A 54,720-nucleotide genomic window follows, 5' to 3' on the forward strand; every position below is an offset into this window, starting at 1 on the left:
ATAGTACCGCTCTGACGAAGGCTGATAGCGCCAACTGCGTTTGTCCTACACGTATAGTTCTCAGATTTTGGCGCAAAGCGCCAAAATCTGAGAACCTGTCTGAAAGGTACTGGTATCATGCTCGTGATGCCGCGCCTGCGCCCGAATAGCGGTAGACCAGCGTACGCTCCATTCTACGCAGCGTAGCGATGGGCTCTTGCGCGCGGGAAAGCACCCGCCACCATAGCGGAAACCGCGAAAACCCGACCAGCTCGCTTGGCCTGAATTCCTTGACCAGCTCAAGCCTCGGCTCGATCCGCCCGATGTCCTGCGGATCGTCAAGCCCCCATTTGTAGGTTGCACCCGTGCCGCCAACATTCGCGCCCGCCCGCTTCACGATGAACGAATTGCAGATATCGAAGATCAGCTGGCCGCTGGGGAAGTGAGCGACTATCGCAGTGAGGAGCGCTTTCACTTCTGTTTCGCTCAGGTAGTGCAGCACCCCCTCGGCGAGAAACAGCCCCGGCCGGCCCCGTGGAACCTCGTCCAACCAGCGCAGATCGGCGAGCGGTGCGCCGACCAGGTGATAGGCGCCTCGCTCGGGAAACAGTTGGCGCCGCAGGTCGATCACATCGGGATAATCTACGTCAAACCACTCGACACTGGCAGGCGGATCGACTCGAAACACACGGCTGTCCATTCCGCAGCCCACCTGGACGACGACCGCGTCCGGGTGATCGGCCAGAAAGTGCGCCGTGAGGGCATCAAAGGTCGCAGCGCGCGTGGCAATAATCGCAGGCCCGATGTCTTTCCATATGCTCCATGAGGCCACTCCCGTTAATTGCTTATTCAGGTCATAGTCGATATGCCGCATCGCCTCTTCGGCCCACGGATCGCGCAAGATCGGATGTTCCCACTGGCTTTGGATCGCTCGGCCGCTCAAGGTCATGAGCATGGTTTCTTTTTCTTTGGTAAAGTGGATCTTATCGGTCGCCATGGCTTGCTCCTTGGGAACGAATGTCCCGTGTCTGCCTGAGCTGCTCGATCTGTGCCCGTGCCGACGTGGTAATCTACTGGCTGCTCGCGCCGGTTTGTGCATCTTCCGGCCGCAGCGCCCGATCTACGATAAGGAGGAAATGAGATGGGTCTCAAGCGCATGGACAATGTCGGTATCGTGGTGGAATCCCTCGATACCGCCATCGCTTTTTTCGCCGAGCTTGGCCTCACGCTCGAAGGGCGAGCTACGATCGAAGGAGCGTGGGCCGGGCGCGTCACCGGGCTGGGGCTCCAGCGCGTCGAGATCGCCATGATGGTCACTCCCGATGGCCACAGCCGGATCGAGCTCTCGCAATTTCTCACCCCGCCTGTAGTCGCCGATCACCGCAACACACCGGTGAACGCGCTCGGCTACCTGCGCGTCATGTTCGCCGTGGACGACATCGACGAGACGCTCGCCAGGCTTCGCACGCGCGGCGCGCAGCTCGTCGGCGACGTGGTTCAGTACGAGGACTCGTATCGGCTCTGCTACATCCGCGGCCCCGAAGGGCTGCTCATCGGGCTCGCCGAGGAGCTGTGATAGGATCTGAAGCGGCTTCGCCGCCTGAAATTCGTTTTGGGATGCCCAGCCCGGCTTCGCCGGGCTGGGCATCCCAAAAAAAGAAATTAATCACACAGAGTTGGTATCAGACAAATTCTAAAAGAACCCAAGCTCCTCGCGCGCATCTTCGCTCATCATGCTCGGGTTCCAGAACGGCGTCCACACCAGGTTGACGCTCACGTCCTCGAGCTCCTTGAACACATCCTTCAGCGCGCCAACCTCGCGGCGGGCCTGGTCGATGATCTGCGGCCCGGCCGGGCACGCCGGCGTGGTCAGGGTCATGTCGATCTGCACCTTCTTGCCCTGGTCCTGCACGTCGACGTTGTACACCAGCCCCAGGTTGACGATATCCAGGCCGATCTCGGGGTCGTAGACATTCTTCAGCGCGGTGCGCACCATCTCTTCGGTTACCATAGCGCGTGCTCCTTCTTTCGATAGCAATTGCTTTTTTAATGATACCATTGGTGCTACAGATCGGCAACGTCGCAAGCCTGGCTTGCGGCCATGTACCAAGGAGTACGCCATGCCCCTGATCGGTATCACGACGCACGCGCCCGGCGCCCAGCACCGCGCCGCGCTCGACACCCTGCTGGCCCTGATTGTCGCCGGCGTCGAGCGCGCGGGCGGCATCCCGCTGCTCATCCCGCCCGGACTGGCCGAGCCAACGCTGCGCGCGCTGCACCAGCGCCTCGACGGGCTGCTGCTCTCGGGCGGCGGCGACCTGGCGCCGGGCCTGTACGGCGGCGCGCCATCCGAGCAGATTGGCGGCATCGAGCCCGAGCGCGACACCGCCGAGCTTGCGCTTGTCGGCTGGGCGCTGGCCGAGGCCACGCCGCTGTTCGGCATCTGCCGCGGCGCGCAGATCCTGAACGTCGCGCTTGGCGGCACGCTCTACGCCGACACCGCCGCGCACCCCGGCGCGCTGCGGCACACCTACTTCCCCGAGCACCCCTTCGACATGCGGCCGCACCCGGTGCGCGTGGCCGAAGACTCGCGGCTGGCCACGATCGTCGGCACGCCGCTGCTGAGCGTCAACAGCCTGCACCACCAGGCCTGCCGCGACATCGCCGCGCCGCTGCGCGTGGTCGCCACCGCGCCCGACGGCCTGGTAGAGGCGATCGAGCTGCCGGGCCACCCGTTCGCGCTGGCGGTGCAGTGGCACCCCGAGGCGCTGCCCGAGGTAGCCGAGCAGCGCGCGCTATTCGAGGCGTTTGTCGCCGCGTGCGGCTAGCGAGCGCCGGGGTGTCGCCAGCAGCGCAAAGGGCCGAGCTGCACGCTCGGCCCTTCGGCTTGGTTGTGATCAACAGAAAACAGCGGCTAGCTGGCCGGCGCCGGCGCGGGCTGCGGCGCCTCGGGCGGGCCGAAGCGCACCTCGAGCACACCGCCGCGGAACACCGCGCGCTTGGCCGGCCGCTCGGCCAGCGTCAGCGGCAGGATCATATCGCGCTTGAAGTTGCCGATCGCGATGAACAGCTCGTCGCCGCGCTTGGTCATGCTCACCTTGCCGATCTCGACATGCGGCAGCGGCAGGCGCATTACGTACTCGTCGCCCTCCTTGGCGATCTCCTGCACCGCACCCTTGAAAAACACCCGCGTCGGGTCGTCGCTGCCGAACAGCTCGCGGCCGACCATCGCCAGGTCTTCAACGCCCTTGATGTCGCGCGGGTGGTGCTGGGCCTCCCAGATCGGCAGCGGGGCGAAGATATCGTGCACCTCTTTGCGGTAGCCGGCCTGCAGCTCGGCCAGCTTGCGCATAAACTCGCCCTCGGCCGCGTGCAGCGGCAGCAGCCGGTTCAGCGCCACGCCATCGACGGGGTAGCCGAACAGCGAGAGGTAGGTCGCGGCGCGTTGGGCCTCTTTGATCACCATGCGCTCGGCGTTCACCACCAGCCGGTACGAGCTAACATTCGGGTCGGTGAGCGTCTCGCGCAACGCCTCGACGCCCTTGGTGAGCCGGTTCAGCGTCTCGAAGGCGTTGGTAGCCGGGATGAGCGCGCGCACCAGCGGCTTGGCCACGCTGAGCGTGCCGGGGTCCCAGTCCATCACGCGCGCGGCGTACCACTGGAATGTCTCGGGCATCGTCAGCAGCCGGATCGTCTCGCCGGTGGGCGCGGCGTCGACCACCACCACGTCGAAGTTGCCCTCTTTGGCCTGGCGGCGAATATGCAGCAGGCTCACAACTTCTTCCATGCCGGGAATAATCGCCAGCTCTTCCGAGGCCACGTCGTCGACACCCTTGCGGCGCAGCAGGCCCGCCAGGTAGGTGCGCAGCTCGCCCCAGTGCTGGCGCACCTCGTCGAGCACGTTGATCTCCTGCCCCCACAGCCGGTCGGTCAGCTGCGTCGGCAGCGCGCCCAGCGGGTGGTCGAGCGCGTCGGCCAGGCTATGGGCTACGTCGGTGCTCACCACCAGCGTGCGGTGGCCCAGCTCGGCGGCGCGCGCCGCCGTTGCGGCCGCGGTGGTGGTCTTACCGACACCGCCCTTGCCAAGATAAAGTATCAGTCGCATATTGTCCTCTGTGAACTGCGCGCCAGGTTGCAAGGCTGAAGTGAATACCCATGCACAGTACGCTGGTGGTATTGTAAAGGTTGCGCTTTGCGCCTGTCAAACCCGGCGCCCAGCGCGCCGGGCTCGGGCAACGTCTTTCGACCCTCCGCCTGCTTCTTTCCCTGATTTGGCGTCGTGGTGCGACCGCTTTGTGTCCCTACCACGGCGCAAACAATAATCCCCCCTCTCCCGAGCGCGGAAGAGGGGGGTGAGGGACGGATTCGCACGAGCCATGGCCCAGCGCTACCTCTCGACGTAGAGCACGCGCTCGGGGTCGGGCTCGTCCTGAGCGCCGGCCGTGCGCGCGGTCATGGCCATCAGGAAGCGATACACCGTCAGGAAGAGCACCATGATACCGCTGGCCCAGTAGAGCATAGTAACCCATAGCAGGTGGCTGTCGGAGCCGCTGTACAGGCCATGGCCCAGCGCCAGCGCGAACAGCACGAAGCTCAGGAAGTGGATGGCGCGCCAGAGCTGCTGGCCAATCAGCGGGCGCACATAGAAGCTCAGCGTCACGAGCGCCAGCACGTAGATGCCAACCTGGCCAAGGCCGACCCACAGCGGCTTGTAGCCGGTGCTGCTGAACGGCACCAGGATCTGCCGCAGCCCGTAGTGAATGTAGGCGTCGCCCATGAGGATCAGCGCGTGGAAGACGGCGAACAGCAGGCCCAGCAGGCTGGTGTGCTGGTGCAGCTCGAACGTGCTCGCGCCGCCCGGCCAATTCGCCGACAGCCGGGTGCCCATCATCAGGCCAAACACCATCGACATCCACAGCAGGCCGTAGGCCACCATGGCGCTGGCGCGCGACAGAAACCAGTAGGCTTTCGGGTCGGCGCCGCGCAGCGAGGCGTTCAGGCCCGGCAGGATCGCCGGCATCGCAAGCACCGCGACAACCGCGCCGGCCGCCGCCGCTAGCAGCAGCATCATCAGCGGCAGCAGCGCCTGCGAAGTTAGCTGCTCCTCGAAGCTCTCGGAAGGCGACGCCGTAGCGGGCGAGCGCGGCACGCGCATCTCGGCGGTGGTCTTGGCGGCATTGGCAGCGCGGATGGCCGCCAGGCGCAGGGCTTTCTCATCGGCCATGATCTACCTCCTCGTTGCTTTCATACGTTGTGTAGCAGGGGCGCATACAGCGGCCCGAAGCTGCTGCTGCCACCCGAAGCCGCGACCATGCGCGGTGTCTCGTCGGCCAGTATCCGTCGGGCGGGGCGCTCTGCGCTCAGCCTTGCCACAGCAGGGCGTGCATGCGGCTGCTGATCAGGATCGTGCCGTCGGCAAGGGCCAACAGCCCGGCCATGGTCGGCCGCGCCTCGAGCCACTCGATGCCTTCCTCGCTGCCCAGGATCAGCGCCACCTTCGCGCCAACCTCGGCCTCGACCGCGCTGGGCGCGACGACCGTTGCGTTGACGACGTCGGTGTCGGCCGGCTCGCCGGTGCGCGCGTCGAGAATATGGTGCCGCCAGGTGTCGCCGTGCTGCCAGCGCCGATAGCCGCGCCCGGATGTCGCCACGCCGCCGCGCTTGAGCATCAGCAGCCCGGCCTCGGCGCCCGGCTCGAACGGGTGCTCGATCGCAATCGCCCAGGGCGATCCGTCGGCGCGTGGCCCGCTCAGCGCAATGTCGCCGCCGGCGTCCATCAGCGCAGGCGCGGCTCTCCCGAGCTGGCGAGCCGCGCGGTCGGCGGCCCAGCCCTTGGCAATCCCGCCAAAGTCGAGCCGTATGCCCGCCGGTCGCGACACGGTGCGGGCGCGCGGGTCGAACTTGATCGCGCGCCAGCTGCCGTACGTGTCGGCGGCGATATGCCCGGCGCCGACCGCCCGCTGCGCGCAGGCTGCCTCACGCTCAATCAGCTCGAACGAGCGATCGTAGCCGGCGGCCACGAGCTGATCGTGCAGAGTTGGGGTGACCAGCCCGCCGCTGGCTTGGGCGGCCCACAGCGCGGCCTGCAGCACTTCCATGAATGGCTTGCTCACCGCAATCGTATCGTCGTAGGCCTGGTTGAAGCGCGAAAGCTCGCTCTGCTGATCGAAGCGGCTGAGCTGCCGCTCCCAATCCTGGAACCACCCGGGTACTGCCGCAAGCTCGGCTCTCGCCTGGGCTGAGTCAGCGTCGATAATGGCATGCATGGTGCAGCCCATCGCGCAAAAGGCTTGCTCTTGCATTATGTTCACCTACTTCTTCGACGGTTTGGTCGTCGCGGTCGGCTTCGGAGTTGCGGTGGGCGCCGACTGCGTCGCGGTCGGCTTCGGAGTTGCGGTGGGCGCCGACTGCGTCGCGGTTGGTGCCGCGTGGGTTGCGGTGGGCGCCAGCCGGGTCGCGGTCGGCGCCAGCTGGGTCGCGGTCGGCACCACCGGCGTACCGTCGGGCGGTGCCACCGTGGCAGTGGGCGGTGCCACCGTAGCAGTAGGCGGAACCGTCGTATCGGTTGGCACTGCCGCCGTGGCAGTAGGCTGCACCGGCGTATCGGTTGGCGGCAGCGGCGTATCGGTCGGCGCCAGCTGGGTCGCGGTCGGCTGCGGTGCCTTCGAGGGCTCTGGCTCATCGTGCTGCGAAGGCTTGGTCGTCGCGGTCGGCTGCGGCCGCTGCGGCGCGGCATCGGTTGGCGGCGGCGGCTCGGCCGGTGGCGCGGCGGTTGGCGGTGGCGCCTCGGCCGGCGCTGCGGCCGGCGCCCCAGCGGCCGGCGCTGCTGGCGCTGCTGGCGCTGCATCGGGCGCCGCTGGTGGCGGCGCGGCCGCGGCGGGCAGCGCCGGGGCGGCAATATTAGGCACTGCCTTCAGGCGCACCAGCGGCGCGATCGTCGGCAGCGGCACGAATGTCGGCGACGGAACCTGTGGCGTCGCGCTGGGCACGAGCGTCGCAACGGCCCGCGCGATCTGGTCGGTCGGCGCGCTCTGCGGCTTGGCCTGCGTCAGGCCGCGCGAGAGCGTGGCCCAGCCGCCCAGCGTAGCCGCCAGCGAGGCGGCGGTAAGCAGGGTTTTCACTCCCTGCGCGCCAGGGCGCGATGGCTTATTGGCACGTGATTTCGTCATGGTATGGCGTCCTTTCGTCGTAGTAGTCGGTTGCAGAGCCGGCAAGGCGGTTCGGAATGCCCCGATATGCGCGCGTGGCGTACGCCACTGCCGCAAGGCAGCGCGCTACGGCTGGGCTGCCGTACACTGAGCCTGCGCCAGCTCCTGCTGCTTCGCGTACGCGCGCTTCAGCTGGTCGAGCAGCGACTGCTGCTGGCGATTGGCCACTCTGATGCGATCGTTCGCCACCTTGAGGCGCGCATTGGCCTCTTCGATCAGCTTGCGGTACTCGAGCTCGCGCTCTTTCAGCAACGCGATGCTCGCGTCTTCGACCGGGGCTGGCGCGGCAATTGGCGCCACGGTCGCCTCGGCCGGCGCCGTCGCCGGCGGCATGGTCGGCACGTCGGTCGCGCTGATCACGGCGGCGCTGGCAGCGGCGCTCGCCTGCGATTGGCCGGTCTGCGCCATCACGCTGCCGATCAGCACAAGGGCGAATGTGACCAGTACGGCGGCAAGCGCAAGCGTGGTTCGGTAGCTCATGGTGCGGGCTCCTTTCTGAGTTGTGTGCGCTGATAGGAACTGAGCCGTGTCCTATTAACTATTTTTTAACCCGCGTTTAACGCTACCACGCGCGCAAACAGGCGTCTACGCGCCAATACTCAGCATATGCTCACCCTTCAACCCGGCGAAGTGATACGGCATGTATACCGGCTATTAGCGCACTGCAGTGCAGAATACTGCCACAGGCACACGACGCCCGCGCCGAATCGCGGCGTGCCAGTGTTGTTGCCGTATATGTCAGCACGCGTGACAAACACGCTCTATGGCGTTGTCTGAAAAGGGTAGTTCGGAGGAACTTCGTCCCTCCAAACGTCACTCTTTCTAGCAGGTAGCGAGCACATTCGTCGCCGCCGCCCGCCGGCAAAGAGTGCGCGAGAGGCATAGCCCTCGCGCACTCCTCTTCAAACAGCTTCTAAACGAAAAGCAAGATGGTAGTACAATAGAGTGGCGGGCCTGTAGGCCGCAGCGCTTTGTAACGAACGCCGGCTGTGTCGCACAGGCGCAGCCGCGATACCCTCAGCGTGCAACCTTTGGCTGGCCCGGCCGTAGATCATCACGAGAAAACCGCGCGCCCCGCCGTGTGTGGGGCAGGAGGCAGCATGAGCCCGACGCTCTTGGAATTCGTCGTGGCGATCGTTCTGGTCGTTGTGCTCTGGCAGATCGGCGTCATGATCGCCCCTGGCATTCTGCGCTGGCTTGGCCGGCTCGGCAGCGACATCGACGCTGCGGCCGACCAGGCGCTCGGTTCCGAGCCCGATACACAGACAAACCAATCGCAACACAACACAAAGGAGCCTACCAATGGCACGCACCGCTAGTCCGAACCCCGCCCGTGCGGCCGCCCGCCTTGGCACATTGGTAATCATCGCGCTGGTGGCGCTTGGCGGCCTGGGGTTGCTGTTCACCACCTGGCGCACGATCGACCCGGGCTACGTCGGCATTGTGTTCGACAAGGCCAGCCACAAGGTCACTAACACGCTCGATCCGGGCTGGGTGTTCATCAACCCGCTCACCGAAAGCATTACGCGCTACCCGGTGGGCGTGCAGACGCTGGTGATGGTGCAGCAAAATACCGAGGGCAAAGTCAGCGGCGACGACAGCGTGAAGGTCGGCACGCGCGAGGGCCAGACGATGTTCGCCGACGTGAGCGTGCAGTACTCGGTCGATCGCAACAATGCCGCCCAGCTGTACCAGACGTGGGCCGGCGCGCCGATCGAGACGATCGAGGATAACCTGGTGCGCCAGGTGACGCGCTCGGTGCTGAACGACGTGGCCTCGCAGTATGGCTGGGAAGAGATCTTTGGCGAGAAGCGCGTCGAGTACACCGGCCGCATCGCCGACGAGCTGGGCAAGCGCTTCGCCGCCAAGTACGTCAAGTTCGAGTCGCTGAACCTGCGCGGCTGGCACCTGCCCGACAACTTGCAGAAGGCGCTCGACGCCAAGATCACCGCGCAGCAGGCCGCCGAGCAGCAGCAGTACTCGCTCAATCAGGCCAAGATCAAAGCCGAGCAGGACAAGGTGCAGGCCGAGGGCGAGGCGAATGCGCTGCGCGCCCAGGCGCAAGGCGAGGCCGACGCCACTAAGATCCGCGCCCAGGCGCAGGCCGAGGCCAACAAGCTGCTGGCGCAGAGCATTACGCCCGAGCTGATCCGCTACCAGCAGCTGCAGAAATGGGATGGCAAGCTGCCGGTGTTCAACGGCAGTGGCGCCACCCCGCTGATCGACGCTACCAGTATTATCAGCGGCACCAGCGGCCGCTAGCCTGGCACAAGCAGGGTGCGGCCGCGCTGGGCCGCACCCACCTTCGTCGAGCGAGCTATGAGCGATCGATCACGCTATCGGCTGCGGCCAGCGGCCGGCACAGCCAGCCTCCTGAGCCGCTGGAGCCGCTGGTGCCTTCTCAGTCTCTGTAGCATCTTCTCGATCCTGAGCATCGGCAGTGCTGGCTCGATCCTGAGCATCGGCAGCGCCGGCTCGATCTTGAGCATCGGCAGCGCCGGCTCGATCTTGAGCATCGGCAGCGCCGGCTCGATCCTGAGCATCGGCAGCACCGGCTCGATCTTGAGCATTGGCAAAGCCGGCGGCCTGCTCGGTATCGGCAAGCGGCGCAGCGCCTAGAGCTTCGGCAGAGCAATCGCGAACAGCGCGTGGTGCCGCCTGTGAAGCTGGCGGGCCTCTCACGCGTTCGCGGCATCGCTCGGCGCGGCATGGCCGCGCACATCCGCAAGCAGCTGGCGCAGCCGCGCGGCGATCACCTGCTCCTCGCCGGGCTGAAGCAAGTCGGGCGTCAGGTAGATGCCGCAGCCGGCGGTGCGCGCTGCCGCGATCGGCGGGTCGCCTTCCCACAGCAGGCTGGCAAGCTCGCCGCCCGTCAGCCCGCACTGGGCCGGATCGAGCTCGACGCGCAGGCGCGGGATGGGCTGACCGGCCTCGTTGGGGAAGTCGCGCGTGGCGCGCACGCCCTCGCAGCCGGCCAGCGCGTCGATCCACAGCTGGACGGTGGCCTCAAAGCGCGCGGCCCATGCCTGGTGATCCTGGGCCAGGTACCACTCCACCGCCGCCACCAGGCCGGCGATCTCCTCTTTTCCCACCTTCATTGGGCGCCCCAGGCGCTGGTGCGGCGCGCCATGGGCCGCGCAGGCCGCGATATACTCGGCCCGGCCGACGATCAGGCCGCTGGCCTGCGGCCCGCACAGCGCTTTGCCGCCGCTGAAGATCGCCATGTCGGCGCCAGCATCGCGAGTGAAGCGCCACAGATTCTCGGGCGGCGGCAGCTGCGCGGCGGCATCCACAATCACCGGCACGCCGCGCGCATGCGCCAGCGCCACCGTCTCGTCCAGCGGCAGCGCGCCGCGCCGCAGGTGCTCGCCGGCAATGTACAGCACCGCCGCAGTATGCTCGCTGATCGCGTCGGCAAGCTCGCCGGGCGATGTGTGGCCCGCGCCGCCGATCTGCACAAACCGCGCCCCGGCCAGCAGCGCGGCCTGGTCGTATGGGATGCGGTGGGCCTCGTGAATGATCAGCTCGCACCTGTGCGCCGCCACGCGCGGCAGCTGGCTGGCGGCCACAAGGTCGTCGCCGACCATGCAGGCCAGCGTGGCGAGGAAAATGCCGCTGGCGGCGCCCGTGCAGACATACGCCGCCTGGTTGTGCGTCAGCTCGGCCAGGCGCCGCCCGGCATGGCGCTGCAGCTCGAAAATATCGACGTAGCTGGCGGCGGCCTCGCGCATGGCCTCAAGCACCGGCGCGGGCATCAGCGAGCCGCCAAGGCGCGTCAGGCGCGCGTCGGCGTTGATGATCCGGCGAACGCCCAGGTTTTCGTACAGGCCCACACTCGCCTCCTGTGCTGCAATAGACCTTATCGGAAATAGGGGAGCCGGAAGGGCAAAGCCCCTCTTCAAGCCGAAACCTCAGGCGAAAACAGCGCGTCGATCAGGCCTAGCGCCGCGTCGTCGCAGGCCAGCTCGCCGGTTGCGCGCAGGTCGGCGGCGGAGCGATAGCCCAGGCACAGCTGCGCCAGCGCCGGCAGCGCCACCTGGCGCAGCCGCACGTCGGCCGGGCGCGTGCCGTCGAATACGGTCGCCCGGCCATGCTCAAACGCCAGCGTCACGCGCTCGGCCTCAAGCTCGATCCGCAGGCTGCCGCCCCACCCGCTGTAGCGCGAAGCCGCGAGGCGCCGCTCGAGCTCGGGCGCGAGCGCGGCCAGCAGCCCCGGCAGATCGACCACGCCGGCCAGCGCGGCGGGCGCCGTGCTGTAGGCGCGCTGGCTCGCGGTGCCGCCAAGCTGAAGCGCGGCCTGAGCCAGCGGGTGCGCCGGCGGCAGCAGCAGGCGCAATGGCGCGCCGGCCACGGCCAGCAGCCCGCGCAGCAGCAGCCGCGCGGCGCCGGCGTCGGCGGCGGCGGCCTCGGCGATGCTCGGCGCGCTAACGGCGGGCGCCGCGTAGGCCACCACCCGGCCGCGGCCATCTTCCAGCACCAGCGCCGTGTGATCTGCGAGCCATGCGCGCCAGTCGGGAGCGGCGCGCGCCTCGTGCAGCGCAACGCCGGCGTAGCTCGCGTCGTACAGCGCCGCAAGGTCGTCCACGTCGGCAGCGCTTGCCGGGCGCAGGGCCGGGCGCGGCCCCGGCAGATCGGGCAGATCAACCCACGACTCCAGGCGAAACAGCGCGCAGCCAAACGGCGCGAGCGCGGCTGCGTCGCCCTCCAGCAGCACCAGCGGCAGCCCCTCGTCCACCAGCACGCCCAGGCAGTCGCCAAGCTGCGCCGCCAGCGCCTCGGCGCCGCCGGGCGGCGGCAGCCACACAAGCGCGCCGGCGTCGAGCGAGGCGGCGCCCAGCTGCAGCCGGCGGTGGGATAGCAGCGCCGCGCCCACCAGTGCGCCGGCGCGCTCGGCCAGGCGGGTGAGCCCAGGGCGGTAGCGCGGCGCGCGCAGGTGCCGATCGAGCGCGGGCTGCATGCCGAGCGCGCCGGCCAGCGCGCGCAGCCGCTGGGCATCGCCGGGCATGGCCGCCGAGCGAAACATAAGCTCAGGCATTGTCGTCACTTCCGCCTACGGCGCGCGCAAGTCGTCGACCGTCAGGTCGCTAGGGCGCGTCTCGTACACCAGGCCGAAGAAGTCGCGGCCCTGCACCACGTACTCCTGCACACTGCCGTCGGGCAGCACGCCAAGCTGGCGCACGCCGGCCATGTCTTCAAACACCCACTCGAGGTGCAGGCATTCGAGGTTGTAGAGCAGCGCGCGCACCGGCAGGCCGTCGGGCAGAAAGTAGGTGCCGCCCGCGATAAACTGCCGCGCAAACATGTCCATAGGCTCGCTCCTTTGCGAAACAGAAGTAACCACCAAGACACGAAGACACCACGATCGAGAATGCCGTGTTGGTGCTTTTCAGCGTATGAGCGCTTGGTGCCTTGGTGCCTTGGCGGTAAACCGGCTTTTCAAACAGTCGCTCAGGGCCACGCCCGGCCAGCCGCAGTGCGGATGCCGTGCTATGCTACAATACCGCCGGAAATTGCGCAACGAAAGGCTCTTATGGCAACGCTCACACTGCTGCACGCGCGCCTGCTGGTCACGATCCTGCTGTTTTTCGGCGCGCTTTCGATCTGGGGGTTCGTCAGCTACCTGCGCAGCGACGGCATCTCGGGAAGCTACCGCGGCGCGCTGGCGATCGGCGAGCTGCTGATGATCGCCGAGTTTCTGCTGGGCCTGACGCTGTATCTCGGCGGCGACCGGCCCTACCGCGCGAGCATCCACATTCTCTACGGCATTGTCGCGGTGATCACGCTGCCCGGCACCTTCGCCTACACCCGCGGGCGCGACGGCCGCTGGGAGCAGCTGATCTACGTGACGGTGTGCCTGTTCCTGTGCGGCATCGCGCTGCGCTCGCTCACCACCGGCCGGCTCATCCAGCCGTAGGCCACGCATATCGGCCAAAAGTCGGATGCGCGCCCGCTTGACAAGCGCGCCGCCGGCGTGATATTCTTGCTTTGCGTTATATCGAACGCAAAAGCCCGTAGTGTAACTACCAAGCATCCGAAAGGTGGAATGTAGCATGGCTAGCGTCAAGAAGCTCATCACAACCGAGAGCTTCTGCACTCGCGAGCGGCTCGATCGCTCTGCTGGTGCCTTCGCTCGCGGCCATACTGCGCCCATTTTCCGGAAGCTCCACTGCTGATTCACAGCACATCCTGAGCTAACGGGCCGTGGGCGACAGGCAGCATCGCTCACGGCCTTTTTGTGTCTTCGACACGGCCGTGGGCGACGCCAGGAGCGTCCCCACGGCCTTTTGTGTGCCGCGCACGCGCCGTGGAACAGAAGCAGAGCCGACCAATGCCGACACCGAACCCGGAACAATCGCCCGAGGCCGCGCGAAAGCGCGCGAGGCCCACCGGAATGCGAAGGAGCACCGCCTTGATTATCCAGGATCGCGACGGCTCGCTGTTGAAAGAGCCCAAGCCACCACGAAATAGCGCGCTGAGCAAACCGGCCTACCGGGTCGAGATTCCCGCCAGCACGCTCGACGAGCACAGCAGCCTGATCGAGCGCGTGATCGCCTTTGCGTTCGACACGCTGGGCGCGCGGCACCTCGACGTACGCGTGCGCGAGTACGAGTAGCAAGTATTTCCCGCCCCGCGCGGGGCGCATGAAGCAAGCAAAGGATGGCATGATGAAGCCTGCATCACACAGCGCAACCAACGGCCAGGCGGCCCACGAGGAAGTTGTGGCGCTCGAGATCACCGGCGCCTACAAGCGCTTCCGCAAAGAGAGCGGCCCGCAGCCGGCGTTCTGGAAGCGCAGCGGCCGCCCCAAGCGCGAGCTGACGGTGGCCGTCGATAATATCTCGATCCGCGTGCCGCGCGGCGAGATCTTCGGGCTGCTCGGCGCCAACGGGTCTGGCAAATCGACGCTGATCCGGCTGGTGTCGACGCTGCTGATCCCCGACGGCGGCGATATCCGCGTGTTCGGCTACGACGTGCACAACGACGAGCGCATCGTCCGGCGCCTGATCAACCGCGTCAGCGTCGAGGCGTCGTTCTTCAAAAAGCTCTCGGCGCTCGAAAACCTGATGTACGCCGCCCGGCTCTACGATATGCCGATCGACGAGGCCCGCCAGAAGGCCGTGTTCATTCTCGGCAAGCTCGGCATGGCCGAGAAGCGCCTGTACGAGCCGCTGGAAAATATGTCGCGCGGGATGCAGCAGAAGGTGGCGATCGCCCGCGGCCTGCTGACCGCGCCGGTGCTGCTGCTGCTCGACGAGCCCACCACCGGGCTCGACCCGCGCTCGAAGCAGGATGTGCAGCGCTTCATCCAGCGCATGCGCCGCGAGCACGACACCACCGTGTTTCTGACGACCCACGACATGGATGAGGCCGACCGGCTGTGCGACCGGATCGCGGTGATCGCCGACGGCAAGATCGTGGCGCTCGACACGCCCGCCGAGCTGAAGCGCCAGATCGGCGCGCAGAGCGGCAAGAACGGCAGCGCCACAATGGAAGACGTGTTCCTGGCGCTCACCGGCAAAAGCCTCGACGACGACTTCGAGGTCGAGGCCGAGACCGCCGAAATGGCCGAACCTGCATATAGCGAAGGGGACTAGCTTGCAAGGACTCGTGCTGAAAGCGCAGAGCGGCTTCTTCTGGGTGCAGACCGACGCGGGCGTGCTGGAGTGCCGGCTGCGCGGCCGCCTGAAGAAAGACCGGCTGGCGACCGACATCGCCGTGATCGGCGATGCGGTGGAGGTGACCCAGGTAACGCCAACTACCGGCGCGATCGAGGCGGTGGAGCCACGCCGCACCCGCCTGGCGCGCCGCGCCGCCGGCTCGCGCGGGGTGTGGAGCGAAGACGTGCTGGTGGCGAATGTCGACCAGGTGCTGCTGGTGTTCGCCTGCGCCGACCCGCCGCTCTCGCCGCGCATGCTCGACCGCTACCTGGTGCTGACCGAGGCCGAGGAGCTCGACACGGTGATCGTGGCGAACAAGCTCGACCTGGTGAGCGACGAGCAGGCGCGCGCGCTGTTCGCCGTGTACGAGCAGGTCGGCTACCCGGTGATCTACACCAGCACCAAGCAGGGCCACGGCATCGCCGAGCTGCGCGCGCGGCTGGCCGGCCGGATCAGCGTGGTAACCGGCAAGTCGGGCGTGGGCAAGAGCAGCCTGCTCAACGCGGTGCAGCCCGGCCTGGGCCTGGCCACCGGCGAGGTCAGCGCGTCGCTGCACAAGGGCCGCCATACGACGACCGTGGCCGAGCTGCACCCGGTCGACGCGGCGGCGGGCGGCTACGTGGCCGACACGCCCGGCATCCGCGAGCTGGGGCTGTGGCGCCTGGCCAAAGATACGCTCGACTGGTGCTACCGCGAGTTCCGGCCATTTCTCGACGAGTGCTACTTCGCCGGCTGCACGCACATCCACGAGCCCGACTGCGGCGTGCGCGCGGCGCTGGCCGCCGGCCAGATCGACGCCGCTCGGTACGAGAGCTATGTGAAGCTGTACGACGAAGCCGCCTAGGCGTGCGGCAGATCAGAAAGGAGGCCAGCTATGCACAAGGCACACACACTGGCTGTTCCACGCAATGCAATAAGGAGCGCATCGTATGCCTACCCAAACTGCCCTGCTGCTGATCGACGTACAGGTTGGGCTGACTTCTGGCGCCGCGCCGGTGTATGGCGCGGCCGAGGTGCTGGCGCGAATCGCCGAGCTGCGCGCGCGCGCGCGGGCCGCCGGCGCGCCGGTGCTGTATATGCAAGATAAAGACGTCGGCGGCGTTGGCTCGCTGGCCTGGCAGATCGACCCGGCCGTCGCGCCGGCCGACGGCGAGCTGGTGCTGCGCAAAGCCTGGGCCGATTCGTTCTACCAGACAGCGCTGCACGACGAGCTGCGCGCGCGCGGCGTCGTTCACCTGGTGATCGCCGGGCTGAAAAGCGACGCCTGCGTGTTTATGACAAGCACGCGCGCCGTGGCGCTGGGCTACGACGTGACGCTGGCCGCCGACGCGCACAGCACCACCGACAACGACGTGATCGGCGCCGCGCAGGCGAGCGCGTATATCAACGACCTGCTGTACGGCTTTGGCGCCGAGGATGGCTTCGGCCAGGGCCAGCACTGCATCACCGTGCGGCCCGCCGCCGAGATCGCCTTCGGCGCGCGCTAGCCGCCTGGGGCGCCGAGCACAGACAAAAGCAAGGAGCGCGCTGCCGCGGGCAGAATCGGCCCACGGCGCAGCCGCCCGCGCTTGCCGCATGAAACGAAAGGAGCACGCCATATGACTGCCAGATCGCACACCGGCCACCCGTTCGCCACTGCCGAGAAACATTGCTAATTCGAGGCGCACCTGCCTGGCGCGGCGCCTCGCGGAGGGTAGCATAGCCATGCCACGGGTACACCTGCCTATATACGACCTTGACGCGATCGACGAGCTGGAAGAGCAGGATGAATTGGGCGATCGCGTGCGCCTGAATACGGCCGATAGCCGCCGCGACACGCGCACCAGCGACGGCCGCGGCGAGCGGCGCTTCGGCGGGGCCGAGGCGCTGGCCCGCAAGCGCGCCGACCGGCGCAAGAATGTAACGCGTGGCGTTCGCCGCGCCTGAGCGACGACGAGCGTGACGAGCCTACGGCCTTCCCGCAATCGCCCTAGCATAGAAACGAGGTAGATCGTGACATCGACAAGCGAGCCCGCCGGCCGTCCGGAGGTCATCCCCGGCGAGCGGATTTTTCTCAGCCACGTGCTGCGCGAAGACGTGCCGCTCTACGGCCGCTGGTTCAGCGACCTTGAGCTGAACACCTACGTGGGCCTCACCGGCAACAGCTACACGACCGAGCACGAGCAGGCGTGGTACGACAACATGGTGCACGACAGCAGCCGCCGGATCTTCAGCATTGTGCTGCGCGAAGACGGCCGCACGATCGGCAATGTTAGCTTCAACCGGATCGAAGAGCGCAAGCGCGCCGCCGAGCTTGGCATCGCGATCGGCGATAAGTCGGCCTGGAGCCAGGGCTACGGCACCGAGGCGCTGCGGCTGATGTGCGACTACGGCTTTACGTTCCTGAGCCTGCACACAATCTATCTCTGGTTCACCGAGTTCAACAAGCGCGGGCAGCGCGCCTACCGCAAGGCCGGCTTCCGCGACGCCGGGCGCATCCGCGGCGGCGAGCTGTTCGACGGCCGGCACTACGATCGGGTGCTGATGGATATCACGCGCGAAGACTTCGGCCCGACCACGCTGGGCCGCCTGATCGGCCAGCTGCCAACCTGACGACCAACTGCAGCGTGGCGCCGCCCGCATAGGCGCGCCACGCCAGCGATACCGACGAGGATATGATGAATACGCTGACCATGCGCCCGTACGCGGGCGAAGCCGACCTGCCGGCGATCACCGGCCTGCTGAACGACTGCGACGCGGCTGACCATCTCGACGACAACTACGCGATCGACGATCTGCGGCTCGAGTTTGCCGACCCGCGGCTCGACCCGGCCAACGACCTGCGGCTGTGGGAAGATGCCGACGGCGCGCTGATCGCCTTCGGGCAGGTGTGGATCGACAGCGACGCCGAGGCGGTCGAGGGCTCGCTGTACTGGCGCGTAGCGCCGGCCGCGCGCGGCGGCGACATTGAAGACGAAATCATGGCATGGGCGAGCGGCCGGGTGCGCGAGCAGGCGCGCGCCGAGGCGAAAGCCGCGCGCCTGCGCTGTAGCACACGCAGCGAGTTCGCCTACGGCCACTCACTGCCCCAGCGCCACGGCATGGTCGTCAGCCGGCACTTCTTCCAGATGCGCCGGCCGCTCGACCAGCCGATCGAGCCGGCCACACTGCCGGCGGGCTTTGTGCTGCGCCACGTGGCGAGCGACGCCAATGTGGCCGCGTGGGTCGAGGCTTATAACCAGTCGTTTGTCGATCACTGGAACTTCCACCCGATAACGCTGGAGAGCCACCAGCACTGGCTGCAGCACCCGAGCTACCAGCCCGCGCACGACCTGATCGCCGTGGCCGAGGACGGCACCATCGCCGCGTTCAGCTTCTGCGTGATCGACGCCGCGGAAAATACCCGCAACCAGCGCAACGACGGCTGGATCGGCATCCTCGGCACCCGGCGCGGCTACCGCCGCCAGGGGCTCGGCCGGGCCATGCTGCTGGCCGGGCTGCACCGGCTGAAGGCCGACGGCGTAGACTACGCCCGCCTGAACGTCGACGCCGAGAACCCGAGCGGCGCGCTGCAGCTGTACGAGTCGGTCGGCTTCGGCGTGGTGCATAGCTGGCATAATTATGTCAAATCTTTGGACGAGTTGGTTCAGTAGACTTCGTCGGAAATAGGGGCCGGAGCGGCTCCCCCGCCATTAAAGTTAGGATTTGCGCAGTTGGCGCCCTCAGCCTTCGGCAGAGCGGCTTTCCGCGCTGAGCGGGGAAAGCCGCACACAGAAGATGCACATGCACCACGCCGCCGCAGGCTCAATCGCGTACCGTGAGGAAGCCAAGTCACGCAAGAGCGTAACTCCTTAAAGTCTCATACGGAGGCAACACCTATGACAACTCTACCCCGCCGCGGCGGCGAGCTTGGGCGCGAGCTACGCGCCGCATACGCGTTCGTCGAGCGCAACGCCAACCTGATCAAGCGCTACTGGGCCTGGGAGCTGGTGTGGCTGGCCTACTCGATCGTCAGCTCGCTGGCGGTGACGCTGATCGGCAAGGCGTCAAGCGAGATCACCGGCGTGGCGATGACCGCCGAGCAGATCAATACCTTTATTCTGTTCCTAATGGTCGGCACGCTGGTGTGGCACTACCTGGCGATGGTGTTCGACCTGGTGAGCGAGGCGATCCAGTGGGAGCGCTGGGAAGGCACGATCGAGTACACCTTCATGGCGCCGATCTCGCGCCTGACGCACCTGCTGGGCCAGGCGGCCTTCGCGGTGCTGTACGGCGTGCTGCACACCTCGATCATCATGGGCATCGTGGCGCTGTTCTTCAAGGTGGATCTGAGCAACGCCAATGTGCCGAGCATGCTGCTGATCGTAGTGACCGGCAGCCTGAGCTTCATCGGCCTGGGCATGTTCGCCGCAGTGCTGCCGCTGCTCTCGCCCGAGAAGGGCCTGCAGATGACCAACATCATCAAGACGCTGGTGCTGCTGGTGAGCGGCGTGTACTACCCGATCAGCGTGCTGCCCGGCTGGATGCAGGTGTTCGCCAAGATCTCGCCGGCCGCCTACATGCTCGAGGGCATGCGCAAGGCGCTGCTCGAAGGCATCGGCGTGCGCGCGGCATTCCTGCCGTATATCGTGCCGCTGCTGATCACCGGCCTGATCACCATCCCGACCGGGCTGTACGCCTTTAGCCGCGCCGAGCGCTACGCCAAGGCCACCGGCAAGCTCAAGCGCAACGGCTAAGCGCGACACAATCGCTGGCCGGCTAGTTCGCTGCCAGCCGGCCGCCACGAGGCACAATCCATGCTACAAGGACCGCGAGTGACCCTGCGCGCCGTCGAGCGCGCCGACATACAGCGGCTGCACGAGCTGTACCAGAGCGTCGAGCTGGGCATCCTGGCCGACGGCCACTGGCAGCCAGTGCCGCTGGCCGCACGCGAGAAGCGCTTCGAGCGCGGCCTCGATCGCGACGAGCGAACTTGGTTCGTGATCGAGACCGACGGCCGCATGATTGGCGATATCGAGCTGCACAGCCTCGATCGGCGCTCGCGCGTGGCCGGGCTGGGCGTGGCGATCTTCGATGCCGACTACCTGGGCAAAGGCTACGGGCGCGAGGCGATCGGCCTGCTGCTCAACTGGGCCTTCCGCATCCAGAACTACGAGCGCGTCTGGCTGAGCACCTGGAGCACCAACGAGCGCGCGATTCACTGCTACCGCGCGCTTGGCTTCGTCGAAGAGGGCCGCCAGCGCCGGCAGCTGTTTGTCAATGGCACCTATATCGATGTCGTACTCATGGGCCTGCTGCGCGGCGAGTGGCAGGCTGGCACTAAAGGAGCACCCCATGCTACGCGGTAAACGAGTGACGCTGCGCTCCGTCGAGCGCGACGATATGAAACGCTTCCACGAGCTCGAGCGCAATGTCGAGCTGGTGCTGCTGGCCGATGGCCACTGGCAGCCCACGCCGCTGGCGGCGATCGAGAAAGACTTTGAAAAGCACCTCGACCGCGAGGAAAAAGCCTGGTTCGTGATCGAGGTCGGCGGCGTGGTGATCGGCGGCTGCGGGCTGCACCACATGCACCGCCGCGACGGCTCCACCGAGTTCGGGATCGGGATCTACGACCCGGAGTACGTCGGCAAGGGCTATGGCCGCGAGGCGATCGGCCTGCTGCTGCGCTGGGCCTTCCAGGTCGAAAACTGGCGGCGCGTCGGCCTGACCACCCTGGCCTGCAACGAGCGCGCGATCCAGTGCTACCGCGCGCTTGGCTTCGTCGAAGAGGGCCGGATGCGCGAGCAGGCGTTCTTCGGCGGCCAGTACGTCGACGTGCTGCAGATGGGCATGCTGCGCCGCGAGTGGGAGGCGCGCCAGCCATGACCGACGACACCTTCGACGAGCCGTATGCCGACTACGCCGCGCGCTTCGACGACGAGGCGCGCGCGCGGCCGGCCAAGCGCGCGCGCAAGCCCGCCGCGCCGCGCCCCGATGTGTCCGAGCTGGCCGAGGCATCGGGCCTGGAGGCCGGCTTCGTCACCACCTACCAGCCGGCGCGCTACGAGGCGATCTGGCTGCTCGACTCGCTGCGGCCATTCTACGACGAGCGGCTGATCACCGACGTGCTGGCGCAGGTCAAGGGCGGCAAAGAGGCCAGCGTGTATCGCTGCGCCGCCGACCCGACCACCGGCGCGGCATCGCTGGCCGCCAAGATCTACCGCCCGCGCCAGTTCCGCAACCTGCGCAACGACGCCATGTACCGCGAGGGCCGCGCGATCCTCACGGCCGACGGCCGGCCTGCCAAGAAGACCGACCACCGGCTCATGCGCGCGGTGGGCAAAAAGACCGCGTTCGGCGCGCAGGTGTCGCACACCTCGTGGGTGATGTTCGAGTACACCACGATCGAGCGCCTACACGCCGCCGGCGCCAGCGTGCCAAAGCCCTACGCCGCCGCCGAGAACGGCATCCTGATGGAATACTTCGGCGACGAGCGCCGCGCAGCGCCCACCCTCAACGAAACCAGCCTGCCGCGCAGCGTGGCCGTGCGGCTGTTCGAGAGCGTGCTGCACGACGTCGAGCTGCTGCTCGGGCAGGGTATGGTGCACGGCGACCTTTCGGCCTACAACATGCTGTTCTGGGATGGGCGTGTGATCATGATCGACTTCCCGCAGGTGGCGGCGATCAGCGGCAACCGCCAGGCCGAGTTCATCCTGCGGCGCGATATCGCGCGGGTGTGCGAGTACTTTGCCCGCCAGGGCGTGCGCTGCAACCCCGGCGCGCTCGCCACCAGTATGTGGGCGCGCTACGGCCGCGAGGACGACAGCGAGCTTGCAGAGGAGCTTGAGCTATGACTACGCACCTGCTCAGCAACCCAGCCTACCGCCGCGACATGGGCGGCGGCCTGGTGCTGCGCTGGTCGGGCGCGCGCGATGCCGAGCGCATCGCCGCGCTGTACGCCGAGGTATTCAGGCGCGCCAAAGACGACCCGCCAAACCTGCTGATGGCCGCCTGGACGCGCGAGCTGATGAGCGGCCGGCACCCGCTGATCGGCGCGGGCGACTTCGCGCTGGTGGAGAACACGCGCGACGGCACGATCGCCGCCTCGACCTGCCTGATCCGCCAGACCTGGAGCTACGAGGGTATTCCGCTCGCGGTTGGCCGGCCCGAGATCGTCGGCACGCGCGACGGCTACCGCGAGCGCGGGCTGGTGCGGGCGATCTTCGAGCTGATCCACGCGCGCGGCGCCGCCGATGGCCAGCTGGCCCAGGGCATCACCGGCATCCCGTTCTACTACCGCCAGTTTGGCTACGAATACGCCGCCGACCTGGGCGGCGAGCGCTATATCTATTTCAGCGCCATCCCGCGCCTCGCCGAGGGCCAGGCCGAGCCGTTCGTGCTGCGCGACGCCACGCCGGCCGACCTGCCGCGCGTGCTGGCGCTCTACGACCAGGATCGGCAGCGCGCGCCGGTTTCCACGCAGCTCGACGTGGAGTACCTGCGCTGGGTGCTCGAGGGCCAGAGCGCCGAGGCCGCCGAAGGCTGGCGCACCCAGCTGATCGCCGGCGCGGCCGATGCTGCGGCGGTGGGCTACGTGCTGACGCACCGGCGCCGCTGGGGCGACGCGCTGCCGGTGCTGGCGCTGGGCTTTGCGCCGGGTGTGCCGCTGCCGGCCGCGCTGCCGAGCGTGCTGCGCGCGCTGATGGCCCAGGCCCCCGGCGCGTTCGCCCCGCGCCCGAACACACCGCCGCCGGCGCGGCTCTCGCTGGTGCTCGGGCGCGAGCACCCGGCCTACGCCGCGCTCGACCCCATGCTGGCGGCCACCTACGAGGCGCCCTACGCCTGGTATGTGCGCGTGCCAGATCTGCCGGCGTTCGTGCGCCACGTGGCGCCGGCGCTCGAGCGGCGGCTGGCCGGCTCGATCATGGCAGGCTACAGCGGCGAGCTGCGGCTCGACTTCTACCGCGGCGGCCTGCGGCTGGCCTTTGAGCAGGGCCGCCTGCGCGCCGCCGAGCCCTGGAACGCGCGCGCGGTGGCGTGGGGCCCCAAGCCCAACGGCGGCTTCCCGCCGCTGGTGTTTCTGCAGCTGCTGTTCGGGCACCGCAGCCTCAGCGAGCTGCGCTACGCCTTCCCCGACGTGTGGGCCGAGGAAGAGGCCCGCCCCGCGCTCGAGGCGCTGTTCCCCTCCCGGCCGGCGTGGGTGCTGCCGCTCGACTAACGCTGCGTCTCCACACTGCACGGGCGCGATCGATCGCGCCCGTGCGCCTTTGTGCGCCCGGCCGGTGCGCCACCCCGGCCGCAGATTCTAACGCCGCTCTTACACCGCCATATGGGCCTGGTCCACCACATGTATGCTATACTGTTCCCGACGTGCTGCAATTGTGTGGCACGACACCCACGGGGGTCAGAATGAGATTAGAGCGATTCACCGATAAGGCGCAAGAGGCATTCCAGGAAGCCCAAGAGATCATGCACGAGCAGCACCATACGCAGCTCGACGTCGAGCATATCTTCCTGGCGATGCTGCGTCAGCGCGACGGGCTCGCCAACCGCGCGCTCAGCCGGCTCGGGATCGATACCGATACAATCGCGCAGCGCGTCGAGCGCGAGCTTGAAAAATCGCCCAAGGTGTACGGCCAGTACGGCTACGGCAACCAGGTGTATATCACGCCGCGCACGCAGCGGCTGGTCAAGCGCGCCGAGGAAGAGGCCGCTCGCCTGAACGACCAGTACGTCGGCATCGAGCACCTGCTGATCGCGATCAGCGGCGAGCGCGAGGGCGCCTCGTCGCGCATCCTCAATAGCTTTGGCGTCGACCAGGAGCGCGTCTACCAGGCGCTGATGGACATCCGCGGCAGCCAGCGCGCCGACAACCCCGGCGCCGAGGGCCGCTACGAGATCCTGGGCAAATACTCCACCGACCTGACCGAGCTGGCCAAGCAGGGCAAGCTCGACCCGGTGATCGGCCGCGATGCCGAGATCACCCGCGTGATCCGCATCCTCTGCCGCCGCACCAAGAACAACCCGGTGCTGGTGGGCGAAACCGGCGTGGGCAAGACGGCGATCGCCGAGGGCATGGCCCAGCGGATCGTCTCGGGCGATGTGCCGCTGCCGCTGAAAGACCGCAAGCTGCTCTCGCTCGACCTGGCCGGCATGGTCGCGGGCTCGAAGTTCCGTGGCGAGTTCGAAGAGCGCCTCAAGGCCGTGATGGAAGAGGTGCGCGCCGCCCAGGGCCAGGTGATCCTGTTCATCGATGAGCTGCACACGGTAGTGGGCGCGGGCGCGGCCGCCGGCTCGATCGACGCCTCGAACATGCTCAAGCCCGGCCTCTCGCGCGGCGAGATGCAGGTGATCGGCGCTACCACGATCGACGAGTACCGCAAGCATATCGAGAAAGACGCCGCGCTCGAGCGCCGCTTCAGCCCGGTATTCGTCGAGGAGCCGGATGTCGAAACCACGATCGAGATGCTGCGCGGCCTGCGCAAGCGCTACGAAGAGCACCACGCGCTGACGATCTCCGACGAGGCGATCGAGGCCGCCGCGCGCCTTTCCAGCCGCTATATCGCCGACCGGTTCCTGCCCGACAAGGCGATCGACCTGATCGACGAGGCCTCGGCTAAGCTGCGGATCGACATCTACTCGATGCCCAACGACCTGCGGGCCCAGGAGGCCGAGCTCGACCGGCTGCGCCGCGAGGAGGAAGACGCCGGCGCCCGCCGCGACTACGAGCGCGCCGCGACACTGCGCGCGCGCTTCCTGGCGATCGAGCACGAGTTCAGCACCGCGCGCGACCTGTGGCTCAAGAGCTCGAACCTCGACGAGGTCGTCGACGAAGAAGATGTCGCGGCGGTCGTCTCGAACTGGACGGGCGTGCCCGTCAGCCGTATGCTCGAGACCGAGCGCGAAAAGCTGGTAGAGATGGAGGCGCGGCTGCACGAGCGCGTGATCGGCCAGCACGAGGCGATCGTGGCGCTCTCCGATGCCATCCGCCGCGCCCGCAGCGGCCTGAAAGACCCCAGCCGCCCGATCGGCTCGTTTATCTTCGTCGGCCCAACCGGCGTGGGCAAAACCGAGCTGGCCAAGGCGCTGGCCGAGTTTCTGTTCGACAGCGAAGATGCCATGACCCGCGTGGATATGAGCGAGTTCCAGGAGCGCCACACCGTCAGTCGCCTGATCGGCGCGCCGCCCGGATACGTCGGCTACGACGACGCCGGCCAGCTGACCGAGAGCGTGCGGCGCCGGCCGTACCAGGTGGTGCTGTTCGACGAGATCGAGAAGGCCCACCCCGACGTGTTCAACACGCTGCTGCAGGTGCTCGACGACGGCCGCCTGACCGACGGCCAGGGCCACACCGTCGACTTCCGCAACACCGTCGTGATCATGACATCGAACGTGGGCACCGAGCACGTGCGCCAGCAGAGCATCGGCCTGGTGCGCCAGCACGACCGCAACGCCGAGGAGGCTGCGCGCGAGCGCGTGCACGAGGCGCTGCGCCAGGCGTTCCGCCCCGAGTTCCTGAACCGCATCGACGATATTATTGTCTTCAGCGCGCTGACCGAGGCCGAGCTGACGCAGATCGTCGACCTGCTGGTGGCCGAGGTGGCCGACCGGCTGCGCGAGCAGAACCTCAGCCTCGAGCTGACGCCGGCCGCCAAGGCCCTGCTGGTACGCGAGGGCTATGTGCCGGCCTACGGCGCCCGCCCGCTGCGCCGCACCATCCAGCGCCTGATCGAGACGCGGCTCTCGCGCGATATCCTCAAGGGCCAGTTCAAGGCCGGCGACGTGATCCTCGTCGACGCAAATGGCCGCGAGCTGACCTTCGGCAAACGCGAGACGCTTGAGCTGAGCCAGAAGAAGCCGGCTGCGCCGCTCGGGGCGTAAACAGCGATCCACAGGCGACGCAGATGATACCAACTCGCGCAGCCCTGCCCGGCTTTGTCGGGCAGGGCTGCGCGATTTTGATGCGCTCCTACCCCTACGCCGCACCCGCCAGGTTGTAGAACACCCGCCAGGCGCGGTACACCTCGACATAGCTGGTGTGGCTGTACTGCACCACGCGGTGGTCCAGGCGCTCGCTCCCCGGCATCAGCGCGGCCATCTCGGCCTGGCCGGTGTTCACGAACTCGACCTTCAGCGCATACGGCGCGTCGAAGCGCAGCGGCCCGCGCCGCTGCGCCAGCGCGGCGCGGGCGCCCTCGCGTACCAGCCGGCGCGCCTCGGCGACGGGCAGGCAGCGCGCCGCGCTGCGGCTGTACGCCTCCTTCACCTGCACCGTGGCCACCTCGCCCAGCAGCGCGCGCGCCTCGGCCGTCGCCATTTGGTCGCCCGTCACCAGCGCTACCGGCACGCCGTGAAACCCCGCGAACGCGGCGTTGATGCCGATCTCGCCTACCTCGCGGCCATTCAGCCACACGTGGTGGATCGCATCGGTGTAGGTGTGGTCGATCGAGGCCGGCGAGGTGCCGCTCATGGCGTGGTAGCCCACAAACAGCGCCGCGTCAAACGACGCGTCGAGCCCCTGCACCATCGAGAAAGGCTTGGGCGAGCCCGAGATCAGCTCGGCGGCGGGGTGCAGCTCCTCGATCCGCAGGTTGCGCATGTTCCAGTGCGAGTCGTTCACCACCACGCGCGCCGCGCCGGCCGCTAGCGCACCCTCTACCGCAGCGTTCACTTCGCCCAGCATCAGCGCGCAGGCCCGGTCGTACTCGCGCGCGCCTGGCTCGGTCTGCGCGCCGTGCACCACACCCGAGATCCCTTCCATGTCGGCGGAAATATACACGTTCATCGCGAGGCCCTCCTGTTCAGCGGGTAGCGGCCTATCTTACCACGCGCGCTAGCCGCCCACGACGGCACGCGAGTTGCAAGCGAATCAGCGACACCATTGGCATGCGCCTGGCACAATTGCACACCTGCGCCGCGCGTTGCGGCACCGGCCACTAAACACCCCGTGGCCGGCTGCCTATGGCCGCTGCTCAGGCCAGGCCGAAGAGCAAAGGAGCACCACCAGGGCACATACAGCGAAACAGCGGCGGTGCGGGCCACCGCCTCGGATCGGAGAGGAAAAGGAGCACACCATGAGATACCACTCCACGCGGCGCGCGATCGCGCTGCTGGTGCTGGTTGGCTTGCTTGCGGCCTGTGGCGGCACCAGCGGCCAGCCAGGTGCCGAGCAGGCCGCCACCCCAGCCGCCGGAGCCACCACGCCAGCCGTCGGAGCCACTGCCCCAGCCGCTGCGGCCACTGCCCCGGCCGGCGGCGCAGCCGGGCCGAAGCTCAACTCCAATGTCGCAGGCACCGTCGAATTCTGGCACTTCTGGTCGTCGCCGGTGCGGCGCAACGCCATCCGGCGGATCATCGCGCTGTGCGCCCAGCAGCTGCCAAACATCAAAGTGAACGAGACGCCCAAGCCGTTCGGCGATATCTGGACCGCCAACGTGGCAGCGGTGTCGGCCGGCTCGGGCATGCCCGACGTGATCGTCGAGGATCGGCCGCAGCTGGCGCAGCGCGCTGCCGATGGCATTGATCAGAGCCTGCAAGACCTGGCGGAGCGCGACGGGATCGACGGCGCGCAGTTCTGGCCGTTCACCTGGCAGCAGACACTATACGAGAATAAGACCTACGGCATCCCCTACGAGACCGACGTCGTGGTGCTGTACTGGAACAAGAATGCGTTCAAAGAGGCCGGCCTTGATCCCGAGAAACCGCCAAAGACCTGGGACGAAGTGCAGCAGTACGCCGACAAGCTCGACAAAAAGAACGCCAGCGGCGGCTACGACCGCATCGGCTTCTTCCCGCTGATCCGCGCGGGCGCCGAGACTTGGGGCTACACCAATGGCGTCGAGTGGATCGGCAAAGACGGCAAGCCGCAGATCAACACCCCGCAGGCCGCCGAGACGGTCAGCTGGATCAAGCAGTGGATCGACCGCTATGGCGGCTGGCCGAAAGTGCAGGAGTTCCGCAGCCAGTTCGCCGCCCCGCCGCAAGACGAGTTCATGAGCGGCAAGGTGGCCATGATCGCCGACATCAACGGCTACGCCTCGTTCCTGAACTTCTTTCGGCCCAAGGTGCCCACCGCCAACGGCGAAAGCGCCAACCTCGACTGGGGCGTGAGCGACCTGCCGTACAAGACCGCCAAGGGCAGCACCAGCGGCGGCTTTGCGCTGTCGGTCCCCACCGGCGCCAAGAACAAAGACGCGGCGTGGGAGTTCATCAAGTGCGCCACCGGCCAGCAGGCCCAAGCCTCGTGGGCGCGCGACACCTACGCCATGCCGGCGAACCAGCAGGCCGCCAACGACCCGGTGCTCTTGGCCGATCCCAGCTGGAAGTTCTTTGTCGACGCCATGAGCTACAGCTCGGGCGGCACCTTCTACCCGGCCTACCCGAACTGGAAAGAGCAGCTCGAGCAGCGCTACGAGAAAGTATGGAGCGGCGCGCTGGCACCGCAGCAGGCGCTCGACGAGGCGCAGAAAGCTGTGGAGCAGGGCGGCAACCCCTAAGAAGTTGTTTGAAAAGGGTGGTTTGGAGGGACGAAGTCCCTCCAAGTATCCACTTTTTTGGCGGGTGGCGGTCACGAATGTGGCCGCCACCCGCCAGAAGGGAAATGCGAGGGGCATAGCTCCTCGCGCACCCCCTTTTCAAACAGGCTCTTAAGAAAGAAGAAACCAATGGCACAACTGGCACAGGCGCGCGCCGGGCGGCGCCACGGCTGGTCGCGCGCGGCGCGGCGCGAGGCGCTGCACGGCTGGCTGTTCGCGCTGCCGTGGCTGCTGGGGTTCGCGCTGTTCACCGCCGGCCCGATGCTATTCTCGCTGTACACCAGCTTCACGCGCTACAACATGATCGCCGCGCCGCGCTGGCTCGGGCTGCGCAACTACCAGCAGATCCTCACCGCCGACGATCGCTTCTACATCGCGCTGAAAAACACCTTCTGGATGGTGGGCGTGAAGGTGCCGATCGTGGTGGTCGTGTCGATCGCGATCGCGCTGCTACTGAACATGAACCTGCCGGGCGCCAAAGCCTTCCGCGCCATCCTGTACCTGCCGAGCCTGCTGGCCGGCGCGGCGGCGGTGTTCCTGTGGCGCTGGATCCTGGCGCCGCAGGGCCTGCTCAACCGCGGCCTCGCGCTGCTGAGCATCCCCGGCCCGGCATGGTTCATCGACCCAAGCTGGACCAAGCCGGGGCTGGTGGTGATGGGGCTGTGGTACATCGGCGGCAACGTGCTGATCTACCTGGCCGGGCTGAAAGGCATCCCGCGCCAGCTCTACGACGCCGCCGAGATCGACGGCGCCGGCCGCTGGGACAAGCTGCGCTACATCACGCTGCCAATGCTTTCGCCCACGATCTTCTTCCAGGTGGTTACCGGCATCATTGGCACCTTCCAGATCTTCACCTCGGCCTATATTATCGTCAGCGGCTACGCCGACAACACCCGCGAGGGGCCAGGCCAGTCGCTGCTGTTCTATGTGCTGTATATGTACAACCGCGCCTTTGGGCGCACCGGCCAGGGTGGCTTCCAGATGGGCTATGCCTCGGCGCTGGCCTGGATCCTCATGCTGATCATCCTGGCGATCACGCTGGTGCAGCTGTGGCTGGCGCGCCGCTGGGTGTACTACGAGAACGAAGCCTCGCACTAGCGCCGGCGGCGCAGCCCGATGGGCGCACGCGCGAGAACAAGGAGTCGCAATGACTACCGCACTCGAAAAGCAGGTCAGCGCGCCGCTGGCGCGCGAGCACGAGCAGCAGCCGGCGCCGCGCGGCCGGCTGGCCGGCGTGGATCTGGCAGCGTGGCTGGTGCTGGCCAGCATCAGCGCGCTGTTCCTGGTGCCGTTTCTGTGGATGCTCTCGACCTCGCTGAAGGATTTTAGCGAGCTGTTTAATAACCGCTGGCTGCCCACGCGCCTGGCCTGGGAAAACTACGCGCAGGCGTTTAGCTTCGGCCAGTGGCCGCGCTGGGCGCTTAACACCGTCGTGATCGCGCTGGCCTCGGTGCTGGGCACGCTGCTCTCGACATCGCTGGTGGCCTATGCGTTCGCGCGGCTGCGCTGGCCCGGCCGCGACTGGCTGTTCGGCCTGGTGCTGGCCACCATGATGCTGCCGGGCATCGTCACGCTCATCCCGCAGTACATCCTGTTCTCCAAGCTGCCGGCGTTTGGCTTCCAGGGCTCCGACACCTGGGTCAATACGTTTCTGCCGCTGGTGGTGCCGTCGTTCGCCGGCGACGCCTTCTACATCTTTCTGCTGCGCCAGTTCATGCGCACCATCCCGCTCGACCTTTCGGAGGCCGCGCGGATCGACGGCGCCTCGGAGCTGCGCACATGGTGGAGCGTCGTCCTGCCGCTGGTGCGCCCGGCGCTGGCCTACATCGCGATCACCAAGTTTCAGTACGCCTGGGAAGATTTCATGGGCCCGCTGATCTACCTGCAGCGCGAAAACCTGTATACGCTCCAGCTCGGGCTGCGCCAGTTCGAGGCCGCCGCCGGCGGTGCGCCGGCCTGGAACTGGCTGATGGCCGCCAGCCTGGTGGTGATGCTGCCGGTGATCGTGATCTTCCTGCTGTTCCAGCGCTACTTCATCGAGGGCGTGACGCTCAGCGGCATGGGCGGGCGCTAGCGCTTGTCGAACGCCGGGTGCCCAACGATCTGCGGAACCGCGTCGCCGCTGATATGCGCGTGCGACGACCAGCCCCGCAGCGCGCCGACCCAGCTCTCGCCGTCCTGCAGCATGTCGATCTCGGTGATCGAGCAGTTGCGGCTGGGCTGGCGGATCAGCGCCGGCAGGTCGATGTCGCGGCAGATGTCTTTGATCGTAAACGTGAAGATTCCGCCGTGGCCGACAATAATCACGCGCTGGTTCTCGCGGCCCGCCAGCGCCTGCGCCAGGCCGGCGCGCATGCGCGCGAGCAGCATGTGGTGGTTTTCGCCGCCGGGGAAGCGCAGGCCGGGCTGGCCCTCGAACCACGAGCGCACGATCCGGTCGTGCTCGGCCCAGCTTTCGTCGGTGGGCGGCCAGTCCTCCAGCGCGCCGACGTTCACCTCGCGGAATTCCTCGACCGTCGTCGGCTCGATGCCAATCATCGCGCCGATGATCGCCGCGGTCTCGGCCGCGCGCTTCAGCGGCGAGGCGTAGATCGCGTCGATCTGCTTGCCCACAAAAAACGCGCCGGTCTGCTGCGCCTGCAGCACGCCCTTGGGCGTCAGCGAGTAGTCGACGCGGCGATACGAGAACTCGCGCGTCAGGTTGGCGGTATTTTCTCCGTGGCGAACCAGGTAGATGGTATTCATAGGTTGGCTTGATGCTCCTTGCTATGTAGCGGTGCGGCCCAGAATCATACCACACCGGCGCGGGTTGCGCGGCCCCGCGCCGCGCTCCCTGGCAGTCAGGCGGGGGCTCTGCGCCCCAAGGCATGACCGTACGACATTGACGCTGGCACGGCCTGTCCCGTAGGGGCTCTGCGCCCCAAGGTATGACCGTACGACGTTGACGCTGGCACGGCCGTTCCCGTAGGGCGCGCATCCTGCGCGCCTTCTCCCTGTCGGGGTAGGCGGGGGCTGTGCGCCCCCGCGCCCCGCAGCAGAGGGCGGCCGCCCGCCCTCTGCACTCCCGCGCTGGGGCGAAGCCCCAGGCCCCTCAAATGATGCAGTTCCAGATGCGATGCCGGTGGTGCATGCCTCGTGGCAAACCAATACGTCACTCGGCGCCCTGAGGCATGACCGTACACCGTTGACGCTGGCACGGCCGTTCCCGTAGGGCGCGCATCGTGCGCGCCTTCTCCCTATCGGCAGGTGACGGTTTGCCCTGAGGCATGACCATACGACGTTGACGCTGGCACGGCCTTCTTTCAGCCAGAGTAGAATTTGCAGGCCGGGGGCGCAGCGCAGCGCTCGTGAAGCCAACCACAAAGTACAATTGACGCTCCCCTGCCGGGACGGTATAATGCAGCACAGGAAGCGGCGCGCTGCCGCGCCTTTGCAACCGATTAGGACGCCTTTCGATGACCGACAACTCCCTGGTGGTTCGCCTGTGCGAACCCGCCGACACGCCGCTGCTGGTGCCGCTGATCCAGGCCCAGGTGGCCGCCACCGGCCGCCCCGCGCCCGACCCCGACGCGCTCGCCGAGATCGTGAACGCGCTGCTCGTCAGCCAGTTCAGCGATTTTCTACTGGCCGAAAAGGGCGGGCGCAGCATTGGGGTGCTGCAAATCAACTACCGGCTCTCGACATGGGAGCTGGGCGCGTACGCCGTGATCGAAGATTTCTACCTGGCCCCCGGCGCGCGCGGCCAGGGCGTCGGCACGCGCATGCTCGATTACGCCTGCGCCCGCGCCGAGGGCCGCGGCGCCCAGTTTATCCAGGCTGCGGTGCGCCCGGATGATCGGGCGGCCCGCCGGCTGTACGAAGCGTTCAGCTTCACCGCCAGCCAGTACGATCTCTGGCATGCCAACCTGCCGCTCGGCTGCGCCGCCGATCTCGACGCGCCCGCGGCCACCGACGAATCAGAAGCGAGGCCCGAACCATGAGCAACAAGCGAACCGGCGGCTCGCCAGCACAGCGCGGCCGCGCCACCCCCACCAGGCCCAGCGGCGTGCCCATGCCGCTGTTCTACGCCATTCTGGTGCTGATCGCTATTGGCGGCGCGATCTTCCTGCTGAGCAACAGCCAGACACTGCGCAACAGCGCGCTGAGCGACAACGCCGCCAAGGGCGGCATCCAAAGCAGCATACCGCTCGCGAGCCTGCCCTCGCGCGGCAGCGCCGACGCACCGGTCACGGTCGTCGAGTTTGCCGACTTCCAGTGCCCGGCCTGCGGCTCGTTCGCGGTGACGCTCGAGCCGGCAATCATCAAAGATTACATCGACACCGGCAAGGTCAAGTGGCTGTACCACGACTTCCCGCTCACCCAGCACAAAAACGCCGTGCCCTCGGCCGAGGCGGCGCGCTGCGCCGGCGACCAGAGCGCCTTCTGGCCGATGCACGACCTGCTGTTCGCGAATCAGGCCCAGTGGGAGAATAGCGCCCAGCCCGGCACGATCTTCGCCGGCTACGCCAGCCAGCTGAAGCTCGACGCCAGTGCCTTCGAGCAGTGCCTCAACAGCGGCAAGTACCGCGCGGCAGTGCAGGCGTCGTACGACGCCTCGGTGAAGGCCGGCGTCAACCAGACACCGACGTTCGTGATCGACGGCAAAGCCTACCTCGCCAGCGACCTGCGCGGCGCGATCGATACGGCGCTGGCGGCCAAGAAGTAGCACCGGCCGTGGTGCGCGGCGTGTGCTGAGCGCCGCGCACCATCCAGCATCGGCTCACCGAGAACACAACACTATGCAACACTCTCCCTATCCGCGCATGGCCATCGCCCTGATGGCGCTGCTGGGCCTGCTCGACGCAGCCTACCTCTCGATCGAGCGCATCAGCGGCGGCGCGCTGGTGTGCCCGGTTGGCGGCGGCTGCGAGGCGGTACAGAGCAGCGCGTACGCCGTGCAGCTCGGCGTGCCGGTGGCGTTTATTGGCGTGGCTGGCTACGCAGCGCTGTTGCTGGCCGCGCTGGTTGCGCTGAACGCCGACACGATCGCCGGGCTGTCGCTCGCCGACATCCTGCTGGCGCTGGGCAGCATCGCGCTGCTGGCCGGGCTCTACTTCAGCTACCTGCAGGTCGCCGTGATCGGCGCGATCTGCTTCTGGTGCGTCGTCGCGGCGCTGCTCGACCTCGGCATCTGGCTGGCGGCGCTGCAGAACTGGCGCGCGAGCCGCCGCGCCCAGGCCGACGCAACGCATTGACATTCGCCCAACCTGGCACTATAATGCACCGGTTTTCACACATTTCCCGTCCGAATTTCCCTTCATGGAGGCAAACAAGCTGTGCGTAGCCGAGAAGCAACTCTCTTAGTCTTAACAGCCATCGTCACAGCGTTGGCGCTCTGGATCGACTTTGCGCCCGATAACCGCTGGCTGGGCCGCGATGTGCGCACGCGCCTCGGGCTCGATCTGCAGGGCGGCACGCAGGTGCTGCTGAAAGCACAGGATACCGGCGTGGCGCGCGATGTGATGCAGACGGCCGAGCAGGTGATCGACCGGCGTGTCAATGGCCTCGGCCTTAGCGAAACGATCGTGCAGCTCTCGGGCAACGATCGCATCATCGTTGAGCTGCCGGGCGTCACGAACCCCGAGCAGGTAAGCGAGACACTGCGCGGCACTGGCAAGCTCGAGTTCATCGCCAATGTCGATGGCCAGGGGTTTAGCGGCGCCGACGCGCCCGCCCAGGGCTCGACGGTGCGCACCAGCGGCAGCCCCACGCCGCGCCTGCGCTCGACGTCGCCCACCAGCAGCACGGCCGACCTTTCGGCAACGCAGGCGCTGTCGAATACCATCACCACCGGCCCGATCTACCAGAGCATCACCGACGGCAAGGATCTCAATACCAGCCAAGTGCAGCCGCGCTTCGGCAATAACCAGACGCCCGGCCGCAACCCGTTCGCGGTGGGCTTCGCGTTTAACGCCGACTCGGCGTCGCGGCTCGAGCGCTTCACCAGCCAGAATGTCGGCAAGCTCATGTGCATTGTGCTCGACAATGTGGTGAATAGCTGCGCCACCATTCAGAGCGCGTTGATCGGCGGCAGCGGCGAGATCACCACCGCCACGCGCGCCGAGGCCGAGCGCCTGTTCACTCAGCTGAAGTACGGCGCGCTGCCCGTGGCGCTGCAGGTCGAGTCCAGCCGCACCGTGTCGGCCACGCTCGGCCAGGACTCGGTGAACGCCAGCCTGCTGGCCGGCGCGGTGGGCCTGGTGATCGTGGCGCTGTTCATGATCCTGTACTACCGCCTGCCCGGCGTGCTGGCCACGGTGGCGCTGCTGATCTACACCGCGCTGAGCTTCGCGCTCTACCGCCTGATCCCGATCACCCTGACGCTGGCCGGCATCGCTGGTTTCATCCTCTCGATCGGCCTGGCGGTCGACGCAAACGTGCTGATCTTCGCGCGCCTCAAGGAAGAGCTGCGCCACGGCAAGTCGCTGCGCGCCGCAGTCGAGGCCGGCTTCTCGGAGGCCTGGCCGGCCATCCGCGACTCAAACGCCTCGACGCTGATCACCAGCGCGATCCTGTTCCTGTTCGGCAATAGCTTCGGCGTGAGCATTATCAAGGGCTTCGCGCTGACGCTTGGCCTGGGCATTGTGGTGAGCCTGTTCACGGCGATCACCGTGACGCGCACATTCCTGCGGCTGATTGTGCCGCTGCGCATGGCCCAGAATCCGTGGATGTTCGAGCTCGAGTCGGCGCCCGGCCTCGAGCGCGAGCGCGAAGCCCTGGCCTGATGGCCGCGGGCGCGCCGGCGTTGCAGAGCGAGTAGCGGCCGCGTAGATGCCGCCGCTACCAAACCTTCCAACACATAAGGGAAAGTAACCAGCACTATGGAAAATATCGTCCGGCACCGCTATATCTGGTTCCTCATCTCGCTTCTGGTGATCATACCAGGGCTGGTGTTTCTGCTGATACCCGGCGGCGGGCTGCGGCCAAGCATCGACTTCAGCGGCGGCGCGCTGTGGGAGTTCCAATTCCCCGACCGCCAGCGCAGCGACCTGAGCACCGACGACATTACGCGCATCTTTGTGGCGCAGGGCTTCGAGGGCGCGGTGGTGCAGCTGAGCGACGTGACCGTGCAGGGCAAGACGCTGCCGGCCGCGCTGGTGCGCACCAAAGCGCTCGACCCAAACAAAGGCGAAGAGCAGCAGCGCACGATTCTCGCGGATCTGCAGGCGAAATACGGCCCAACTACGCGCCGCGAGCAGGTGCAGAGCGTCGGCGCGACGGTTAGCCAGGAATCAACGCGCAGCGCGGTGATTGCGGTGCTCGGCGCCAGCGCGGCTATTCTAATCTACCTCACGCTGGCCTTCCGCAAAGCACCACACCCGATCCGCTACGGCGTGTGCGCGATCGTCGCCATGCTGCACGATGTGCTGGTGGTGCTGGGCGTGGCCGCGATCCTCGGCTACTTCTTCGGCCTCGAGGTCGACGCGCTGTTCCTCACCGCGCTGCTGACGATCATCAGCTTCTCGGTGCACGATACGATCGTGGTGTTCGACCGCGTGCGCGAGAACCTGATCAATCGCCGCGCCGGCGAGTCGTTCGACGAAATTGTGAACCACAGTATTGTGCAGACGCTGCCGCGCTCGATCAATACCCAGCTGACGTCGCTGTTTACGCTCACGGCGCTGCTGCTGTTTGGCGGCGCGAGCATCCGCAACTTCGTGCTGGTGCTGCTGATCGGCCTGGTGAGCGGCACCTACTCGTCGATCTTCAACGCCGCCCAGCTGCTGGTGGTGTGGGAGAACCAGGAGTGGCGCAGGTGGTTTGGCCGCGGCGACTCTGCCGCCACCGCGTAGCCGCGCGGCGTGCACCCGCGCCGATACCGGCAATGCCTTCAAGGCGCGCTTGCCCTCGCCTCACAGCCCCCTCTTCCGCATTTGGGAGAGGGGGTTTTGTTGCAGTTTGGCGCAGGGCCCGTACAAAGTCGGCCCTCACCCCCCTTACCCCTCCCGAGCGCGGGAAGAGGGGTAGGGGGAGGGGTCGAAAGACGTTGCACGAGCCCTGGAGTTTGGCGGCTTCGGCTTCGCCGAAACCGCTGCATGTGCTACAATAGGCGCCCAATCGATCGGGAGGCACTATGCATCTTTCGCTGAAATGGCTGAACTTTGGCGCCTCTTCGGCCAAATCGGCCGGCGCGGCAGAGGCGACAGGTGGCGGCGGCGATGGCGTCGGGCCAATCTGCATCGGCAGCGTCGACGGCTGGCTGCGCGCCGAGATCGCCCGCACCTACCTCGAACAGGCTGGCATCGGCGTCCACCTCCAGCCCGAGACGGTCGGCAGCGTGTACGGCTTTGTCAGCGGCCCGCTGGCGGCGGTGTACCTGTGGGTGCCTGCGTCTCAGGCCGAAGAGGCTACGCGCCTGTTCGCCGAGCTCGATTTCGGCGAAGCATAGCGCAGAAGCTTCTGCACAGCTAGCCCCCGGCGATCAGCAGTGCCTCGGCCACTGCTCCCTGCAGCACCAGCAGCCCGGCCACGAGCCAGGCAGCCGCCGGCCCCCAGCGGCCGCGCCGCGCCAGCCAGCCCAGCGCCACTCCACCCAGCGCCGCAGCTACCGGCACGGCGTACAGCAGGTGTTTGAGAATAAACGTGACAAACAGCGCGTTGGCGAGCGCCGTGGGCAAGTAGGTGAGACCCCAGGCCGCTAGCAGCAGCGTCGCCGGGCGCGCCTCGCGGCCGCGCCAGCGCGCGGCCAGGCACGCCATACCAGCTAGCGCCAGCGCCAGCCACGCCAGGCCGATATGCACGCGCAGCGGCTCCCACAGCGCCAGCGCCAGCTCGCCGGCCGTAAGCGATGCGCGCGGCAGCTCGCCGGCCAACCCTCCGTCGCTGCCAGCGCCGAGCATCTTCGGCAGTGTGATCGTAAGCAGCGCCGGGATGTGCCAGGCGTAGAACAACGCCAGCGCCAGCAGCGCCGCCAGCACGCCCGCCAGCAGCGTCGGCCAGGCAGCCTGGTCGCGCGCGAGCGCCAGCAGCAGCACGAGGATCACCCATGTGAGCCCAAGAAACAGCAGCCCAGTGGGGTAGGCCAGGTAGGCTAGCGCGAACGCGCCCGCCACCAGTGCCTGCGCGCGCCACTCGCGCAGGCGCGGCCGCTGGTACAGCCACAGCGCCACCGCCACCAGCGACAGCGCCTGCGCCAGCAGCGTGCCGAAAATCCCCCAGATCACCGCGAGCTTCAGGCTAAGCGGGTGCGCGCCGGCCAGCAGCGCGGCAAACACAGCGGCGCGCTCGTCTTTCAGGCCGTGCAGCACGATCAGCGCCAGCGCCAGCGCAGCGCACGCCTCGCCGAAGCTGCTCAGCGCGCCAATTGCCAGCGCCGGCCCCTTGCCGGGCAGGTACATAAACGGCGCCGTGATGAGGTAGAAGAACGGCGAGCGCGGCACCGGGCCGTCGACGTGCCACTGCGTCGGCGTGAGCGCGGTGTTCGGCAGGAACAGCGACCAGAATTTGCCCTCGGTGACCATGGTGGCGCGCGCCAGGTAGAACTGCAGATCGTTCGGCACGGTGAGCGGGAAGGCCAGGCCAAGAAAACGCAGCAGAAAGGCCAGCAGCGCGCACAGCGCCAGGGCGCGCGCCCACGGCGGCGCCAGCGCGATCGCGCCGCGCGCGGCCAGCCGCACCAGCACCTGCTCGGCCGCCAGCGCCACCAGCGCGCCAAGCCCCAGCCCGAGCGCCAGCGGGGCGGCGTAGCCGGCGAGCAGCGGGCGCCAGGCACCGCCACCCAGGCTCAGCACGGCGCCGGCCGCCGCAGCAAACAGCCCGCCCGCGAGCGCAGCAGCCCACAGCCGGCGGCTAGCCCACAGCGCCAGCAGCGCGCACAGCGCCGCAGCCACCCCCAGCCAAAGCGCCGGCAGCGGCGAGGCTGCGCCCGCGCCCACCAGCACGATCTGGTCGAGCACAACCCCGAGCCGGCGCGGGTCGGCGGCGCTTGCCGGCGCCGCGTCGGAGACCAGGCGCACCCGCACGTCGCCGCTCAGCGGGTCAGCGCGCGGGATTACGCGCAGGTACTGCCAGCCGGCGCGCAGCCGCACATCGGCCGGGCCAGCCCCCGCGTCGACCGTGACCCGGTCGCCGTCCTGGTGCCCGGTAACGCGCAGCTCAAGCGCGTCGAGCGGGCCAACCGCCGGCAGGGTTACTGTGGCGTCGGCGCCAGCCCAGCGGTAGCTGGTGATGTCGTTCGACTCGGGCTGGTAGAACCCGGCCAGGTATGGCGTATCGAGCGGGCCACCGACGTCGATCGACGCAGCCCACGGGCGCGCCAGCACCGCAGCGCCAAGCAGGCCGGCCAGCAGGCCGGCCACCAGGATCACCGCCGCCGATCGATTCCAGCGCCGCCCGTGCCACGCGAGCGCCTGCGGCCAGGTATATGACGCCATAGCATTCCTTTAGGGCCAATACTTTTCAAATAGCCACGAAGACTCGAAGACGCCAAGAATGCGTAACCTCCGATTACCTTCGAGTCTTTGAGGCTTTGTGGCAACCTTCCTCTGGCCTGGGTATTCGAAAGGTGTTGCCTCTAGGCCAAGAACCAAGCATCGCCAGCGCGCCGGATCCGCCACGCTCAGCGCCGGCGCCCTATTGTACGGCATCTTGGCGAAACACCGGCAGCGGTTGTCAAGGCCGCACCCGTATGCTAGAATAGGCCGCTTTGATGCGCCAAAGAACCACAATCGTAATCACGCTGATTGGCCTGCTCGCCGCCGCTGCGGGGCTGGCCTGGCTCGCACAGCGCCGCCAGGTGGCCTGCCTGCCGGCGCCGCTGCTGGCCCCCGAGCTGCTGCCAAATGCCGCGCTCGCGCCCGACCCGGCCAGCCCAAGCCAGGCCGCCGGCTGGGCCTACCGCACCAGCAGCGGCGTAGAGCTGCAGCACCCCAGCCAGGGCAAGGGCTTCGACCTCGACGGCGACGACCGCGCGCTCCAGCTGATCGGGATTGCGAACTACGCCGAAACGCCGCCGATCGCCGTCCGCGCCGGCCAGGGCTACTGCTTCGCCGCCAGGGCGCTGACCGACCAGGCCGAGAAAGGCGACACGCGCGCCCAGCTGGTGTTCCGATGGCTCGACGCGGCCGGCGACGAGGTTGCAACCTCGGCCGGCGAATGGCAGCCCGTGGCGCTGTGGCGGCCCGGCGCTGCCGGATGGTCGGTGCTGCGCGCCGCCTTCCGGGCGCCAGACGGCGCCACGCAGCTGCGCGTGCGCGTGCGGCCCGCCGCCGATAACCGGCTGTATCTCGACGCAATGCACACGCGTGTCGATGGCGCGGCGCCAAGCGCGCTGGCCGCAACCGCGCCCGCGCCATTGAGCGTGCAGCCGTGGCCGGATGGCTACGCTGCGGCGCTGTCGTTTTCGTTCGACTGGGAGACGACCATGGGCGGGCTGGTGCACTCGCGCTCGCTGGCCGCCGACGACCCGCACAACGCCGACGACCCACGCGTGCGCGGCATGCGCATGCGCCAGGGCATCACCAACACGCTTGAGCTGTTTCACACCTACACGATCCGCGCGACCTACTACGCCACCGGGTATAATTTCCTGAACGGCAACGCCGAGCGGCAGGCATTTATGGGCGACCCGACATTCGGCTGGGCCAGCGTGGCGAACGGCTGGAAAAGCGACTGGTCGCGCCGCCCCTGGTTCAGCAGCGACCCATACGGCAGCATCGCCAGCGACCCCGACTACTACTTCGGCGACTTGATCGCGCCGCTGCTGGCGGCGAAGCAAGATATTCAGACGCATACCTTTAGCCACCTCTACGGCGGCTACGCCAGCCCCGAGCAGTGGCGCGCCGACTTCGGCGCCTGGAAGGACGCCGCCGGGCAGCGCGGTGTCGCCGCCGCGCGCTCGCTGGCGTTCCCCTGGAGCGGCAGCGGCGGCATGAGCGACGCCAGCTGGCGCGCGCTTGAGGAGGCGGGCATTACCTCGGTGACGCGCACCAACCGCAGCCAAAGCCAGTACCAGATCACCACGCCCGAAAGCCCGCACTGCGCGCCGGTGCCAGGCCACGAGCGCATCCTGGCCTGCCCCGACTTCTACCTCACCACCAAGAGCGCCGACCAGGCGCTGGCGCTGATCGACCAGACAATCGCGGCTGGCGGCACCATCGACCTGTGGGCGCACACCGAAGAAGTGACATCGGCCGACCAGATCGCCGCGTGGACGCGGGTGGTGCGTACCGCCGCAGCCCAGCGCGACGCCGGCAAGCTCTGGATCGCGCCGCTGGCCGAGATCGCCGGCTGGCAGCAGGCCCTGGCGCAGCTGACGATCGAGAACCAACAGCCAGCAGCCGAGAGCCAGGGCGCAGGTCCGCCACTGCATGTGATCATCAGCAATCACGCCCAGCAGCCGCTTGCAGGGCTTGTGCTCAGGCTGCCCTTTGCGCCGGCAAAAACGCTCGCGAACGGCGAGGCCGCCGGATCGTGGTTCGCGGTTCGCGGCGACACCCTGACACTGACGCTCCGCGCCGGGCAAGCGGTGGAGGTGCAAGCATGGCCCGCGTAGCCCTTCCCGGCCGCTGGGCCAGCGCGCTGGTGCGCCAGCGCGGCCCGCTGCGCACGTACCAGTGGCTCTGGCTGCTGCTGTGCACCGCTGGCGCGCTCGTCACCGCTGCGCCGCGCATTCTGGCGCAGCCGTTGATCTACACCAGCAGCGCCAGCGTGCAGGCCGACGCGCGCCACCGCGGCGGGCTGCTCAGCAGCGGCCAGCCCAACGACGACTACCGCGCGGTCGAGGCGATCGCGATCGAGCTGGTGCGCTTTCTGCCTGCCGGCGACGCGCCGCGCTACCCCGAGCTTGGCTCGCCAACGCTGGGCGCGCGCTACCAGCCACAGCCCGACGGCAGCATCGGCGTGACGGCAGTGGGCCGCACGCCCGCCGAGGCCCAGCAGCTGGCCAACGACGCGGCTGAGGCCATGGCCCGCAGCATCCGCGCGGCCGGCGGGCGCGAGGTGTTTCGCGTGCTCACCGGCTCGTACCTGGTGAACGCGCTCGGCGGCGGCGGCGCGCCAACCACGCCATTCGAGGCCGAGCTGCGCGCGATCTTTCTGAACGCGGCCTTCCCGCTCAGCAAGCCGCCCGACCCCGACACGCGCCGCATTACCGTCGAGCAGCTCGACGCCGAGACCCGCGCCGACCTGGCGCGCGCGCTCGAAGTGCGCGACGTCGAGCTGAGCAAGGTCGACCTGCCGGCGCTGCAGGCGCGTATCCGCGCCGCCGGGCTGAGCTGCCGCGCCGAGCTGGCGGTGAAAGAGCGCGCCGCGCCCGAGTGCCTTGCCGAGGCGCGCATGCTCGCCGGCCTCGACGCCATCCGCCGGGCCATCCGCCTGCTCGACACGCCATTCGCGCCCGATACGCCCTCGGCGGTGTACCGCGCCAGCGCCGCCGCGCCCGGCGATGCGATCCCGCGCTACATCGGGCCGCTGCTGGCGCTGGCGGCGCTGGTGGGCCTGGTGTTCGGCGCAATCGGCGTCGCCGTCGACCGTAGCGCCGGCGTGATGCCCAAGCTGCGCGAGCTGTGGGCCTACCGCGAGCTGATCGGCAACCTGGTGCTGCGCGACATGCGCGTGCGCTACAAAGGCAGCGCGCTCGGCTACCTGTGGACGCAGCTCGCGCCGCTGCTGCTGATGCTGGTGTTCTGGTTCGTGTTCAGCCGGCTGCTCTCGTCGTCGATCAGCATGTTCCCGATCTTCCTGATCATCGGCCTGCTGGCCTGGAACTTCTGCAACGAGGCGGTGATGGGCGGCGCGCGCAGTGTCATCGACAACGCCAACCTGATCAAGAAGGTGTTCTTCCCGCGCGAGGTGCTGCCGCTGGTGAGCGTGCTCTCGAGCCTGCTAAACTACGCGCTCTCGCTGCCCATGATGTTTCTGCTGATGCTGCTGGTGCAGCTCGGCACGCTCGGCCGGCTGAACTTCGCCTGGACGTTCGCCTACCTGCCGGTGCTGCTGATCATCCAGAGCATCCTGCTGGCCGGGCTGGCACTGCTGACAAGCGCGCTGGCGGTGCGCTTCCGCGATTTCGTGCACCTGATCGGCATCCTTATGCAGTTCTGGTTCTTCCTCACGCCGGTGGTCTACTCGATCGACTCGTTCAACAGCACTGTCTTCGGCCTACCGCTGGCGATCGTCGTGCGCTGGCTCAACCCAATGGCTTCGCTGATCGAGTTCTACCGCGAGGTGCTGTACGGCCAGGCCGTGGCCGCGCCAAATGTGCCTACGCCCGGCCTGCCCGCGCTCACCAGCGTGCTGCGCGTGCTCGTCACCGCCGTGATCATCCTCGCGGCGGGCTACTGGTTCTTCCAGCGCCGCAGCGGCTCGTTTGGCGAAGACATCTGATCGCAGCGAAGGAATGTGCGCAGCGAATGACCAACGTTATCGAGTTCGAAAACGTCAGCAAGCGCTTCGTGATCAACCGCGAGCGCCAAGATACCATCCAGGGTCGCTTTGCCCGCATCCTGCGCCGCCAGCCGCGCGGCGAGGAGTTCTGGGCGCTGCGCGACGTGAGCTTCCGCGTGGCCAGGGGCGAAAGCCTCGGCCTGGTGGGCCACAACGGCGCCGGCAAGAGCACCGCGCTCAAGCTGATGACGCGCATCCTCGAGCCTAGCAGCGGCCGCGTGCGCCTGAACGGCCGCGTCGCTGCGCTGCTCGAGCTTGGCAGCGGCTTCCATCCCGAGCTGAGCGGGCGCGAGAATGTGTTCCTCAACGGCTCGCTGCTGGGCTTCAGCCGCCGCGAGATGCGCGCCAAGCTGCCCGAGATCGTCGAGTTCGCCGAGATCGGCAGCTTCATCGACATGGAGGTGAAGCACTACTCGTCGGGCATGTATACGCGCCTGGCCTTCGCCGTCGCTACCGCTGTCGACCCCGAGATCCTGATCACCGACGAGGTGCTCGCCGTCGGCGACGAGGCGTTTCAGCGCAAGTGCATGGATCGGATCTACCGCTTCCGGCAGCTCGGCAAGACGATCATCTTTGTGTCGCACGCGCTCGATACCGTGCGCGCCCTGTGCGACCAGGCGGTCTGGCTCGACCACGGCGCGCCACGCGCGGCCGGCCCGGCCGGCACGGTGATCGACGCCTACCTGGCCGATGTGAACCGCCGCGAGCAGGCCCAGGCGCTTGGCCAGTCAGCCGTGGCCGAGGAGGGCGTCGGCAACCGCCACGGCACCCGCGAGGTCGAGATCACCCGCGTCGAGCTGCTCGACGCCGAAGGCCACGAACGGCTGGTGTTCCAGACGCACGCGCCGCTGACACTGCGCATGCACTACTTCGCGCACCAGCCGGTCGCGCGCCCGGTGTTCGGCATGGCCATCCACCACGAGAATGGCGTGTGGATCTATGGCCCAAACACCCACTTCGACCATGTCGAGATTGCGCGGATCGAAGGCGAAGGTTATGTCGACTTCAACATCCCGGCGCTGCCACTGCTGGCGGGGCGCTACCTGCTCAGCGCGGCTGTACACGACCAGAGTGAGCTGCACGCCTACGACGTCCACGACCGCCGCTTCCGCCTGATCGTGCAGAGCGATAACGCGCGCGATCGTTATGGTATGTTCGCGATTCCGCACACCTGGCGCTGGAGCCAGCCCGGCGCAGGCCCAAAAACAACTATTGAATAACACGAGCAACGCGGTGCTTTTCGTTCATGATGTTCCGATTTTGGCGCTGCCGCAGGCAGTCTGAATGAAGCCTATGCCCCAGCCACGCAATCGCGTCCTGTTCGTCAGCACCGACGTCGTCGGCCCCGACATGGCCGGGCCGGGCATTCGCGCCTGGGAGTTGGCGCACGCGCTGGCCGCCCAGTGCGATGTGACGCTGGCCGCGCCCGACAGCGCTACGCCCCCGCCCAGCCCGTCCGTCCGCGCGCTGCCCTACCGCCTCGGGCAGGCCGGCGCGCTCGCGCCTGCGCTCGCCGCTGCCGATGTGCTGGTGGGCCAGGGCTTCGCCTTCGAGCACCACCCCGAGCTGCTGGCCGCCGATCTGCCGCTGGCGGTCGACCTCTACGACCCGCTGATCATCGAAGGCCTCGAGCTGTACGCCAGCGCCGACATAGCCGCCGCCGAGGCCCAGCACGCGCGCTACCAGGCGCTCACCGAGGCACAGCTGCGCCGCGGCGATTTCTTTTTCTGCGCCACCGCCGCCCAGCGCGATTACTGGCTCGGCGCGCTCACCGGCGTGGGCCGCATCAACCCGGCTACAGCGCGCGCCACCGACCGCGAGCTGCTCGGCCTGGTCGGCCTGGTGCCCTCGGGGATCGACCCCGCGCCGCCACCGCCGCCCGCCACCCCGGCGCTGCGCGGCACGCACTCCGCGCTTGGCCCGCACGACCTGATCGCGCTGTGGGCCGGCGGCCTGTGGGATTGGTTCGACCCGCAGGTGCTGGTGCGCGCCGCCGCCGCGCTGCGCGACGAGTGCCCGCGCCTGCGGCTGGTGTTCTTCGCCGGCGCCCGCCCCAACCCGCACGGCGCACCATTCACCACCCGCAACCGCGCTGCGGCCCAGGCGCTGGCCGCCGATCTGGGCGTGCTCGACCGCTCGGTGGTGTTTCTCGATCGCTGGGTGCCCTACGCCGAGCGCGGCGCGCTGCTGGCCGACGCCGATCTCGGCGTGTCGGCGCACCTGCCCGGCATCGAGACGCACTTCGCCTTTCGCACGCGCCTGCTCGACTACCTGTGGGCGCGCCTGCCGGTGCTGTGTACCGCAGGCGACAGCCTGGGCGAAGCGTTCGCGCGCGCCGGCTGCGCCACGCTGCTGCCGCCCGACGACCTGGAGGCATGGGTGGCGGCGCTGCGCGCGCTGGATCGCGACCCGGCCCGTCGCCAGGCCATGCGCGCCGCCGCAACCAGCTACGCCGAGGAGTGGACGTGGGAAAAAGTCGCCCGGCCATTGGCAGCCTTCTGCGCAAACCCGCGCCGCGTACCGGCTAGCGCGCCGGCCGCCAGCCCCCACACCGCCAGGCTCGAGGCCGCACTCGACGAGCACGAGCGCTATGTGCGCCACGTCGAGGCCGAGTACGCGCGCGCCGCCGCCGCGCTCCGGCAGCACGAGCAAAGCCTCGCCGCGCGCATCCGGCGGCTGCTCAAACGCTGACGCGCCCCTACCCGGCGCCGTCGTCGCCCAATGCGTACTGCAAGCCAAGAATATTGAGCTGCGGCAGCCACAGCGCCATCTGCTGCGGGCTGTAGGGCATCTTCTGCTCGATCCACCACTTGATCACCCCGATCGCCATGCTGACTGTCGCGCTCATGCATAGGTCGAACGGCAGCCGCGTCTGCCGCTGATCATAGCCGGCTGCCGCTAGCCGCTGGCGCATCAGCTCCTCGACATGGCCGCGAATCCGCCACTCCAGCTGCGGAAAAGTGTCCTTCCCCAGCATCGTCCGGTAGAACTTGAAGTGCGCGGCCATGTGCTCGAACAAGCTTACCAGCGCGGCCGCCGGCTGGTCGTGCGCCTGCTCGTCCAGCGGCGGCGAGTCCTCGGGCAGCTTCAGATCGGCCAATACCTCGCCGATCGTCGACATCGCCAGGTCGTACTTATCTTCATAGTGCCGGTAGAACGTCGCGCGGTTCACCATCGCCCGCTCGGTAATGTCCTGCACCGTCAGGGCCGCAAAGCCTTTTTCGGTCGTCAGGTCGATCAGCGCCTCGCGCAGCAGCTTGCGCGTTCGCTGCACGCGTAGGTCTTCGGCCGGCGAGTTCTGCGACATTTTCCCCCCACTGTTGCATACACGACGTTTTTGCGGCTCTGTTTCTTGACAGTGCCTCCACCGGGTGTTAGGCTATTTTAGCAACAAATTGTTGTTTATTCAACACCATGTTGCAAAACAAGGAGGAATGTATAATGCTACAGCAACAGAACATAGCCAGCGCGAGCTTCAAGCCGCATGCCTATGCCGCATATGCGCGCATGCGCGAGAGCGCGCCGGTGTACCCGTACACGCTCTCGAACAACGAGCGGATGTGGATCGTCACGCGCTACGCCGACGTGCTGGCAGTGCTGAAGGACGATCGCTTCGTCAAGGACTACCACAACGCGCTAACGCCCGAGCAGATGGCGCAGCTGCCCGAAGACGCGCGCACGTTCGAGTTCATCAATCGCAACATGCTCTTCAGCGATCCGCCGGATCACACCCGGCTGCGGGCGCTGGTGTCGGCGGCCTTTACGCCGCGACGGATCGAAGAGCTGCGGCCACGCATCCAGCAGATCGCCGACGAGCTGCTCGATGCCGCCGCGCACGAGCCGACATTTGACCTGCTCGGCGCCTACACGTTCCCGCTGCCGATTCTGGTGATCTCGGAGATGCTGGGCGTGCCGCCGCAAGATCGGCACCAGTTCCGCGTCTGGTCGAACATTGTGGTGAACAACGAGACCATGACGCCGGGCGACCCGCAGCGCCAGGCCGCGCTGATGGCCTTCGGCCGCTATATCCTCGAGCTGGTGGCGCGCCGCCGCGCCCAGCCCGGCGACGACCTGGTGAGCGCGCTGGTGCAGGGCGAAGACGGGGGCGACAAGCTCAGCCAGAACGAGCTAATCGCCATGATCTTCCTGCTGATTGTGGCTGGCCACGAGACTACAGTGAACCTGATCGCCAATGGCGTGCTGGCGCTGCTGACGCACCCCGACCAGCGCGACCTGCTGCTGCGCGAGCCAGCGCTGATCAAGTCGGCTGTCGAAGAGTTTCTGCGCTACGACGGCCCGGTCGAAACGTCGACAATGCGCTTCGCGCGCGAGGATCTGGTGCTAAACGGCCAGCCGATCGCGCGCGGCGAGCGCGTGCTGGTGGTGCTCGGATCGGCCGACCGCGACGAGGCGCAGTTCGAGCGCGCCGACGACCTGGACATCACACGCCAGATCAAGCAGCACCTGGCGTTCGGCCTCGGCATTCACTACTGCCTGGGCGCGCCGCTGGCGCGTCTCGAGGGCCAGATCGCGATCGGCACGCTGTTCGCGCGCATGCCAAACCTGCGGCTTGCGGTGCCAGCCGAGACGTTGAGCTACCGCCCGAGCATGCTGGTGCGCGGCCTCGAGGAGCTGCCAGTAAGCCATGGCGCGTAGCGCAGCCGCTCGCTCTGAAGCATGGGATCAACAAAGGCACGAAGGTGGTGTGTATCGCCCCTTCGTGCCTTCGCTGTAAGTATTTTTGCCACTGTCACCGTTGGCGCGGCGCGCCCGGCATTAGCGCGCTTTGTCGTCGTTGCGCCGGCCGGTGCCAGAGCCCATCCCGCCCACGTCATCGGCGCCAATACCGCCCGCTGTACCCGCGACCTGCGCGCCCTGGCCGCGCGGCAGCTGCCCGGCAATATCGCTGTTGGTGCCGGCGGTGAAGCCACCCTCTTCATCAGAAAGCCTATTGTCCTCGTCGCGCTCGCGCTGCTGGTGGCGCTGCTCTAGCAGCTTCTCGCCAACTCCGCCGATCGTGCCGTCGCCGGGGCCGCTAAACAGCCCCTCGCTCGGCTCGCCAAACGATGTCTTGGCCTGGGCCTTGCCGCCCAGCTGCACTTCGCCAGGCTCGTACGGATCGAAAAGGCGCGTTGCGCCGCGCTCGTGCTCGCTCATGCTGGTTGCCTTTCAACACGCGCCGCGCCGCTCTGCGCGGCCGATGCCGAGCACATACCAACAATCGTGCCACCCCGCGCCCGGCGCCCGCGCGCGGCCGGCCTACTGCTCGGCCCACTCGCAGCGCCCGAGTAGCTCGGCGCGCTGCTGCGCCCGCAGCGCAGCCTCGGCCGCCAGCTGCGCCAGCGCGTGCGCCGCCTCGGCCCACGCCTGCAGCCGCGCCGCGTCGAGCAGGTGTACGGCCGGCAACATGCCCGCGTCGAGCTCCTGCGCCGCCGCCTGCAGATCGCGCAGCGCCACAGCCAGCGCCTCTTCGTTGGCATCCAGCTGCTCGAGCATGCGCCGCAACCCGCCGGGAAGCCCAACCCGTAAGCGCGGCATGTCGTCGGCCAGCCGGGCCAGTAGCGCCAGCTCGGTGTCGGGCCGGCCAAGCGCGCCGAGCGACTCGATCAGCTCGCGCAGCTGCTGCTGGTGTGCGGCGGTAAGCGCGGGAACATGTGGGGACGTGGGTGTTGAAGGCACGGGGCAACCTCTCAGGCAAGTCTGGCGATAGCACTGTACTACTATAGCCGATCGCGCGCCGCAACGAACAAACGGTTGGGCGGCAATTTGGCATCTAACTCGCAATAGATCCAGGCGAAATACGCCCGGAGCATTGCAGCGCCCGCCACGCTGAGATTCGAGAGACTACGCCCCTGCCGACCAAACAGCCCCGAGATCAAGCAGGCACCGGCTCATCAAGCGCCGACGGAAGGTTGCTGGCCAGCGCTCCCTGGTCCAGCGCCTCCAGCAGCGCGTCGACAATCTCCGCGCGCCACTGGACGCCGCGGCCGCGGTACAGAATCTGCGCCGCGCACTCGGGCGCCAGCCCCTGGCGATACGGGCGATCGCTGGTCAGTGCGTCCCACGTATCGGCAACTGCGATCACCTTTGAGCCAAACGGGATCTCGTCGTCGCGCAGCCCATCGGGGTAGCCTTTGCCGTCGACACGCTCGTGATGGTGGCGCACAATCGCAACGCCGCGCGCGAAATCGGGGTAGCGCTGCAGCAGGTCGGCACCCAGCACCGGATGCTGCTCCATGACCAGCCGCTCCGCGTCGGTGAGAGAGCCAGGCTTGTTCAGAATTGCGTCGGGCACGCCGATTTTGCCGATATCGTGAATGCGTGCGGCCGTCACAATCAGGTTGGCGTCGTGCCCCTCGATCCCAAGCTGCTTCAAGATCTTGGCGGTGTTCTCGGCCACGCGCCGCGAATGGCCGCCGGTGTACGGATCGCGCAGGTCGATCGTATCGGCCATGTTCTCAAGCAGCGTGCGCGTGCTGTCTTGCAGGTGATAGTGACGCAGAAACACGCGGTAGATGATCACAAAAGGCGCCGCAAGCAGCGGCAGCAGGCTGGGGGCGTACAGCCCTATGGCGGCCAGGGGCACGGCAACCATGTACTGTGCGCCATCGACTTGGAGGATGCTGGCGGCGTTGAGCCGCAGCACGTGCCATGGCCGGGCGCCGCTCATTGGCGCGATCAGCAGTGGCATACTGAATAGATCGCCGAGCAGAAAGATCGCCGCCGGCAGGCCCAGCCGCGCCAGATCGAATGGAAAATCCAGCAGCAGATCGTGCGCCGCCGCCGCCGCGAAGCCAGCCAGCGCCTGGCGGCTGGCGTCGGTAAGAATATCAACCCACAACAAGCAGCGAGCGCGGCGATGGATCAGCAGCGCACAGAGTATAACAAGGCCAATCGCCAGCATAGCCACGGCCGGCTCGAACCACACGGCGATCAGGTACAGCAAGGCACCGCTAAAGCTGGTTTTGGTATGGTATGAAATATGAATGGTGATCGAGCTGGCAGCGACCGCGCTCGCCACTAGCGCGAGCAGCAGCAGGCTGCGTGGGCCGAGGTGCGCAAGTTGGCTCAGGAGTGCGCCGCGTAGCTGCCAGATCAAGGCCAGTGTGCCGGTGCTGAGGATCAACGCAATCGCCGGCTGGGGAAGCTTATTCTGCAGTTTGAGCAGCATCGTCAGCGCGCTGCTATCGTGAGTGGCTGCCCGCTCAGACCCGATACGGTTCGCGTGCCACTGGCGCCGGTGTTGTTGTTGATAAACGTGGTGGTAGCCGCTACCCCTACAGGTGCCAGCCCTGGCTTGAGCGATACTGTGATGACGACGCGCGCGTTCAGCAAGCCGGGCTGGCGGATGATCGTCACTGTCTCTTTGGCCGCAAGCGCCGTATCATCATAAAATACAGCAATATTCGTGTCTTGCGGCAAATAATACACATACTCCACCCGGTCGACAGCCTCGATATCGGCGGCGATGTCGACGCTTGACTGCAAGGCGAAGTGCCCAAGCACCAGCATGGGATCGCCGCGGCAGCCCGTCACGGTGGCGTGCCCGGTGAGCGGCGCACCTAGCGCCAGCAGCGCGGCGCAGCACACGGCAAACAGGCGCACGAACCAGATGCGGCGCACAGCGAGCAGAACCAGATGGCTCATGGTCGTTCCTTTTTCAATGTAATGGAGATTGTTGCGAGCCACGGAGCACGAAATGATGTTCTGCGCATAGTATAAACGTTTCTTTTACCATTCCGATACCATGGTATGGCGCGGGTATGCCCTGGTGCTAGCGAAAGGGGGATGCGCGAGGTGCGACGAAGCTCAAGCCGCCGCCGGGCTGGCAACGCGATTGCGGCCGGCGCGTTTCGCTTCGTAGAGCTGAATATCGGCGCGGTGGAGTAGCGTATCGATGCTGTCGTCGTCGTGGGCTTGGGCCACGCCCGCGCTAATAGTGACACGCAGGGTGGGGGCGATCGTGTCCCAGCTGAACGTATCGACCAGCACGCGCAGCCGCTCGACGACCTGCCACGCCGCGTCGCTGGCCGTTTCGGGCAGGATCACCGCGAACTCTTCGCCGCCGATACGGGCCAGGCTATCGGCGGCGCGCATATGGCTGCGCAAAAGCTCGGCAATCGCCACCAGCACGCGGTCGCCACCGGCATGGTAGAACGTATCGTTGATCTGCTTGAAGTGGTCGATATCGAGCAGCGCTAGCGTCAGCGGGCGGCCATAGCGGCTGGCGGCGTACAGCATTTGCGGCAGCTGCGCGGTGAAGTAGCGGCGGTTGTACAGGCCCGTCAGGCTATCGAGAATGCTTTGCTGATGTAGCTCGGCGGCCTGGCGCCGTAGCAGCGCATTGGCATCTTCAAGCGCGCGGGTGCGCTCGGTCACCTGGGCCTCCAGGCGCTCGACCATGCGCGTATTTTCGAGCGCTACCGTCACCTGGTTGGCCAGCAGCACCAGCGGCATCAGGCTATCTTCGTGGAAACGCCCGCGGATGGAGCGGTTCTCGACATAGATCGCGCCGACGGCGCTGCCGTAGGACACCAGCGGCGCGCACATCACCGAGCGCAGGCCCAGGGCGCGCACGCTCCGCGCGGCCTTGAAGGTGTTGTCGTCGAGGGCGTTGTTCACCAGCAGGGGCGAGAGCGTCGCACGCACGCGATCGAGGATCGAGTGGCTGATCTGGTCATTGGCGATATCAAGCGGCTTGCCCTGGCGGTCGAGCGCGATCTCGACCTGCATGGCGCCGCCTTCGCCAAACAGCACAATCAGGCAGCGCTCGGCCGGCACAAGCTCGAAAACAGTGGCGGCGACATAGTGCGCCAGCGGCTGCACCATGCGCTGATCGGCGAGCCGGCGCGTGATATCGAGGATCGCGAGGAGCTGCGATGTTGTGATGTTTGACGGATCCAAGGCTTTCCTACGACGTGGTAAGCTGCCAGGGTACGATCCCTTTACGATTATAGCACCGCTTGTATCGCCGCGCTAGCGCCGGCTTGGCGCGCTGGCGAATTACGCCAACTGCGTTTAATCACTTTCTGCACAGCAAGTGATCAGCCGAATTTGGTATGATACGCTATTCGCTTGATCACGTATAGATTGAGTTGCACGACGTGGTAAAGCCACGTCGTGCAACTCAATAACAGAACTTACGCGGTGCGCGTTTTTGCCTTCGGCAGAGCTGTACCTTTCATGGATGGTGCTGAGATTTTGGCGCAAAGCGCCAAAATCTCAGCACAAAAGAAAGCGAAGTACCATGGATCGGTCATTTCCGGTATTGATTTGCCTGCAAAAAGCACAGGAGCCAGGATGATCTACACGATAACGCCCAACCCCGCGCTCGACCGCACGCTCACCGTGCCGGCGATCGTCTTCGACGAAATGGTTCGCGCCAGCGAGTCGCGCTGGACCTTGACGGCAAGGGTGTAAATGTATCGGGGCGCTGCGCGCGCTGGGCGACGAGACGGTGATCATGGGGTTTGCCGGCGGCGCAGCCGGCGCGATGCTGACGCAAGGGCTGCACGCCCTGGGCTTCGCGGCCGACTTCACAGCCGTGGCGGGCGAGACGCGCACCAACACAATCATTATCGACGCGGCGTCGCGACGCTGCGTGAAGGCCAACGAGGCTGGCCCGCAGATTAGCCCTCGCCGAGCCGCGGCGCTCGGCAGGCGCGTAGCCGAGCGCGCGCGCCCCGGCGACCTACGGATCATGGCCGGCAGCCTGCCGCCGGGCGCGCCGGCAGAGCTCTACGCGCGGCTGATCGAGCTCGTGCAGGCGGCCGGCGCGCGCGCTGCTCGACAGCAGCGGAGCGCGCCGCTGCGCGCGGGCTGCGCGGCTCGGCCGTTTCTGGTGAAGCCAAACGCCGACGAGGCCGCCGAGCTGACCGGCGAGGCGATCGACGGCGACGCCGCCGCCGTGCGCGGCGCGGGTGTTTCTAGCGCAAGGGATCGAGCTGGTAGCGCTGTCGATGGGCGCCGAGGGCATGCTGCTGGCCGCGCGCGACGCGCTGATCCGCGCGCGGCCGCACAGCAGGTGCGCGCGCTCAACCCGGTGGGCGCCGGCGACGCGCTGGATGGCCGGCGTGCTCGGCGCCTGCGCGCGCGATGGCAATCGAGGAGCCAGCGCGCCGGGGTGGCAAGCGGCACGGCGGCGGGCAATGCACGCAGGCACCGGCGCAGCAACACGCGCCGAGGTTGCGGCGATCTACGAGCAGGTGCGTGCCGAGCGGATCGACGCGTAGCTCAGCTCAGGCGCGGCGGGCCTTTGCGAATGCGGGCGCGCTGCTCTTCGATCGGGCCACGGTCGTTGTTGAAGTTTTCGAGCCACCACGTAACACCCGCCGCCGCGTACTGCTCGGCCAGATCGCGATCGGCCGCCGCATCGCGCCCGGCGGTGATGCCGGCGTGCACGAGATCGTAGGGCTGCGCCTGGCGCTCGGCGGGCCGCTGCGAGCGCACATACTCGGCGACGCGCGCAGATCCTCGGGCGGTATCTGCTCGGTCTCGGGCAGGCCACGCCTGATCGGAAACGCGCCATCCCAGGCGGCGGCGCGGCGGAACGGCTTTTTGTCCGGCCACACGCCGGCCACCCAGATCGGCACGCGCGGCTGGGCCGGCGGCGGCAGAAAGCGCGCATTCGCGACGCGGTAGTGTGCGCCGGTGTAGCTCAAAGGCTCGCCGCTGAGCAGGCCGGAAAGCACAGGCCTCGTCGAGCATCTCGCCGTGCGCCCGGTCGTCGCCCGGCTCGCCGAAGCCGTTGTACTCATCGCCGGCGCCGATACCGACGCCCAGGGTCAGCCGGCCGCGCGACAGCCGATCGAGCGTCGCGACCTCGCGCGCCAGCTTCCAGGGCCGCGCGGCAGCGGCGTCACCATAGGTCCGGAGGCGCAGCGACGCCGTGCGCAGCGCCACCGCCGCCAGCATCAGCCACACGTCGGAGAGCACCACGGGCCAGCCAGCGCCAATGATCCCAGATGAAAAAGCCATCCCAGCCGGCCTGCTCGGCCTCGTAGGCCAGCTCGGCGACAAAGTGCGGGTCGGCGAAGCTGGGCCGCGGGGCGTTGGCCGGGCCATGGTTCGGGATATCGACGGCAAATTGCATGCTGTTTCCTTTCAAGGCGAGTGGTACAATACCACAGCCCGCCAGGAATTGCCACCGGCGGCGAGCTAGCATAGAACAGCACGGCTCGGGCGCGAGCCACAAACAAGCTAGAAAGAACCGAACCAGTGATGAGCTACCAGATCCGCGCCGCCCGCGCGGCCGAAGCCGAGCGCATCCTCGAGCTTTGCCGCGGCTGGCCGCGTTCAGCATCCCGGAGCGGCGCACGCCGGAGCACCTGTGGCAGGGCGATGCCGAGCTGCTGCAGCAGGGCGCGCGGCGGCGCGCCGCAGCGCCTGGTGCTTGTGGCCACGGCCGGCGACGAGGCGATCCTCGGCGTGGCGATGGCGAGCCTGCGCGAAGAGCTGCTGAGCCACGCGCCGAGCGTGCACTCGAAGTGCTGGCGGTGCGCGGCGATGCCGAGGGGCGCGGCATCGGCAAGGCGCTCGTGTCGGCGATCGAGCAGGCGGCGCGCGAGCGCGGCGCCGACAAGCATGACGCTGCACGTATTCGCCACGAACCACCGCGCGCGCGCAAGCGAGCAAGCCGGCTGGCGACGCGAGCGCTGCTTCGCCGGTACATCAAGCACCGAGCAAATGCGCCTGGCGCTTACGCGCGCTCAAGCCGCCAGCGCCTCCCAGGGCTGCCGCATCGCCTGGGCCAGCTCGGCATAGGCGGCGTGAAGCCGGCACGGTAACGCGCGCTGGCGGCCGGGTCGGGCGTGTAGCGCCGCTCGATCGACACCGCCTGCGCCACCGCGTCGGCGGCATCGGCATAGGCGCTAACCCCAATTCCGGCGCGAGCGCCGCGCCGCGCGCGCCGATCTCGCGGCCGCGCGGCACCTCGATCGGCAGCTCAAGCACGTCGGC

General features: G+C 67.6%; 58 protein-coding genes and 1 pseudogene. 37 read left to right on the top strand and 22 right to left on the bottom strand.

Annotation, left to right across the window (positions count from 1 at the left end; all coding sequences use genetic code 11):
• Positions 1-115: 115 nt before the first annotated feature.
• Positions 116-976, bottom strand: a complete 861-nt coding sequence (locus tag U0177_RS14865; protein WP_409571430.1) for a class I SAM-dependent methyltransferase — start codon at positions 974-976, stop codon at positions 116-118.
• Between the two features lie 144 nt (positions 977-1,120).
• On the opposite strand from U0177_RS14865, the gene U0177_RS14870 reads away from it, so the two are divergent.
• A complete protein-coding gene (locus U0177_RS14870) occupies positions 1,121-1,555 on the top strand; it encodes a VOC family protein (RefSeq protein WP_409571431.1) in 435 nt (144 codons plus the stop codon).
• Positions 1,556-1,672: 117 nt separating this feature from the next.
• Here the strand turns inward: U0177_RS14870 and U0177_RS14875 are convergent, their stop codons facing one another.
• Entirely contained in the window at positions 1,673-1,990 is a 318-nt protein-coding gene (locus U0177_RS14875; protein ID WP_409571432.1) for a metal-sulfur cluster assembly factor, read from the bottom strand.
• A gap of 109 nt (positions 1,991-2,099) precedes the next feature.
• Here U0177_RS14875 and U0177_RS14880 point away from each other — a divergent pair, with 109 nt between their 5' ends.
• Positions 2,100-2,807: a gamma-glutamyl-gamma-aminobutyrate hydrolase family protein gene (locus U0177_RS14880; RefSeq protein WP_409571433.1), complete on the top strand. Its 708-nt coding sequence runs from the start codon at positions 2,100-2,102 to the stop codon at positions 2,805-2,807.
• A gap of 86 nt (positions 2,808-2,893) precedes the next feature.
• On the opposite strand, the gene U0177_RS14885 is transcribed toward U0177_RS14880, so the two are convergent.
• From U0177_RS14885 to U0177_RS14905, 5 genes are all read right to left on the bottom strand, one after another.
• Positions 2,894-4,084: an ArsA family ATPase gene (locus U0177_RS14885; RefSeq protein ID WP_409571434.1), complete on the bottom strand. Its 1,191-nt coding sequence runs from the start codon at positions 4,082-4,084 to the stop codon at positions 2,894-2,896.
• 282 nt (positions 4,085-4,366) lie between these two features.
• Positions 4,367-5,203, bottom strand: coding sequence for a hypothetical protein (locus U0177_RS14890; RefSeq protein ID WP_409571435.1), 837 nt, complete (start codon positions 5,201-5,203; stop codon positions 4,367-4,369).
• A gap of 136 nt (positions 5,204-5,339) precedes the next feature.
• The gene (locus tag U0177_RS14895) at positions 5,340-6,281 is read right to left on the bottom strand and encodes an FAD:protein FMN transferase (RefSeq protein ID WP_409571436.1); all 942 of its coding nucleotides are present in this window, start codon (positions 6,279-6,281) and stop codon (positions 5,340-5,342) included.
• A 9-nt stretch (positions 6,282-6,290) separates the two neighbouring features.
• Positions 6,291-7,148, bottom strand: coding sequence for a hypothetical protein (locus U0177_RS14900; protein ID WP_409571437.1), 858 nt, complete (start codon positions 7,146-7,148; stop codon positions 6,291-6,293).
• Positions 7,149-7,253: 105 nt separating this feature from the next.
• Positions 7,254-7,667 (bottom strand): hypothetical protein, encoded by a 414-nt coding sequence (locus U0177_RS14905; RefSeq protein WP_409571438.1) that lies wholly within the window; start codon positions 7,665-7,667, stop codon positions 7,254-7,256.
• 620 nt (positions 7,668-8,287) lie between these two features.
• Between U0177_RS14905 and U0177_RS14910 the strand changes: the two genes are divergently transcribed.
• From U0177_RS14910 to U0177_RS14920, 3 genes are read left to right on the top strand one after another with little or no spacing between them, the layout of a single operon-like run.
• Positions 8,288-8,506, top strand: coding sequence for a hypothetical protein (locus U0177_RS14910; RefSeq protein WP_409571439.1), 219 nt, complete (start codon positions 8,288-8,290; stop codon positions 8,504-8,506).
• Positions 8,490-9,449: a prohibitin family protein gene (locus U0177_RS14915; protein WP_409571440.1), complete on the top strand. Its 960-nt coding sequence runs from the start codon at positions 8,490-8,492 to the stop codon at positions 9,447-9,449. Before U0177_RS14910 ends, U0177_RS14915 begins: the two co-directional genes overlap by 17 nt.
• A gap of 57 nt (positions 9,450-9,506) precedes the next feature.
• A complete protein-coding gene (locus U0177_RS14920; RefSeq protein WP_409571441.1) occupies positions 9,507-9,806 on the top strand; it encodes a hypothetical protein in 300 nt (99 codons plus the stop codon).
• A gap of 59 nt (positions 9,807-9,865) precedes the next feature.
• Here the strand turns inward: U0177_RS14920 and U0177_RS14925 are convergent, their stop codons facing one another.
• The 3 genes from U0177_RS14925 to U0177_RS14935 all read right to left on the bottom strand — a co-directional run bounded on the left by U0177_RS14925 (position 9,866) and on the right by U0177_RS14935 (position 12,495).
• Positions 9,866-11,020, bottom strand: a complete 1,155-nt coding sequence (locus U0177_RS14925) for an aminotransferase class V-fold PLP-dependent enzyme (RefSeq protein WP_409571442.1) — start codon at positions 11,018-11,020, stop codon at positions 9,866-9,868.
• Positions 11,021-11,085: 65 nt separating this feature from the next.
• A complete protein-coding gene (locus tag U0177_RS14930; RefSeq protein WP_409571443.1) occupies positions 11,086-12,222 on the bottom strand; it encodes a sterol carrier protein domain-containing protein in 1,137 nt (378 codons plus the stop codon).
• A 15-nt stretch (positions 12,223-12,237) separates the two neighbouring features.
• Positions 12,238-12,495 (bottom strand): hypothetical protein, encoded by a 258-nt coding sequence (locus tag U0177_RS14935; RefSeq protein WP_409571444.1) that lies wholly within the window; start codon positions 12,493-12,495, stop codon positions 12,238-12,240.
• Positions 12,496-12,717: 222 nt separating this feature from the next.
• Between U0177_RS14935 and U0177_RS14940 the strand changes: the two genes are divergently transcribed.
• The 14 genes from U0177_RS14940 (at position 12,718) to U0177_RS15005 (ending at position 25,684) form a co-directional block, all read left to right on the top strand.
• Positions 12,718-13,101 (top strand): hypothetical protein, encoded by a 384-nt coding sequence (locus U0177_RS14940; protein ID WP_409571445.1) that lies wholly within the window; start codon positions 12,718-12,720, stop codon positions 13,099-13,101.
• 495 nt (positions 13,102-13,596) lie between these two features.
• Entirely contained in the window at positions 13,597-13,800 is a 204-nt protein-coding gene (locus tag U0177_RS14945; RefSeq protein WP_409571446.1) for a hypothetical protein, read from the top strand.
• 52 nt (positions 13,801-13,852) lie between these two features.
• A complete protein-coding gene (locus U0177_RS14950) occupies positions 13,853-14,782 on the top strand; it encodes an ABC transporter ATP-binding protein (RefSeq protein WP_409571447.1) in 930 nt (309 codons plus the stop codon).
• Between the two features lies 1 nt (position 14,783).
• A complete protein-coding gene (rsgA, locus tag U0177_RS14955) occupies positions 14,784-15,689 on the top strand; it encodes a ribosome small subunit-dependent GTPase A (protein ID WP_409571448.1) in 906 nt (301 codons plus the stop codon).
• 85 nt (positions 15,690-15,774) lie between these two features.
• On the top strand, positions 15,775-16,332 hold the full coding sequence (locus tag U0177_RS14960; protein ID WP_409571449.1) for an isochorismatase family protein: 558 nt from the start codon (positions 15,775-15,777) through the stop codon (positions 16,330-16,332).
• Between the two features lie 217 nt (positions 16,333-16,549).
• Positions 16,550-16,771 carry a hypothetical protein gene (locus U0177_RS14965; protein ID WP_409571450.1) on the top strand — a complete coding sequence of 74 codons (222 nt, stop codon included), beginning with the start codon at positions 16,550-16,552 and terminating at the stop codon, positions 16,769-16,771.
• Positions 16,772-16,837: 66 nt separating this feature from the next.
• Positions 16,838-17,437 (top strand): GNAT family N-acetyltransferase, encoded by a 600-nt coding sequence (locus tag U0177_RS14970; protein ID WP_409571451.1) that lies wholly within the window; start codon positions 16,838-16,840, stop codon positions 17,435-17,437.
• Positions 17,438-17,499: 62 nt separating this feature from the next.
• Positions 17,500-18,477, top strand: coding sequence for a GNAT family N-acetyltransferase (locus tag U0177_RS14975; RefSeq protein ID WP_409571452.1), 978 nt, complete (start codon positions 17,500-17,502; stop codon positions 18,475-18,477).
• Positions 18,478-18,702: 225 nt separating this feature from the next.
• A complete protein-coding gene (locus U0177_RS14980) occupies positions 18,703-19,560 on the top strand; it encodes an ABC transporter permease (RefSeq protein ID WP_409571453.1) in 858 nt (285 codons plus the stop codon).
• Positions 19,561-19,620: 60 nt separating this feature from the next.
• Entirely contained in the window at positions 19,621-20,172 is a 552-nt protein-coding gene (locus tag U0177_RS14985) for a GNAT family N-acetyltransferase (RefSeq protein ID WP_409571454.1), read from the top strand.
• A complete protein-coding gene (locus U0177_RS14990) occupies positions 20,159-20,689 on the top strand; it encodes a GNAT family N-acetyltransferase (protein WP_409571455.1) in 531 nt (176 codons plus the stop codon). Before U0177_RS14985 ends, U0177_RS14990 begins: the two co-directional genes overlap by 14 nt.
• The gene (locus U0177_RS14995) at positions 20,686-21,657 is read left to right on the top strand and encodes an RIO1 family regulatory kinase/ATPase (RefSeq protein ID WP_409571456.1); all 972 of its coding nucleotides are present in this window, start codon (positions 20,686-20,688) and stop codon (positions 21,655-21,657) included. The genes U0177_RS14990 and U0177_RS14995 overlap by 4 nt, the downstream gene beginning before the upstream one ends.
• Complete coding sequence (locus tag U0177_RS15000) at positions 21,654-23,021, top strand: GNAT family N-acetyltransferase (RefSeq protein WP_409571457.1); 1,368 nt, start codon at positions 21,654-21,656, stop codon at positions 23,019-23,021. The genes U0177_RS14995 and U0177_RS15000 overlap by 4 nt, the downstream gene beginning before the upstream one ends.
• A 191-nt stretch (positions 23,022-23,212) precedes the next feature.
• A complete protein-coding gene (locus U0177_RS15005) occupies positions 23,213-25,684 on the top strand; it encodes an ATP-dependent Clp protease ATP-binding subunit (RefSeq protein ID WP_409571458.1) in 2,472 nt (823 codons plus the stop codon).
• Between the two features lie 94 nt (positions 25,685-25,778).
• On the opposite strand, the gene U0177_RS15010 is transcribed toward U0177_RS15005, so the two are convergent.
• On the bottom strand, positions 25,779-26,588 hold the full coding sequence (locus U0177_RS15010) for a M55 family metallopeptidase (RefSeq protein WP_409571459.1): 810 nt from the start codon (positions 26,586-26,588) through the stop codon (positions 25,779-25,781).
• Positions 26,589-26,877: 289 nt separating this feature from the next.
• Here U0177_RS15010 and U0177_RS15015 point away from each other — a divergent pair, with 289 nt between their 5' ends.
• The 3 genes from U0177_RS15015 to U0177_RS15025 all read left to right on the top strand — a co-directional run bounded on the left by U0177_RS15015 (position 26,878) and on the right by U0177_RS15025 (position 30,412).
• Positions 26,878-28,299 carry an ABC transporter substrate-binding protein gene (locus U0177_RS15015; protein WP_409571460.1) on the top strand — a complete coding sequence of 474 codons (1,422 nt, stop codon included), beginning with the start codon at positions 26,878-26,880 and terminating at the stop codon, positions 28,297-28,299.
• Positions 28,300-28,467: 168 nt separating this feature from the next.
• Positions 28,468-29,436, top strand: a complete 969-nt coding sequence (locus U0177_RS15020; protein ID WP_409571461.1) for a carbohydrate ABC transporter permease — start codon at positions 28,468-28,470, stop codon at positions 29,434-29,436.
• Between the two features lie 49 nt (positions 29,437-29,485).
• Entirely contained in the window at positions 29,486-30,412 is a 927-nt protein-coding gene (locus tag U0177_RS15025; RefSeq protein WP_409571462.1) for a carbohydrate ABC transporter permease, read from the top strand.
• On the opposite strand, the gene U0177_RS15030 is transcribed toward U0177_RS15025, so the two are convergent.
• Positions 30,409-31,083 (bottom strand): histidine phosphatase family protein, encoded by a 675-nt coding sequence (locus U0177_RS15030; protein ID WP_409571463.1) that lies wholly within the window; start codon positions 31,081-31,083, stop codon positions 30,409-30,411. The two genes, U0177_RS15025 and U0177_RS15030, sit on opposite strands and share 4 nt — an antisense overlap.
• Before the next feature lie 710 nt (positions 31,084-31,793).
• On the opposite strand from U0177_RS15030, the gene U0177_RS15035 reads away from it, so the two are divergent.
• From U0177_RS15035 to U0177_RS15060, 6 genes are all read left to right on the top strand, one after another.
• Positions 31,794-32,318: an N-acetyltransferase family protein gene (locus tag U0177_RS15035; RefSeq protein ID WP_409571464.1), complete on the top strand. Its 525-nt coding sequence runs from the start codon at positions 31,794-31,796 to the stop codon at positions 32,316-32,318.
• Complete coding sequence (locus tag U0177_RS15040) at positions 32,315-33,043, top strand: DsbA family protein (protein ID WP_409571465.1); 729 nt, start codon at positions 32,315-32,317, stop codon at positions 33,041-33,043. The genes U0177_RS15035 and U0177_RS15040 overlap by 4 nt, the downstream gene beginning before the upstream one ends.
• A 73-nt stretch (positions 33,044-33,116) precedes the next feature.
• Positions 33,117-33,572, top strand: coding sequence for a vitamin K epoxide reductase family protein (locus U0177_RS15045; protein WP_409571466.1), 456 nt, complete (start codon positions 33,117-33,119; stop codon positions 33,570-33,572).
• Positions 33,573-33,704: 132 nt separating this feature from the next.
• Positions 33,705-35,102 carry a protein translocase subunit SecD gene (secD, locus tag U0177_RS15050; protein WP_409571467.1) on the top strand — a complete coding sequence of 466 codons (1,398 nt, stop codon included), beginning with the start codon at positions 33,705-33,707 and terminating at the stop codon, positions 35,100-35,102.
• Between the two features lie 96 nt (positions 35,103-35,198).
• Positions 35,199-36,170 carry a protein translocase subunit SecF gene (gene secF, locus U0177_RS15055; RefSeq protein WP_409571468.1) on the top strand — a complete coding sequence of 324 codons (972 nt, stop codon included), beginning with the start codon at positions 35,199-35,201 and terminating at the stop codon, positions 36,168-36,170.
• Between the two features lie 281 nt (positions 36,171-36,451).
• Positions 36,452-36,766 carry a putative signal transducing protein gene (locus U0177_RS15060; protein ID WP_409571469.1) on the top strand — a complete coding sequence of 105 codons (315 nt, stop codon included), beginning with the start codon at positions 36,452-36,454 and terminating at the stop codon, positions 36,764-36,766.
• A 19-nt stretch (positions 36,767-36,785) separates the two neighbouring features.
• Here U0177_RS15060 and U0177_RS15065 read toward each other — a convergent pair whose 3' ends face one another.
• Entirely contained in the window at positions 36,786-38,750 is a 1,965-nt protein-coding gene (locus U0177_RS15065; protein WP_409571470.1) for a hypothetical protein, read from the bottom strand.
• Between the two features lie 275 nt (positions 38,751-39,025).
• Here U0177_RS15065 and U0177_RS15070 point away from each other — a divergent pair, with 275 nt between their 5' ends.
• The 4 genes from U0177_RS15070 to U0177_RS15085 all read left to right on the top strand — a co-directional run bounded on the left by U0177_RS15070 (position 39,026) and on the right by U0177_RS15085 (position 45,453).
• Positions 39,026-40,870 carry a polysaccharide deacetylase gene (locus U0177_RS15070; RefSeq protein WP_409571471.1) on the top strand — a complete coding sequence of 615 codons (1,845 nt, stop codon included), beginning with the start codon at positions 39,026-39,028 and terminating at the stop codon, positions 40,868-40,870.
• Complete coding sequence (locus U0177_RS15075; RefSeq protein WP_409571472.1) at positions 40,858-42,702, top strand: ABC transporter permease; 1,845 nt, start codon at positions 40,858-40,860, stop codon at positions 42,700-42,702. Before U0177_RS15070 ends, U0177_RS15075 begins: the two co-directional genes overlap by 13 nt.
• 26 nt (positions 42,703-42,728) lie before the next feature.
• Positions 42,729-43,982: an ABC transporter ATP-binding protein gene (locus U0177_RS15080; protein WP_409571473.1), complete on the top strand. Its 1,254-nt coding sequence runs from the start codon at positions 42,729-42,731 to the stop codon at positions 43,980-43,982.
• Between the two features lie 73 nt (positions 43,983-44,055).
• Entirely contained in the window at positions 44,056-45,453 is a 1,398-nt protein-coding gene (locus U0177_RS15085) for a glycosyltransferase (RefSeq protein WP_409571474.1), read from the top strand.
• 7 nt (positions 45,454-45,460) lie between these two features.
• Here U0177_RS15085 and U0177_RS15090 read toward each other — a convergent pair whose 3' ends face one another.
• Positions 45,461-46,069, bottom strand: a complete 609-nt coding sequence (locus U0177_RS15090; RefSeq protein WP_409571475.1) for a TetR/AcrR family transcriptional regulator — start codon at positions 46,067-46,069, stop codon at positions 45,461-45,463.
• A 134-nt stretch (positions 46,070-46,203) separates the two neighbouring features.
• Between U0177_RS15090 and U0177_RS15095 the strand changes: the two genes are divergently transcribed.
• Positions 46,204-47,418 (top strand): cytochrome P450 family protein, encoded by a 1,215-nt coding sequence (locus U0177_RS15095; protein WP_409571476.1) that lies wholly within the window; start codon positions 46,204-46,206, stop codon positions 47,416-47,418.
• 120 nt (positions 47,419-47,538) lie between these two features.
• Here U0177_RS15095 and U0177_RS15100 read toward each other — a convergent pair whose 3' ends face one another.
• The 5 genes from U0177_RS15100 to U0177_RS15120 all read right to left on the bottom strand — a co-directional run bounded on the left by U0177_RS15100 (position 47,539) and on the right by U0177_RS15120 (position 51,666).
• Entirely contained in the window at positions 47,539-47,919 is a 381-nt protein-coding gene (locus tag U0177_RS15100; protein ID WP_409571477.1) for a hypothetical protein, read from the bottom strand.
• Positions 47,920-48,021: 102 nt separating this feature from the next.
• Positions 48,022-48,441 (bottom strand): hypothetical protein, encoded by a 420-nt coding sequence (locus U0177_RS15105; RefSeq protein WP_409571478.1) that lies wholly within the window; start codon positions 48,439-48,441, stop codon positions 48,022-48,024.
• Positions 48,442-48,637: 196 nt separating this feature from the next.
• Positions 48,638-49,933: an HD-GYP domain-containing protein gene (locus U0177_RS15110; protein WP_409571479.1), complete on the bottom strand. Its 1,296-nt coding sequence runs from the start codon at positions 49,931-49,933 to the stop codon at positions 48,638-48,640.
• A gap of 2 nt (positions 49,934-49,935) precedes the next feature.
• Positions 49,936-50,409 (bottom strand): hypothetical protein, encoded by a 474-nt coding sequence (locus U0177_RS15115; RefSeq protein ID WP_409571480.1) that lies wholly within the window; start codon positions 50,407-50,409, stop codon positions 49,936-49,938.
• Positions 50,410-50,571: 162 nt separating this feature from the next.
• A complete protein-coding gene (locus U0177_RS15120; RefSeq protein WP_409571481.1) occupies positions 50,572-51,666 on the bottom strand; it encodes a diguanylate cyclase in 1,095 nt (364 codons plus the stop codon).
• A 216-nt stretch (positions 51,667-51,882) separates the two neighbouring features.
• Between U0177_RS15120 and U0177_RS15125 the strand changes: the two genes are divergently transcribed.
• The 3 genes and pseudogenes from U0177_RS15125 to U0177_RS15135 all read left to right on the top strand — a co-directional run bounded on the left by U0177_RS15125 (position 51,883) and on the right by U0177_RS15135 (position 52,994).
• The gene (locus U0177_RS15125) at positions 51,883-52,182 is read left to right on the top strand and encodes a hypothetical protein (protein WP_409571482.1); all 300 of its coding nucleotides are present in this window, start codon (positions 51,883-51,885) and stop codon (positions 52,180-52,182) included.
• 43 nt (positions 52,183-52,225) lie between these two features.
• Positions 52,226-52,765, top strand: a pseudogene (locus tag U0177_RS15130) (PfkB family carbohydrate kinase); the annotation flags it as partial.
• Positions 52,683-52,994 (top strand): hypothetical protein, encoded by a 312-nt coding sequence (locus U0177_RS15135; RefSeq protein WP_409571596.1) that lies wholly within the window; start codon positions 52,683-52,685, stop codon positions 52,992-52,994. The pseudogene U0177_RS15130 and the gene U0177_RS15135, both read left to right, overlap by 83 nt.
• A gap of 1 nt (position 52,995) precedes the next feature.
• Here the strand turns inward: U0177_RS15135 and U0177_RS15140 are convergent, their stop codons facing one another.
• From U0177_RS15140 to U0177_RS15150, 3 genes are all read right to left on the bottom strand, one after another.
• Positions 52,996-53,700: an LLM class flavin-dependent oxidoreductase gene (locus tag U0177_RS15140; protein ID WP_409571593.1), complete on the bottom strand. Its 705-nt coding sequence runs from the start codon at positions 53,698-53,700 to the stop codon at positions 52,996-52,998.
• Positions 53,621-53,854, bottom strand: coding sequence for a hypothetical protein (locus U0177_RS15145; protein WP_409571483.1), 234 nt, complete (start codon positions 53,852-53,854; stop codon positions 53,621-53,623). Before U0177_RS15145 ends, U0177_RS15140 begins: the two co-directional genes overlap by 80 nt.
• 133 nt (positions 53,855-53,987) lie before the next feature.
• A complete protein-coding gene (locus U0177_RS15150; protein WP_409571597.1) occupies positions 53,988-54,347 on the bottom strand; it encodes a hypothetical protein in 360 nt (119 codons plus the stop codon).
• On the opposite strand from U0177_RS15150, the gene U0177_RS15155 reads away from it, so the two are divergent.
• Positions 54,258-54,548: a hypothetical protein gene (locus tag U0177_RS15155; RefSeq protein WP_409571484.1), complete on the top strand. Its 291-nt coding sequence runs from the start codon at positions 54,258-54,260 to the stop codon at positions 54,546-54,548. The genes U0177_RS15150 and U0177_RS15155 overlap by 90 nt on opposite strands.
• The last annotated feature ends 172 nt before the right edge of the window (positions 54,549-54,720 follow it).

The organism is Kouleothrix sp., assembly GCF_046328425.1.
Lineage (GTDB): Bacteria > Chloroflexota > Chloroflexia > Chloroflexales > Roseiflexaceae > Kouleothrix.

Excerpts from the sequence above, each read along its gene's own strand:
- U0177_RS14865 (WP_409571430.1), bottom strand. The coding sequence starts at position 976 with ATGGCGACCGATAAGATCCACTTTACCAAAGAAAAAGAAACCATGCTC.
- U0177_RS14870 (WP_409571431.1), top strand. The coding sequence starts at position 1,121 with ATGGGTCTCAAGCGCATGGACAATGTCGGTATCGTGGTGGAATCCCTC.
- U0177_RS14875 (WP_409571432.1), bottom strand. The coding sequence starts at position 1,990 with ATGGTAACCGAAGAGATGGTGCGCACCGCGCTGAAGAATGTCTACGAC.
- U0177_RS14880 (WP_409571433.1), top strand. The coding sequence starts at position 2,100 with ATGCCCCTGATCGGTATCACGACGCACGCGCCCGGCGCCCAGCACCGC.
- U0177_RS14885 (WP_409571434.1), bottom strand. The coding sequence starts at position 4,084 with ATGCGACTGATACTTTATCTTGGCAAGGGCGGTGTCGGTAAGACCACC.
- U0177_RS14890 (WP_409571435.1), bottom strand. The coding sequence starts at position 5,203 with ATGGCCGATGAGAAAGCCCTGCGCCTGGCGGCCATCCGCGCTGCCAAT.
- U0177_RS14895 (WP_409571436.1), bottom strand. The coding sequence starts at position 6,281 with ATGCAAGAGCAAGCCTTTTGCGCGATGGGCTGCACCATGCATGCCATT.
- U0177_RS14900 (WP_409571437.1), bottom strand. The coding sequence starts at position 7,148 with ATGACGAAATCACGTGCCAATAAGCCATCGCGCCCTGGCGCGCAGGGA.
- U0177_RS14905 (WP_409571438.1), bottom strand. The coding sequence starts at position 7,667 with ATGAGCTACCGAACCACGCTTGCGCTTGCCGCCGTACTGGTCACATTC.
- U0177_RS14910 (WP_409571439.1), top strand. The coding sequence starts at position 8,288 with ATGAGCCCGACGCTCTTGGAATTCGTCGTGGCGATCGTTCTGGTCGTT.
- U0177_RS14915 (WP_409571440.1), top strand. The coding sequence starts at position 8,490 with ATGGCACGCACCGCTAGTCCGAACCCCGCCCGTGCGGCCGCCCGCCTT.
- U0177_RS14920 (WP_409571441.1), top strand. The coding sequence starts at position 9,507 with ATGAGCGATCGATCACGCTATCGGCTGCGGCCAGCGGCCGGCACAGCC.
- U0177_RS14930 (WP_409571443.1), bottom strand. The coding sequence starts at position 12,222 with ATGCCTGAGCTTATGTTTCGCTCGGCGGCCATGCCCGGCGATGCCCAG.
- U0177_RS14935 (WP_409571444.1), bottom strand. The coding sequence starts at position 12,495 with ATGGACATGTTTGCGCGGCAGTTTATCGCGGGCGGCACCTACTTTCTG.
- U0177_RS14940 (WP_409571445.1), top strand. The coding sequence starts at position 12,718 with ATGGCAACGCTCACACTGCTGCACGCGCGCCTGCTGGTCACGATCCTG.
- U0177_RS14950 (WP_409571447.1), top strand. The coding sequence starts at position 13,853 with ATGAAGCCTGCATCACACAGCGCAACCAACGGCCAGGCGGCCCACGAG.
- U0177_RS14960 (WP_409571449.1), top strand. The coding sequence starts at position 15,775 with ATGCCTACCCAAACTGCCCTGCTGCTGATCGACGTACAGGTTGGGCTG.
- U0177_RS14965 (WP_409571450.1), top strand. The coding sequence starts at position 16,550 with ATGCCACGGGTACACCTGCCTATATACGACCTTGACGCGATCGACGAG.
- U0177_RS14975 (WP_409571452.1), top strand. The coding sequence starts at position 17,500 with ATGATGAATACGCTGACCATGCGCCCGTACGCGGGCGAAGCCGACCTG.
- U0177_RS14980 (WP_409571453.1), top strand. The coding sequence starts at position 18,703 with ATGACAACTCTACCCCGCCGCGGCGGCGAGCTTGGGCGCGAGCTACGC.
- U0177_RS14985 (WP_409571454.1), top strand. The coding sequence starts at position 19,621 with ATGCTACAAGGACCGCGAGTGACCCTGCGCGCCGTCGAGCGCGCCGAC.
- U0177_RS14990 (WP_409571455.1), top strand. The coding sequence starts at position 20,159 with ATGCTACGCGGTAAACGAGTGACGCTGCGCTCCGTCGAGCGCGACGAT.
- U0177_RS14995 (WP_409571456.1), top strand. The coding sequence starts at position 20,686 with ATGACCGACGACACCTTCGACGAGCCGTATGCCGACTACGCCGCGCGC.
- U0177_RS15000 (WP_409571457.1), top strand. The coding sequence starts at position 21,654 with ATGACTACGCACCTGCTCAGCAACCCAGCCTACCGCCGCGACATGGGC.
- U0177_RS15005 (WP_409571458.1), top strand. The coding sequence starts at position 23,213 with ATGAGATTAGAGCGATTCACCGATAAGGCGCAAGAGGCATTCCAGGAA.
- U0177_RS15010 (WP_409571459.1), bottom strand. The coding sequence starts at position 26,588 with ATGAACGTGTATATTTCCGCCGACATGGAAGGGATCTCGGGTGTGGTG.
- U0177_RS15015 (WP_409571460.1), top strand. The coding sequence starts at position 26,878 with ATGAGATACCACTCCACGCGGCGCGCGATCGCGCTGCTGGTGCTGGTT.
- U0177_RS15020 (WP_409571461.1), top strand. The coding sequence starts at position 28,468 with ATGGCACAACTGGCACAGGCGCGCGCCGGGCGGCGCCACGGCTGGTCG.
- U0177_RS15025 (WP_409571462.1), top strand. The coding sequence starts at position 29,486 with ATGACTACCGCACTCGAAAAGCAGGTCAGCGCGCCGCTGGCGCGCGAG.
- U0177_RS15030 (WP_409571463.1), bottom strand. The coding sequence starts at position 31,083 with ATGAATACCATCTACCTGGTTCGCCACGGAGAAAATACCGCCAACCTG.
- U0177_RS15035 (WP_409571464.1), top strand. The coding sequence starts at position 31,794 with ATGACCGACAACTCCCTGGTGGTTCGCCTGTGCGAACCCGCCGACACG.
- U0177_RS15040 (WP_409571465.1), top strand. The coding sequence starts at position 32,315 with ATGAGCAACAAGCGAACCGGCGGCTCGCCAGCACAGCGCGGCCGCGCC.
- U0177_RS15045 (WP_409571466.1), top strand. The coding sequence starts at position 33,117 with ATGCAACACTCTCCCTATCCGCGCATGGCCATCGCCCTGATGGCGCTG.
- secF (WP_409571468.1), top strand. The coding sequence starts at position 35,199 with ATGGAAAATATCGTCCGGCACCGCTATATCTGGTTCCTCATCTCGCTT.
- U0177_RS15060 (WP_409571469.1), top strand. The coding sequence starts at position 36,452 with ATGCATCTTTCGCTGAAATGGCTGAACTTTGGCGCCTCTTCGGCCAAA.
- U0177_RS15065 (WP_409571470.1), bottom strand. The coding sequence starts at position 38,750 with ATGGCGTCATATACCTGGCCGCAGGCGCTCGCGTGGCACGGGCGGCGC.
- U0177_RS15070 (WP_409571471.1), top strand. The coding sequence starts at position 39,026 with ATGCGCCAAAGAACCACAATCGTAATCACGCTGATTGGCCTGCTCGCC.
- U0177_RS15075 (WP_409571472.1), top strand. The coding sequence starts at position 40,858 with ATGGCCCGCGTAGCCCTTCCCGGCCGCTGGGCCAGCGCGCTGGTGCGC.
- U0177_RS15080 (WP_409571473.1), top strand. The coding sequence starts at position 42,729 with ATGACCAACGTTATCGAGTTCGAAAACGTCAGCAAGCGCTTCGTGATC.
- U0177_RS15085 (WP_409571474.1), top strand. The coding sequence starts at position 44,056 with ATGCCCCAGCCACGCAATCGCGTCCTGTTCGTCAGCACCGACGTCGTC.
- U0177_RS15090 (WP_409571475.1), bottom strand. The coding sequence starts at position 46,069 with ATGTCGCAGAACTCGCCGGCCGAAGACCTACGCGTGCAGCGAACGCGC.
- U0177_RS15095 (WP_409571476.1), top strand. The coding sequence starts at position 46,204 with ATGCTACAGCAACAGAACATAGCCAGCGCGAGCTTCAAGCCGCATGCC.
- U0177_RS15100 (WP_409571477.1), bottom strand. The coding sequence starts at position 47,919 with ATGAGCGAGCACGAGCGCGGCGCAACGCGCCTTTTCGATCCGTACGAG.
- U0177_RS15110 (WP_409571479.1), bottom strand. The coding sequence starts at position 49,933 with ATGCTGCTCAAACTGCAGAATAAGCTTCCCCAGCCGGCGATTGCGTTG.
- U0177_RS15115 (WP_409571480.1), bottom strand. The coding sequence starts at position 50,409 with ATGAGCCATCTGGTTCTGCTCGCTGTGCGCCGCATCTGGTTCGTGCGC.
- U0177_RS15145 (WP_409571483.1), bottom strand. The coding sequence starts at position 53,854 with ATGCAATTTGCCGTCGATATCCCGAACCATGGCCCGGCCAACGCCCCG.
- U0177_RS15150 (WP_409571597.1), bottom strand. The coding sequence starts at position 54,347 with ATGCTTGTCGGCGCCGCGCTCGCGCGCCGCCTGCTCGATCGCCGACAC.